The 44,315-nt window shown below is 68.2% G+C and carries 39 protein-coding genes and 9 pseudogenes; 20 read left to right on the forward strand and 28 right to left on the reverse strand.

Annotated elements, in window-relative coordinates; genetic code table 11:
* Positions 1-97: 97 nt before the first annotated feature.
* The gene (locus ABZ904_RS38630; RefSeq protein ID WP_361828800.1) at positions 98-739 is read left to right on the forward strand and encodes a hypothetical protein; all 642 of its coding nucleotides are present in this window, start codon (positions 98-100) and stop codon (positions 737-739) included.
* 142 nt (positions 740-881) lie between these two features.
* Positions 882-1,109: a hypothetical protein gene (locus ABZ904_RS38635; protein WP_361828802.1), complete on the forward strand. Its 228-nt coding sequence runs from the start codon at positions 882-884 to the stop codon at positions 1,107-1,109.
* A 7-nt stretch (positions 1,110-1,116) separates the two neighbouring features.
* Here ABZ904_RS38635 and ABZ904_RS38640 read toward each other — a convergent pair whose 3' ends face one another.
* The gene (locus ABZ904_RS38640; protein WP_361828804.1) at positions 1,117-2,322 is read right to left on the reverse strand and encodes a hypothetical protein; all 1,206 of its coding nucleotides are present in this window, start codon (positions 2,320-2,322) and stop codon (positions 1,117-1,119) included.
* Positions 2,323-2,372: 50 nt separating this feature from the next.
* Positions 2,373-2,684, reverse strand: a complete 312-nt coding sequence (locus ABZ904_RS38645; RefSeq protein WP_361828806.1) for a calcium-binding protein — start codon at positions 2,682-2,684, stop codon at positions 2,373-2,375.
* Positions 2,685-2,719: 35 nt separating this feature from the next.
* Between ABZ904_RS38645 and ABZ904_RS38650 the strand changes: the two genes are divergently transcribed.
* The 3 genes and pseudogenes from ABZ904_RS38650 to ABZ904_RS38660 all read left to right on the forward strand — a co-directional run.
* Positions 2,720-2,905, forward strand: coding sequence for a hypothetical protein (locus tag ABZ904_RS38650; RefSeq protein WP_361828808.1), 186 nt, complete (start codon positions 2,720-2,722; stop codon positions 2,903-2,905).
* Positions 2,857-3,105, forward strand: a pseudogene (locus ABZ904_RS38655) (hypothetical protein); the annotation flags it as partial. The gene ABZ904_RS38650 and the pseudogene ABZ904_RS38655, both read left to right, overlap by 49 nt.
* Positions 3,106-3,513: 408 nt before the next feature.
* A pseudogene (locus ABZ904_RS38660) lies at positions 3,514-3,837 on the forward strand (enoyl-CoA hydratase-related protein); the annotation flags it as partial.
* Between the two features lie 40 nt (positions 3,838-3,877).
* Here the strand turns inward: ABZ904_RS38660 and ABZ904_RS38665 are convergent.
* Both ABZ904_RS38665 and ABZ904_RS38670 read right to left on the reverse strand, forming a co-directional pair.
* A pseudogene (locus ABZ904_RS38665) lies at positions 3,878-4,140 on the reverse strand (IS200/IS605 family accessory protein TnpB-related protein); the annotation flags it as partial.
* Between the two features lie 9 nt (positions 4,141-4,149).
* Positions 4,150-4,416 carry an SEC-C metal-binding domain-containing protein gene (locus tag ABZ904_RS38670; RefSeq protein ID WP_361828855.1) on the reverse strand — a complete coding sequence of 89 codons (267 nt, stop codon included), beginning with the start codon at positions 4,414-4,416 and terminating at the stop codon, positions 4,150-4,152.
* On the opposite strand from ABZ904_RS38670, the gene ABZ904_RS38675 reads away from it, so the two are divergent.
* Positions 4,315-4,887 (forward strand): hypothetical protein, encoded by a 573-nt coding sequence (locus ABZ904_RS38675; RefSeq protein WP_361828861.1) that lies wholly within the window; start codon positions 4,315-4,317, stop codon positions 4,885-4,887. The genes ABZ904_RS38670 and ABZ904_RS38675 overlap by 102 nt on opposite strands.
* Positions 4,888-5,270: 383 nt before the next feature.
* Here ABZ904_RS38675 and ABZ904_RS38680 read toward each other — a convergent pair whose 3' ends face one another.
* From ABZ904_RS38680 to ABZ904_RS38700, 5 genes are all read right to left on the reverse strand, one after another.
* Complete coding sequence (locus ABZ904_RS38680; RefSeq protein ID WP_361828810.1) at positions 5,271-5,948, reverse strand: nucleoside/nucleotide kinase family protein; 678 nt, start codon at positions 5,946-5,948, stop codon at positions 5,271-5,273.
* 77 nt (positions 5,949-6,025) lie between these two features.
* Positions 6,026-6,925, reverse strand: a complete 900-nt coding sequence (locus ABZ904_RS38685) for a PfkB family carbohydrate kinase (protein ID WP_361828812.1) — start codon at positions 6,923-6,925, stop codon at positions 6,026-6,028.
* A 4-nt stretch (positions 6,926-6,929) separates the two neighbouring features.
* Positions 6,930-7,745: an ATP-binding cassette domain-containing protein gene (locus ABZ904_RS38690; protein WP_361828814.1), complete on the reverse strand. Its 816-nt coding sequence runs from the start codon at positions 7,743-7,745 to the stop codon at positions 6,930-6,932.
* The gene (locus ABZ904_RS38695) at positions 7,742-8,725 is read right to left on the reverse strand and encodes an ABC transporter permease (RefSeq protein WP_361828816.1); all 984 of its coding nucleotides are present in this window, start codon (positions 8,723-8,725) and stop codon (positions 7,742-7,744) included. Before ABZ904_RS38695 ends, ABZ904_RS38690 begins: the two co-directional genes overlap by 4 nt.
* A 71-nt stretch (positions 8,726-8,796) precedes the next feature.
* The gene (locus tag ABZ904_RS38700) at positions 8,797-9,837 is read right to left on the reverse strand and encodes a substrate-binding domain-containing protein (protein ID WP_361828818.1); all 1,041 of its coding nucleotides are present in this window, start codon (positions 9,835-9,837) and stop codon (positions 8,797-8,799) included.
* Between the two features lie 174 nt (positions 9,838-10,011).
* Between ABZ904_RS38700 and ABZ904_RS38705 the strand changes: the two genes are divergently transcribed.
* The 4 genes from ABZ904_RS38705 (at position 10,012) to ABZ904_RS38720 (ending at position 14,527) form a co-directional block, all read left to right on the forward strand.
* Entirely contained in the window at positions 10,012-11,004 is a 993-nt protein-coding gene (locus ABZ904_RS38705) for a LacI family DNA-binding transcriptional regulator (RefSeq protein WP_361828820.1), read from the forward strand.
* Between the two features lie 45 nt (positions 11,005-11,049).
* Positions 11,050-12,078, forward strand: a complete 1,029-nt coding sequence (gene fbaA, locus ABZ904_RS38710) for a class II fructose-bisphosphate aldolase (RefSeq protein WP_361828822.1) — start codon at positions 11,050-11,052, stop codon at positions 12,076-12,078.
* A gap of 249 nt (positions 12,079-12,327) precedes the next feature.
* Positions 12,328-12,903, forward strand: a complete 576-nt coding sequence (locus tag ABZ904_RS38715; protein WP_361828824.1) for an IS607 family transposase — start codon at positions 12,328-12,330, stop codon at positions 12,901-12,903.
* A complete protein-coding gene (locus tag ABZ904_RS38720; protein WP_361828826.1) occupies positions 12,896-14,527 on the forward strand; it encodes an IS200/IS605 family accessory protein TnpB-related protein in 1,632 nt (543 codons plus the stop codon). Before ABZ904_RS38715 ends, ABZ904_RS38720 begins: the two co-directional genes overlap by 8 nt.
* 269 nt (positions 14,528-14,796) lie before the next feature.
* Here the strand turns inward: ABZ904_RS38720 and ABZ904_RS38725 are convergent, their stop codons facing one another.
* The 8 genes and pseudogenes from ABZ904_RS38725 to ABZ904_RS38760 all read right to left on the reverse strand — a co-directional run.
* A complete protein-coding gene (locus ABZ904_RS38725; RefSeq protein WP_361003670.1) occupies positions 14,797-15,813 on the reverse strand; it encodes a substrate-binding domain-containing protein in 1,017 nt (338 codons plus the stop codon).
* Positions 15,814-15,825: 12 nt separating this feature from the next.
* A complete protein-coding gene (locus ABZ904_RS38730; RefSeq protein WP_361828828.1) occupies positions 15,826-16,860 on the reverse strand; it encodes an ABC transporter permease in 1,035 nt (344 codons plus the stop codon).
* The gene (locus ABZ904_RS38735) at positions 16,857-18,356 is read right to left on the reverse strand and encodes a sugar ABC transporter ATP-binding protein (protein ID WP_361828830.1); all 1,500 of its coding nucleotides are present in this window, start codon (positions 18,354-18,356) and stop codon (positions 16,857-16,859) included. The genes ABZ904_RS38730 and ABZ904_RS38735 overlap by 4 nt, the downstream gene beginning before the upstream one ends.
* A gap of 10 nt (positions 18,357-18,366) precedes the next feature.
* Complete coding sequence (rbsD, locus tag ABZ904_RS38740) at positions 18,367-18,771, reverse strand: D-ribose pyranase (RefSeq protein ID WP_359409353.1); 405 nt, start codon at positions 18,769-18,771, stop codon at positions 18,367-18,369.
* Positions 18,768-19,724 carry a ribokinase gene (gene rbsK, locus ABZ904_RS38745; protein ID WP_361828833.1) on the reverse strand — a complete coding sequence of 319 codons (957 nt, stop codon included), beginning with the start codon at positions 19,722-19,724 and terminating at the stop codon, positions 18,768-18,770. The genes rbsD and rbsK overlap by 4 nt, the downstream gene beginning before the upstream one ends.
* A 129-nt stretch (positions 19,725-19,853) precedes the next feature.
* Positions 19,854-20,858 carry a LacI family DNA-binding transcriptional regulator gene (locus tag ABZ904_RS38750; protein WP_359409357.1) on the reverse strand — a complete coding sequence of 335 codons (1,005 nt, stop codon included), beginning with the start codon at positions 20,856-20,858 and terminating at the stop codon, positions 19,854-19,856.
* A 255-nt stretch (positions 20,859-21,113) separates the two neighbouring features.
* Positions 21,114-22,043, reverse strand: coding sequence for a tetratricopeptide repeat protein (locus tag ABZ904_RS38755; RefSeq protein WP_361828857.1), 930 nt, complete (start codon positions 22,041-22,043; stop codon positions 21,114-21,116).
* Positions 22,044-22,064: 21 nt separating this feature from the next.
* A pseudogene (locus ABZ904_RS38760) lies at positions 22,065-22,439 on the reverse strand (enolase C-terminal domain-like protein); the annotation flags it as partial.
* A gap of 41 nt (positions 22,440-22,480) precedes the next feature.
* Between ABZ904_RS38760 and ABZ904_RS38765 the strand changes: the two are divergent.
* The 3 genes from ABZ904_RS38765 (at position 22,481) to ABZ904_RS38775 (ending at position 26,084) form a co-directional block, all read left to right on the forward strand.
* A complete protein-coding gene (locus ABZ904_RS38765) occupies positions 22,481-22,795 on the forward strand; it encodes a transposase (RefSeq protein WP_359409359.1) in 315 nt (104 codons plus the stop codon).
* A 208-nt stretch (positions 22,796-23,003) separates the two neighbouring features.
* The gene (locus ABZ904_RS38770; RefSeq protein WP_361828835.1) at positions 23,004-24,542 is read left to right on the forward strand and encodes a hypothetical protein; all 1,539 of its coding nucleotides are present in this window, start codon (positions 23,004-23,006) and stop codon (positions 24,540-24,542) included.
* A 321-nt stretch (positions 24,543-24,863) separates the two neighbouring features.
* Positions 24,864-26,084, forward strand: coding sequence for a transposase (locus ABZ904_RS38775; protein ID WP_361828837.1), 1,221 nt, complete (start codon positions 24,864-24,866; stop codon positions 26,082-26,084).
* A gap of 691 nt (positions 26,085-26,775) precedes the next feature.
* Here ABZ904_RS38775 and ABZ904_RS38780 read toward each other — a convergent pair.
* The 4 genes and pseudogenes from ABZ904_RS38780 to ABZ904_RS38795 form a co-directional block, all read right to left on the reverse strand.
* Positions 26,776-27,252 (reverse strand): transposase, encoded by a 477-nt coding sequence (locus ABZ904_RS38780; RefSeq protein WP_361828859.1) that lies wholly within the window; start codon positions 27,250-27,252, stop codon positions 26,776-26,778.
* Positions 27,253-27,348: 96 nt separating this feature from the next.
* Positions 27,349-28,907, reverse strand: a pseudogene (locus tag ABZ904_RS38785) (ISAzo13 family transposase); the annotation flags it as partial.
* A 52-nt stretch (positions 28,908-28,959) separates the two neighbouring features.
* Positions 28,960-29,277: pseudogene (locus ABZ904_RS38790) on the reverse strand (transposase); the annotation flags it as partial.
* A 205-nt stretch (positions 29,278-29,482) separates the two neighbouring features.
* Complete coding sequence (locus tag ABZ904_RS38795) at positions 29,483-31,198, reverse strand: hypothetical protein (RefSeq protein ID WP_361828839.1); 1,716 nt, start codon at positions 31,196-31,198, stop codon at positions 29,483-29,485.
* Positions 31,199-32,085: 887 nt separating this feature from the next.
* Between ABZ904_RS38795 and ABZ904_RS38800 the strand changes: the two are divergent.
* Positions 32,086-32,379, forward strand: a pseudogene (locus ABZ904_RS38800) (transposase); the annotation flags it as partial.
* 102 nt (positions 32,380-32,481) lie between these two features.
* The gene (locus tag ABZ904_RS38805) at positions 32,482-33,027 is read left to right on the forward strand and encodes a GNAT family N-acetyltransferase (RefSeq protein ID WP_358548338.1); all 546 of its coding nucleotides are present in this window, start codon (positions 32,482-32,484) and stop codon (positions 33,025-33,027) included.
* A 57-nt stretch (positions 33,028-33,084) separates the two neighbouring features.
* Here the strand turns inward: ABZ904_RS38805 and ABZ904_RS38810 are convergent.
* Positions 33,085-33,450, reverse strand: a pseudogene (locus tag ABZ904_RS38810) (transposase); the annotation flags it as partial.
* Between the two features lie 67 nt (positions 33,451-33,517).
* Here ABZ904_RS38810 and ABZ904_RS38815 point away from each other — a divergent pair.
* Positions 33,518-34,081 carry a transposase gene (locus ABZ904_RS38815; RefSeq protein WP_361828841.1) on the forward strand — a complete coding sequence of 188 codons (564 nt, stop codon included), beginning with the start codon at positions 33,518-33,520 and terminating at the stop codon, positions 34,079-34,081.
* A 78-nt stretch (positions 34,082-34,159) separates the two neighbouring features.
* Positions 34,160-34,622 (forward strand): annotated as a pseudogene (locus ABZ904_RS38820) (transposase); the annotation flags it as partial.
* A 173-nt stretch (positions 34,623-34,795) separates the two neighbouring features.
* On the opposite strand, the gene ABZ904_RS38825 reads toward ABZ904_RS38820, so the two are convergent.
* From ABZ904_RS38825 to ABZ904_RS38850, 6 genes are all read right to left on the reverse strand, one after another.
* Positions 34,796-35,110: a hypothetical protein gene (locus ABZ904_RS38825; protein WP_361828843.1), complete on the reverse strand. Its 315-nt coding sequence runs from the start codon at positions 35,108-35,110 to the stop codon at positions 34,796-34,798.
* A gap of 131 nt (positions 35,111-35,241) precedes the next feature.
* Complete coding sequence (locus ABZ904_RS38830) at positions 35,242-39,441, reverse strand: hypothetical protein (protein ID WP_361828845.1); 4,200 nt, start codon at positions 39,439-39,441, stop codon at positions 35,242-35,244.
* 10 nt (positions 39,442-39,451) lie between these two features.
* Positions 39,452-39,793 (reverse strand): CU044_2847 family protein, encoded by a 342-nt coding sequence (locus ABZ904_RS38835; RefSeq protein WP_359411426.1) that lies wholly within the window; start codon positions 39,791-39,793, stop codon positions 39,452-39,454.
* 229 nt (positions 39,794-40,022) lie between these two features.
* Positions 40,023-40,448 carry a hypothetical protein gene (locus tag ABZ904_RS38840; protein ID WP_361004688.1) on the reverse strand — a complete coding sequence of 142 codons (426 nt, stop codon included), beginning with the start codon at positions 40,446-40,448 and terminating at the stop codon, positions 40,023-40,025.
* A 435-nt stretch (positions 40,449-40,883) separates the two neighbouring features.
* Complete coding sequence (locus tag ABZ904_RS38845) at positions 40,884-41,534, reverse strand: response regulator transcription factor (RefSeq protein WP_359410433.1); 651 nt, start codon at positions 41,532-41,534, stop codon at positions 40,884-40,886.
* Entirely contained in the window at positions 41,522-42,760 is a 1,239-nt protein-coding gene (locus ABZ904_RS38850; protein ID WP_361828848.1) for a sensor histidine kinase, read from the reverse strand. Before ABZ904_RS38850 ends, ABZ904_RS38845 begins: the two co-directional genes overlap by 13 nt.
* Before the next feature lie 134 nt (positions 42,761-42,894).
* On the opposite strand from ABZ904_RS38850, the gene ABZ904_RS38855 reads away from it, so the two are divergent.
* The 3 genes from ABZ904_RS38855 to ABZ904_RS38865 form a co-directional block, all read left to right on the forward strand.
* Entirely contained in the window at positions 42,895-43,383 is a 489-nt protein-coding gene (locus ABZ904_RS38855; RefSeq protein WP_361828850.1) for a hypothetical protein, read from the forward strand.
* Positions 43,384-43,439: 56 nt separating this feature from the next.
* Complete coding sequence (locus ABZ904_RS38860; protein WP_361828851.1) at positions 43,440-44,111, forward strand: class I SAM-dependent methyltransferase; 672 nt, start codon at positions 43,440-43,442, stop codon at positions 44,109-44,111.
* Between the two features lie 22 nt (positions 44,112-44,133).
* Positions 44,134-44,315: hypothetical protein (locus tag ABZ904_RS38865; RefSeq protein ID WP_361828853.1), on the forward strand; the 182-nt coding region annotated here is incomplete at its 3' end.

Consider the following 44,315-nt stretch of genomic DNA (forward strand, 5'->3'; position numbering starts at 1 on the left):
CCTCTCACCACTGGAGTTCGAACAGCAACACCACAAGGAAGCTAGACTCTCACTCGCAGCATGAACCCCGTGTCCACACTCCGGGGGTCACCTCACCATGTCGGAGAGCACGATCGCTGTTACGGGGCTGACGTCACAGTACGCCGCCCAGGTGACCGGCGACCTGGAACGCAACGTCAAGGAGCAGGACCGCATCAGCGCGGAGATTGCGGGATTGCAGGAGCAGTTGGCTGCTCTGCAGTCCGACCATTTGGTGCTGGTCAATGTGCAGCAGGCGCTGGGTATTTCACCGGCCCCTATTCCGCCTGCGGCAGCCCTGGACAGCACCACGGTGCCTGCTCCTCGCACAAAGGCCGCTGCTGACACCGGTGCGGGCAAGCGGACGCGAGCCAAGAAGGCGGACACCGCCGCGCCTAGCCGCACCACGGCCAAGAAGCCCGCGAGCAAGGCCGCTGCCGTGAAGACGGCCCAGCTCACGCTGGTCGAACTCGTCCGTCGCCACCTCACCGGACACAGCGACCCGCGCTCCGCGGCCGACGTGACCACGGCACTGGCCACGGCCCACCCCGAGCGTGGCATCAAGGCCACCGTCGTGCGCACCACCCTCGAGGGCCTCGTCGCAAAGAACCTGGCCCGCCGCGCCAAGCAGGGCGCCTCCGTCTACTACACGGCCCCCAACGCAGCCGAGCAGACGGCCACACTCGACCCGGAGCAGACGCAGTCCAAGCAAGCCGAGTAAGAACCGCCAGGCGGCGGGCTGTCGCGGCAGACAGCCCGGCTGCCTGCCGCATCACTGCCGGCGCCGGAACAGGCCTCGGCGCTCGAGGCGACCCTGCAACCGGGCCGCCACCCATGCCTCGCAGGTTGCCTTCGCCAAGGAATTGAAGGACCGCAATGGCCTGCAGAAAGCAATGTATGCGGATCTGAAGGCGACGTTCGCGCTGTCCGCGCAGCCGGTGGTGCGGGCCGTGAAGAAGGTCGTCGACGCCTACGCCACGCGCAACACCAACCTGCGGGCGGGCAACCTGGGCCCACCCACCTCGAAGCGGTACCGCTTCGGCCTCACCCGCTGCACCGACCGGTGTTGCGCCGCAGTCACGGCCGCGTGAACGGTGACTATCGACGGCCGGCGGCAAGCGCACTGAGGCGGTCGCCGATGACGGAGACACCAGGGCGGGGCTCGTTCGCGTAATACCAGGGCTTACGTCGGCGCAGCAGCGCCTCGCCGTGCTCGCACCAGGTGAATTCGGGCTTGCGCAGCAGCTTTCGGAACACAGTGTCGACTGTCTCCGGGTGAGCGGCAGCCAGCCGGCGGATCGGCAGCGGCCCGATCGACTCCTCGCGCAGGTACGTGCGCAGCAGGTCCTGGTACTGCCTGCGGCCCCCGAGCGCCGGGTCCGCGAAGAGGTCTTGGAGCATTCCGTAGTCCGCGTAGAAGTTGAGCCCGTCGACTTGGTCGTAGATGACACCGATGCTGTCCGAGCCCGCCAGTTCGGGCGGCAACTCGAAGAAGGGCAGGTCCAGGCCGGGCAGCCGCCTGCCTCGGGCGCGGTCGGGCTGTTTGGCGACGGCGGCCTCTTGGCGGTGGCGGTAGTAGGCGTTGAGGAGATCCTCGGCTTCGGCAGGCGGAAGGGCCAGTTCGTCGCCGCCGCAGAACTCGACGAACGCGGTCCGGTCCTCCCGCATCGCCTGCCACCCCTGATCGACCTTCTGGGGGTTGTGGAAGACCAGTTCGGGTCGGCTGGTGGCCAGTTGGAGAGCGGCCTGGGCGATCTCGGTCGCGCTGGACTTGGGGTAGCTCGACATCGCCCCGGACACCAGCCACGCCCCGCCGGCCGGGTGAACCGGTACCAGGCAGGTGTGAAGGAAGCTCCCCTTGGACACTCCTCGGAACGCCGCCCGTCCGACATTCGAGTACGTGCGGTACTCCAGGTCGTCGAGCAGGTTCAGCAGGACGACGGCGTCCTTTTCCTTGCGTTGGATCTCGAAGATGCCCTCGACCGGGTCGCGCCAGCCGAGCAGCATCTCCCGGTCGAGGGCGGTCAAGTCCTTCCGCCCGGCGACGAACCGGTCCACCACGGTCGAACCGTCCGGCAGGCGGTAGCGCAGGATGAAGTGGTCGACGATCCGGATCGCCTCGCCCTCGTCCAGCTGCCGCTCAGGCCCTGCGGCCTGAAGCAGGAGGGGCGTCAACCACCGGTCGAAGTGGGCGCTCTGCCCGAAGGCGACCAGCTGCCCTTTCAACTCGGCACTGCGCTCGATGAGGTCGGTCAGCGACCGTTCGCCGACTTCCCTGTGCGTGCCCTGTTCGGCGTCAGCCATGTTCAGCCCTTCCACACAAGCCGGTTCCGCGTGGGTGCGAGGTGCCGGCCTCAACCGGCCCAGTGACGGTACGCCTCGATCCACTGCGCACCCTCGGGCGCCGGGCTGGGCAACGGCAGATCCAGGATTCCGATCGACTGCCGCATGCGGCCGCGAGAGCACAGGGCGACGATCCTTCCGTCCGGCGTGAGGTCGATGCCGCCCACGGTCACCTCGACGCCGAGAGCCACAGTGGTGAAGGGCAGGTCGAGATGCTCCTCAAGCATGGTGAACAGACCTGTCAGCTGCTCGTCCTCGTTGTAGGCGTCGACAGTCGCCTCGTCGATCATGGCCTCGAGCTCGGCCGTGTCCAATGCGCTCATGGGGCAACACTAACGACCTCGGACATCATGGCCGTATGACGGGTGGGGTGGATGCGCGGGCGGCGGCGGGCGAGTTCGACCGGGGCTCCGTGACGGAGGACGAGCGCAAGCAAGTGCTGTCCCTGTTTCCCCTGGAGGACTGGGGGACGCTGCTGCTGGAGCGCTACGCGCCGCCTGGCTGCGCTGGTATCCCCTCTTCCCCCGGGTCCTATTCGTGCTGACCGGCGCCTCCCAGTACGTCCTGCGCCACCGGATTAGCGATCTACAAGCCATGACCGCCCAGCACCCGCTCGTCGCCGCCCTCGCCCGCGACGTACGCCTCGGCGCCGCAATCCTCGAAGACCTCGAACACCACGGACCCGCCGCAGACGTGTGGCCGCCGCTCGCCGGAGGAGACCAGTGCCCCTGGTACGCCCTGTGAGTAAGTTGAAAGTTTACCCAAGCAAATGAGTTCTGTGGCTGAGTTTGAGCCAAATTACCCACGTGACAACGAAGTTCGGTCAAATTCGATCAGACATATGCGTAACCTTCTACTATCGCAAACGCAGAACCACAGCTCCACCAGCCGCGAACGGACTGCGACGCACCTGCGCAGCCCCAGCCAGCGGCCGCATTGCACGGGATCGCCAGGGGGAGACAAGGTGACACCAACGCCAGGCCGCCCAGCAAGGTTCACTCGCACTCGCATCCGAAGGCACGCGCCCGCTACAGCGGCCGCGGGACTGTGCGCCGCGCTGGCTTTGTCCGCGTGCAGCAGCACCCCGAACAAGCACTCTGAGCCCCCGTCGTCCGCTGCCGCCATGCCGTCCGCCACCCAGGGGAGGCGCTTGCCGGAAGACTGGTGTCGCGGGTGATGCCGGGCGACACGCTGCTGTCGGCCGCGCACTCCCTCGCCGCCGAAATCGCCGAGAACACCTCGGCCGTGTCGGTATCACTGGCGCGCCAGATGCTGTGGTCCATGCTCGGCGCAACGACGCCCTGGGAGGCACACCGCCTTGACTCGCAGGCGATCTTCCATCTCGGACAGAGCCCGGACGCGACCGAGGGGGTGACGTCCTTCCTGGAGAAACGCACGCCAAGGTTCCCTGGGCGGATCGGCGACTACTCCGAGATCGTGCCCGCTTGGCCCTCCCGGCCAGTGGACCTGACCTGAGCGCCGCTGCAGCGTGACCTGAACGGATGAGACCTTCCTGATCAGTGAGCAGGAGTGAGTCTTGTGCCCAATCCTGGTCAACTGGCGCATCCCGAACGGTTGTGGATGCATGGTCGTCCGCGTTCGCGCCGCGTCCGGCGACACGGATCGTGTCCGTGGTCCGGGGATGCGGGGGCGGGCTCCCTCACGCCCTGGGGTGCCGTGTCTGGCCTGGGCGGTCCGATGCTGCTGTCCATCGCTCTGGTGGGCAGGAGGCGGTGCCGTCCGTCGCCGGATGCGGTGCCCCAGGGCGCGCCTGCCGATGATTTTCGGTCAGGTCAGGGCAGGGTTGCCGCAGCATTTCTTGTACTTGCGCACAGAGCCGCACCAGCAGGGACTGTTGCGGGGTGGGGGCCATGTGTGGGCCTGGCCTCGGGCCGCGAGGTCGGCGGCGTATTCGGCCCGGGTGCCTGCGTCCTGCGGGGAGAGGGCCTCGTTATGGATGAATTCCTCGAAGTCGCTGACGCTGCCCTGGGCGATGCCCAGATGCGGTTCGCCTTCCTCGGACAGGCGGAGCAGGATCTCCTCGACGCGGCGGATGTGATCGTGGTGATCGGCTCCGTAAGCATCTTCCAGCACGGGCCACCGAGCAAGGAGTTCGGTGAACTCCGGCTCGGGCCAAAACAGTGCGCAGGTCATGCGGGGCCTGGAGAGGGCGGCGCGGCGTGCGGCGACCTCGGCGGTGAGTTTCTCAAACTCGGCTTGCAGGACATCTGGGTCACCGCTCTCGGCGGCCCTGAGGTGGTCTGGATCTTGCAGGTCGTCCAGGGTGCCGGGTCCGTGGAGGAGAGCCGGGCGGTGCAGGTGGAGTTCGTCGGCGAGATGGTCGAGGTCGTCGTGCGGCTGGTCATACCGGCGCCTGACCCGGTGGCGGCCGATGACGAGCATCTCAATCCCGCTGGGGTCATAAGAAGCCGTATCTCAACCGACCATGGAACGTGCCGGTCGAACAGGTTTCCCGTCGGGGTGATCTTCCCGTTGTGCACGCATGAGAGCAGGGCCTCTCGGTAGCTCGGGGATGCGAATCGAACCGAGCAATGCCGGGAGGCCCTGGTGTCGTTGTTGTACGCGTCCGAGTCCGTCCAGTTCAACTCGGCCGCTCCATCGTGTGATTGCCTCGCGCATGTGTACGGCAACGCGGCTGATCATCCAGATCGGGTGCGCCGGTATCCGTCGGACATGACGGACGCAGAGTGGGCGGCCCCTCGGCAGCCAAAGCGTCCTCAACCGGCCTCCTGCAGCACCTATTTCAAACCGGCTCTGCACGGCCCCGGCGCTCTAGGGCATTGCCGGCGTGTGCGGATAGTCCTCCACCGGACCGCAAAGTCGCTCAATCGGCTGACGACCACCCCGGCCTGACCGCCCAACAGCGCTATCAAAACGCCGGACGATTTCTAGATCAGCCGCTGTGTGTCTCCCGTCGTCGCGGCAGCCACCTGGTCGGTCAAGCGCACGAGGAGGTCGGCCCGATCGCGGGTGGTGTCGATCAAGTCAGCGTTGCGCTGATCGCTGCCCCGGGCCCAGCGCTCCGCCTCGACTGGGTTCTTTCCGAACGCCTCGTGGCGGCGGGCCAGCCGGAGCAGCCTGAGGTCGTCCTCGGGGGCGAGGAACCATGTCTCGTCGAGCAGGTGACGGACCGGTGCCCATGCCCCGCGGTCCACAAGGAGGTAGTTTCCTTCCGTCACGACCAGCGGTACCTCCCGTGCAACGGGGATGGCTCCTGCGATGGGTTCCTCGATCTCCCGGCGGAACTCGGGTGCGTAGACCACAGTCTCCTGCTGGCGGTGCAGCCTGCGCAGCAACGAGACGTAGCCGGCAGCGTCGAAGGTGTCTTCGGCCCCCTTGCGGGGTCGGCGGCCGAGTTGCTCGAGCACCGCGTTGGCGAGGTGGTAGCCGTCCATTGAGACCAGCACCGCATGCGGGGCCAGCTCCCGCACCAGCGCGTGGGCAAGGGTGGACTTCCCCGCGCCCGGGGCCCCGGTGATGCCGAGTATGCGTCGTTGTCCCGATACCACCAGGGAACGGGCTCGATTGACGAGCTGGTCGAGGGAGTGTTCGGTCAGCTGCGGCATGCCTGGTCCTTCGGTCGTGCGGTTCTGTGCGGCTGCCGCGCGCGGCGGCATGATGAGGAAGACGTGCGTCGAGGGGGTCAGCGGTCGCCCAAGCGGTTCGCGAGCACCGTGAGCTCCGTGAACTCCGGCGTGTCCAGCCACCTGCGTGGACCGGGTACCGTGCACCGAAGTGCCGCGACATGCGCGGCGAACCGCAGCAGCGGCCCGGGCAGAGCGGACGGTGTGCGTGCCAGCGCGTAGGCGAAGGCCCCGTGAAACACGTCGCCGGCGCCAAGCGTGTCGCGCGCCTCCACGCCGGGCACCTCGACGGTGCCCCGGGCGTTGCGAGACGACCAGTGCACGGGGTCTGGGCCGTGGGTCACGGCGACCATGGGCACCCCTCGGCGGAGCAGCGCTGTGGCTGCGTCGTCGCTGGCGGGCACCCGTAGGTCCGCGGAGCACACCGCGAAACTCGTACAGGGGATCAGCTCCTCGTACACGGGTTTCCAGCTTCCGGCGTCGAGGACCACCGGGACCCGCGCCTCATGTGCCAGCCGGGCCGCGGCCACGGCGAGCCGGGGATGATGGCCGTCGAGCAGCACGACGTCGGCGCCGTCGAGGGCCTCGGGTAGCCAGTCCGGTACCGGTATGTCCTGGTGCGCGGCGTTCACCGAGACGACCGAGCGCTCCCCGGAGCCGTCGCTGACGTAGATGCTGGAGACGGCGGGGGTGCCCGTGTAGTCCCGGGCGGCGTCACGGACCGCCACCTGCCGCTCTTGCAGCTCTGCGGCGGCGAAGCGGGCGAGAACGTGGCTACCGAGGCTTGTCACCAGTGTCGCCTGTCCGCCCAGCGCCGCGAACGTCAAAGCGGCGTTGGCGGCAGGGCCTCCGGCGGCGAGTTCCTGACTGTGCGCGGTCGTCTTCTGATTCGGGCCGGGCGGCGACGCAACGCGGTAGATCGTGTCCAGGGTCGCCAGGCCGACGAAGAGTCCGCGCACCGTCTTACTCGGCACCGGTGTGCTCGGCCGTCTGCTCGGGGGAGATGGCGCCGGTCATGAGGGCGACCACCTCGGACATCGCCCGGTCCTGCGGCCGGACCACGGTGAGGCGCCTGCCCAGGCGGTGGATGTGGATGCGGTCGGCGATCTCGAACACGTGCGGCATGTTGTGGCTGATGAGTACCACCGGGATGCCGCGGTCGCGGATTTCGCGGATCATGTCCAGGACCATGCCGGACTCGCGCACCCCAAGCGCCGCCGTGGGCTCGTCGAGGATGACGACGCGGGTTCCGAACGCGGCGGCTCGCGCGACCGCGACGGCCTGGCGCTGCCCCCCGGAGAGGGTCTCGACCGGCTGGGTCATCGACCGGATCCCGATCTTGAGGTCGCTCATGTGCTGGGCGGACTGGGCGCGCATGCGGGGTTGGTCCAGCCGTCGGAACAGCCGGCCCCAGAGGGAGGTCCTCCGGATCTCCCGGCCGAGGTAGAGGTTGCTGGCGATATCGAGGGCGGGAGCGACGGCGAGATCTTGGTAGACCGGTTCGATCCCGTTGCGGCGGGCGTCCAGCGGGCTGCGGAAGTGCACTGGGACGCCCTCCATCAGCAGCTGGCCCGAGTCGGGGACGATCGCACCGGAAAGCGCTTTGATCAGGCTGGACTTGCCGGCTCCGTTGTCCCCGACGACCGCCAGCACTTCGCCGGCGCGCAGGTCGAAGTCGGCCCCGTCGATCGCGGTGACATGCCCGTAGCGCTTGACGATGTTGCGAGCCTCGAGCACGGGTTGCCCGGCGTCGGCTTGGTCGCGGGGTGCCGGGTTCACTTGTTCCTCCTACGGGCGAACTGGTCGACGGCCACCGCGAGGATGACGAGGATGCCGGTGGCTACGTTCTGGTAGAGGTTGTCGATGCCGGCCAGGGTCAGCCCGTTGCGCAGGACTCCGACGATGAGGGTGCCGAGCAGGGTCCCACCGACTCCTCCGCGGCCGCCGAACAGGCTGGTGCCTCCGATGACGACCGCGGTGATGCTCTCCAGGTTGGCGTTCTGGTAGGCGTTCGGGTCGGCGTTTGGAATGCGGCCCAGGGCCGCCCAGGCAGCGAGCCCGCAGACGATACCCGTCGCGATGTAGACGCTGAGCAGATTGCGGCTGACCTTGATCCCTGTCAGGCGTGCCGCCTCCACGTTGTCGCCGACGGCATAGACGTGCTTGCCCCACGCCGTCTGCGTCAGCGCGTACCAGGCGGTGGCGTACAGGGCCAGCATCAGAAGTATGCCGTAGGTCAACGAGACGCCGCCGAGGTGCACGCTCGTGCCTGTCGCGGTGAGCAACTGCGACTGGACCGGGTAGGTGCTGGAGCCGGCGTACAGCTGGGTCACGGCCGCCAGCACGGTGAACGAACCGAGCGTGACGATGAAGGGTGGCAGCCGCAGCACGGTGACGAGGGTGCCGTTGAGGCCGCCGAGCGCGGCGCAGAGAACGAGGGTGAGCAGCAGAGCGAGCGGGGCGCCGTGGCCGGCGAGCTTCGCGAGGACGATCGTGCCGAGCACCGCGATGGCGCCGACCGACAGGTCGATGCCGGCCGTGAGGACGACCAGCGTCTGGCCGACGGCCAGCATCCCGACCACGATGCACTGCTGCAGGATCAGGGACAGGTTGCCTATGGCCAGGAAGTTGTCCGTGATGAGGGTGAAAACCGCACAGGCGATGAGCAGTGCGGCCAGTGGCCCGACGATGGGGCGGCGGATGATCGTGTCCAAGGTGCCCGCGCGGTCCGTGCGCGGAGCGGTGGCGGCCGAGGCCATGGGGGACTCCAGGTGGTGAGGACGGCTGGGAGGCGCAATCCGGCGGCGCCTCCCAGCCTGTGGTCAGTGGATTAGCCCCAGCAGTTCGCCGCGCCCCACGTGCTGTTCTTGGAGGGCAGGCCGGGCATTGGCTGGTCCGTGATGAGCTGGGAACCGGTGTCCTGGAACCCGGAGGGCTTCGTGCCGTCCTTGGCGTACTTCACCACTGCGTCGATGCCGCCCTCGGCCATCTTCTTCGGGAATTGCATGACGGTGGCTCCGACCTTGCCGGCCTTGACGTCGGCAACGCCCTGGCAGCTCCCGTCGATCGAGCCGACGACCACCTTGGAGGCCAGGCCCTTGGCCGAGATGGCCTGGTAGGCGCCGCGGGCCGCGGGCTCGTTGATCGTGTACAGCGCATTGATGGTCGCATTGCGTTGGAGAAGGTTCTCCATCGCCGCCTGGGCCTTGTTCTGGTCGCCGTTGGTGTTCTCCTTGCCGACGATCGCGGCGTCGTTGTCCGAGATGCCGAACCCCGCGAGGAAACCGTCGTGGCGGAAGGTGTCCACGGTTCCGCCGGGGGTGCCGTCGAGCATGGCGAGGTGCGGTGCCTGACCGCCGAGCTTGGCCTTCACCCACTGGCCCTGCTGCTTGCCGGCGGCGGTGTTGTCCGTGGCAAAAGTGGCGTCAACTGCGCTCGCGGGATCGGTCGCCGTGTCCAGGGCTATGACGACCACACCGGCGTCACGGGCCTGCTTGATCGCCGAGAGGATGCCCGAGGAGCTGTTCGGTGTGATCAAGATGCCCTTGACACCGCGGCTGACGAGGTTCTCGATCGCCGAGACCTGGCCCTCGTTGTCCCCGTCGAACTTGCCTGCCAGGGCGATCAGTTGTGCACCCTGCTTGCTGGCTTCCGCCTGCGCGGACTCACGGAGTTTGACGAAATAGGGATTGCTGTCGGTCTTCGTGATCAGCCCGATCTTGACCGCGCTCCCGGAGCCGTTCGATGCGGAGCTCGAGGAACTGCCGCACGCGGCCAGCGACATGGTGAGGATGCCGCAGGCGGTCAGCGCCGTCACCCGGGCAGCGTGCTTACGGAAGTGGGGCGAACGGTGTGGACCTCTGTACGACATGCGTGGGCCTCCTTTGGCCAGCTGCGTGAGGAGCGATCAACGGTGGGGACCGTAACGCCTGGTCCCGCGTCAGACAAGCGTTTGCGCAAGCGCTTTCGCGTCGTTGACAGGTTTGTGCGCAAGCGCTTGTATGGGGCCCTTCACAGGAGACGGGGGGCAACAACCATGGTGACGATGGCCGATGTTGCGCGGGCAGCGGGGGTGTCGACCTCCACGGTGTCCCACGTGCTCAACGAGACTCGGGCGGTCCGCCCCGAGACCCGCGAACAGGTACTCGCCGCCATCGCGCGCACGGGTTACCGGCCGAACGCCGTGGCCCGCGCCCTGGTCACCTCGAGCACCAACACGATCGGCCTGGCGATCTCGCTGCTGTCCAACCCCTACTTCGGCGATCTGGTGCACGCAATCGAGGCGGACGCCCGCGCTGCGGGCTACACCCTGGTCCTTGGCGACACCCACGACGATGGCGACATCGAGCAGCACATCGTGCGTGAGCTGCAAGCCCGTCAGATCGACGGTCTGATCATCGCGCCCTCGGCCGAGGCTGCGCACACGACGCTGCCCCAGCTCATGGAGCGCGGGTTCCCCGTCGTGCTCATCGACCGTGCTGCTCCGGTCGAGGTCGACCAAGTGGCGACGGAGAACACCGCGGCGGCCGCCGAACTCGTCGGGCACCTCGCAGAGCTCGGACACCGACGCATCGGCATGGTCAGCGGCCGGGCCGGCCTGAGCACCACCACCGAACGCCTCGCAGGGTACCAGGAGGGACTCGTCACACACGGGCTTAGCGTCGACCCCGCGCTCGTCGTCGAGGGCGGATCCAACCCTGAACAGGCCCACGACCGGGTCCTCGAACTTCTGACCAGGCCGTCACCGCCGACCGGGCTGTTCGTCGGCAATAACGCGATGACCATCGGGGCGATGCGTGCCATCCGTGAACTCGGCATGCGGGTTCCCGAGGACGTGGCCCTGGTCTGCTTCGACGACTTCCAGTGGGCGGACCTGTTCGAACCCCGCTTGACCACCATGGCCCAGCAAGTCGCTGAGATCGGTCGAGAGAGCCTCGCGCTGCTGCTGAGCCGCCTGCGCCAACCGGACCTTCCAGCTCGCCGAATCCGGATCCAGCCGCAGATGAAGCACCGCCAGTCCTGCGGCTGCCCACGCTGAGACCGGGCACCGCACTGTGCCATCACGAATACTGGGGAGAATTCGATGCCCATTGCCACCCCCGAGGTCTACGCGAAGATGCTCGACCGTGCGAAGGCGGGAGCCTTCGCCTACCCGGCGATCAACGTCACCTCGTCGCAGACCCTGAACGCGGCGCTGCGCGGATTCGCCGACGCCCAGAGCGACGGCATCATCCAGGTGTCGCTCGGTGCGGGTGACTACTTGTCCGGTGCGGGCATCAACAACAAGGTCACCGGCTCGGTCGCGCTCGCCCTCTATGCACATGAGGTCGCCAAGCACTACGACGTGCAGGTAGCGCTGCACACCGACCACTGCCCCCAGGGGTCGCTCGACACCTGGGTACGCCCGCTGCTCGCCCTGGCCACCGAGCGGGTCGCCCGGGGCGAGGCGCCGCTGTTCCAGTCCCAGATGTGGGACGGATCGGCGATCCCGCTCGAGCAGAACCTCCGCATTGCCCGTGAGCTGCTCGAGATCGCCGCCGCCGCCAAGGTCATCCTTGAGATCGAGGTCGGCGTGGTCGGCGGCGAAGAGGACGGGATCGTCAACGAGATCAACGACAAGCTGTACTCCACCGTGGAGGATGCGCTGGCCACCGTGGAAGCGCTCGGCGTCGGAGAACATGGCCGCTACCTCACCGCGCTCACCTTCGGCAACGTCCACGGCGTCTACAAGCCGGGCAACGTCAAGCTGCGGCCTGCCGTTCTCGCGGACATCCAGGACCAGGTCGGCTGCAAGGTCGGCAAGGACAAGCCGTTCGACCTCGTCTTCCACGGAGGCTCCGGGTCGCTGCCCGCGGAGATCCACGAGGCGGTGCGGCACGGGGTCGTGAAGATGAACATCGACACCGACACGCAGTACGCCTTCACCCGGGCCGTTGCCCACCACGTGCTCAGCAGCTACGACAGCGTGCTCAAGGTCGACAGCGAGGCCGGCAGCAAGAAGGCGTACGACCCCCGCGCCTACGGCAAGCCGGCCGAGGCAGCGATGGCCCAGCGGGTCGTGGAGGCGTGCGAGACGCTGAAGTCCGCAGGGACGACTCTCGGCCGGTCCTGACTCCTCCTGTCTCTCGGTCCCGGACCTCTCGACTTACGACGTTGCTGGGCACGGCCCGGACCACTATTCCCTGGCTCCTTGGCGAGTTCTTCGATGCGCGAGAACGACCCGACGGCCTCGGCAGAATCTGGTCTTCCGCGGGAGCTCCACCAGGGGTCGAGGTGCTCGACTTTCAGGGGTGATGAGCCGTTCGAGCTCGAGTGTCCACAAGTGTCGTTGGCTGTCTATGAGTGTTGTATGGTCTTCGGTGTGAACCTGACGGAATGGGCCAGGGTGCAGGGTGTTGCGCCGCGTACCGCGTATCGCTGGTTCCGTGAGGGCACGTTGCCGGTCCCTGCGCAACGGGTGGGGCCGCGCACGATCCTGGTGAACATCGAGGCGAACGCCGCGCCGCAGCCAGCCGAGGGAGTCGGCTTGTATGCGCGGGTGTCCTCGCATGACCAGAAATCCGATCTTGAGCGGCAGACGTCCCGGCTGGTGCAGTGGGCCGCCCAGGGTGGTCACCGTGTCGTGCGGGTGGAGTCGGAGATCGGCTCGGGGATGAACGGGGGCCGGTCGAAGGCGAAGCGGCTGTTGGCTGACCCGGCCGTGACCACGGTCGTTGTCGAGCACAAAGACCGCCTCGGCCGCATGAACGTGGAGCTGGTCGAAGCCACTCTGTCCGCGACCGGCCGCCGTCTCGTCGTCCTGGATGAGGGCGAGGTTGAAGACGATCTGGTGCGGGACATGGTGGAGATACTGACCTCGTTCTGCGCCCGCCTGTACGGCCGAGGCTCGGCGAAGAGCCGTGCCCGCAAGGCACTTCAGGCCGCCGAGTATGGCTGAGCCGAACAAGAAGCCGCTGCGGCAGATCGCCCGGCCGTTCGTCGCAGGCGGGCCGTCCGGCGTCAGCATCCGCGACCGCCTCAAGGGCCTGACGCCCGAGGACGAGAAGGTACTGCGCGCTGTCGGTGAGCACATGGGGTGTCTGGCCTCGCGGGATCTGGCCCGCAGGTGCCGGGACGGCCTGGAGCACTCCACCGACACGTGGGCCGCCCGAAAGCGGGAGTTGACTGCCAAGTCGTCCTCGCGTTGGGCGGGTTCGGTCACCTCGAACACGCATGACCAGTGGGGCCTTTCCCGTCGCGCCCAGTGGCAGGACCTGATGGGCAAGAAGGCCGGCATCGCCATGATTCGGCACCGCCTGTCCCTGCCGATCGGGGAGAAGGGCTCCAAGAGGCAGCCTGGCGGCTACCGCTCCCGCAACGAGTGGTTCCACAAGATGCGGCGTCTGGCGATCCTTGAAGCCCAGTACGAGCGCGTCAACGCGGAGAGAGAAGCGGGCCGCGTGTCGGTGGTGCGCGGCGGCCGTCGGCTGCTCAAGCAGCGCCACAACCTGGATGCCGCCAAGAAGACCAAGGAGCAGTGGAGGCGGGAGTGGGAAACGACGCGTTGGTTCCTGACCGCTGACGGGGAGTCCGGAAAACGCTTCGGGAACGAGACGATCCGCGTCACCCCCGACGGCGAGGTCAGCATCAAGCTACCCGCGCCGCTGGCGCATCTGGCCAACGACCGGCATGGCCGGTACGTCCTCGCCGCTCGCGTCAGCTTCCCGCACCGGGGAGAAGAATGGCGCGACCGCATCGAAACCAACCGGGCCGTCGCGTACCGCATCCACCTCAACGTGACCTTGGGCCGCTGGTACCTGGATGCCTCCTGGACCCGGAAGGACCTGCCGATCGTCCCGCTGGAGGCCCTGCGGGCCCAGGGCGTGGTGGGTGTGGACACCAACGCCGGTCATCTGGCCGCGTGGCGGTTGGACGAGTACGGCAACCCGATAAGCAAGCCACGCCGCTTCGACTACGACCTGTCGGGCAACGCCACCCACCGCGACGCCCAACTCCGCCACGCCCTCACCCGCCTCCTGCACTGGGCCAAGGCCACGGGCGTGCAGGCCATCGCGATCGAAGACCTCGACTTCGCCGACTCCAAGACCCGGGAGAAGCACGGCCGCCGCAAGCGGTTCCGCACGCTCATCTCCGGTATCCCCACCGGCAAACTCCGCGCACGCCTGCTGTCGATGTGCGCCGAAGCCGGACTCGGCGTGATCGCCGTCGATCCCGCCTACACCTCCCTATGGGGCGCACAGCACTGGCAGCAGCCCCTTGCCACCCCCCGACGCCCCGCCACCCGCCACCAGGCGGCAGCCGTGGCGATCGGCAGACGCGCCCTCGGCCACCGGATCAGGCGACGGACGGCACCGCCCCGCCGGCACCAGAGCGATGCCGGCGGGCATCGGACCGCCCAGGCCCGACCCAGTGACCGGGGACGTGAGGGAAACCGCCCCCGCGTACCCGGACCACGGACACGATCCGTGCGTGCTGAACGCGGCAGGAACGCGGTGGACCAGCCCATCCAACACCGTTCGGGATGGGTGCAGTGTCAGATTGATCTTCATGGTCACTTTTGATCACTGTTCAGGAACGGTTCGAGTTCATCGAGCAACTCGCCGAGGTGTTGGCGACTCACGCCACAGAAGGCAGGATGAGGCAAGGCCGCGCGGGCCCAGGATCGCTTCACAACTTTCCCTACCCGCGCGGCTCTCGTCATGTCACGGCCCCACCCCGATCAATCGCGGGTGAGCTCGTTAGGGCTCGCCGAGAATTAACTTGTGGGGCTTCAGACTTGACCTCGTAGGTCAGAGCGCCACTCGCCCGTATGTTGTTCTTCTGCGGGCCGTTAGCGAAGCGCGGCCGGTACGTCGGCGGAGTCGCCGATCCCGACGAGGTACTGGGCGTACGCCTTGACGTTGGACTTGGTGACGAGCTTGCCCTGCAGGGTCTCCTCGGCCGCTACCTTCTTGCCGTCGAGGACGTTTCCGGTGAGGCTGACGACCTTCTGGCCGAGGGCGTAGGGCGACTCGGCATTGGTGGCGTACATCGTGCCGGCCTGGATGGCGGCGAGGGCGTCGGCTATGCCGTCGTTGCCGACGAGCCGGACCTTTCCGGCGAGGTTGCGGGCCTTGAGGGCGGCGAGGGCGCCCATCGCCATCTCGTCGTTGGCGGCGTAGACGCCGGCGATGCCGGGGTGGGCCTGGAGGATGTTGGTCATGACGTCGAGTGCCTTGGCCCGGTCGAAGTCGGCGGCCTGCTTGGCGACGGTCTTGATCTTCGGGTACTTGGCGATCTCCTCCTCGAAGCCCTTGCTCCGATCCTGGGCGACGTTGGTGCCGAGGAGACCCTGGATCTCGACGATCGTGCCCTTCTCACCGAGGGACTTGGCGAGTGCGTCCGCCGCGTTGCGGCCCGCCTGGATCGCGTCGTAGCCGATGAAGGAGGACAGCGTGCCGCCGTCGGGCTTGCGGTCGAAGGCCATCACAGGGATGTTCGCGCTGTTGGCCTGCTTGACGGACGCCGTCGCGGACGTGCTGCTGACCGGGTCGATGATCAGGGCGCCGACCTGCTTGGAGACGGCCGTGGTGGCCAGATTGAGCGCGGTGGAGTCGGAGTTGTTGGCGTTCTGCACACTGAGCTTCACCCCGGACTTGGCAGCCTGGGACCGCGCACCGTTTCCGACGCTGACGAAGAACGGGTTGTTCAGGGTGCTCATGATCAGGGTGGCGTTCTTGTTCCCGGACGCCTTGCCGGGGGAAGCGCCGGAGGCCGCGTTCTGGGTGCCCCGGCTGCAGCCTGTGAGGGCGAGCGCGGTGACGGCGGCGAATACGGCAGCCGTCCTTGCGGTACGGATGACAGACATGGTGCGGCTCCTTCAGGGGGTGTGACGCGCGGCGGGGACGGGGGACGAGGCGGGGGCGGTGTCCGGCGCCGAGGGTTCGGCGGGGAGGGGCGGCTTGCGCCAGGCGAGCATGGCCCGCAGGGCGTCGACGTTGCGGTCGAGGAAGACGGCCAGGAGGATGACCATGCCCTTGACGACGCTCTGCAGGAACGGGGAGACGTCCAGCAGGTTCATGCCGTTGTCGATGACGCCGAGGACCAGCGCGCCAACCAGGGTGCCGAGCAGCTTGCCCCGCCCGCCGGCGAGGCTGGTGCCGCCGATGATGACGGCGGCGATCGACTCCAGTTCCAGGCCGGTTCCGGCGGTGGGCTCGGCGGTGGACAGGCGGGCCGTGAGGATGAAGCCGCCGAGTGCCGCCAGGAGTCCGCTGATCACGAAGGCGAGGACCTTGACGCGCCGGGTGCGGATGCCCGACAGCCGGGCGGCCTCCAGGTTGTCGCCGGTCGCGTAGACGAAGCGGCCGAAGCCGGTGCGGGCCAGCAGCACTCCGAAGACCGCGTACCCGGCCACCATCAGCCATACGGGGAGGGGGATTCCGGCGAGATAGTCCTGCCCGATGCCCTGGAAGTCGTAGTTGCCGATGGCGACCGGATTGCCGTCGGTCAGCTGGAGCGTCATCCCCGACAGGATGGACATCATGGCCAGGGTGGCGATGAAGGACGGCATCCGGGTCCTGGTGACCAGCAGCCCGTTGACCAGGCCGACGGCCCCGCCGACGCCGAGTCCCGCTGCCAGGGCGGGCAGCAGCCCGTGGTCGCGCAGGACGAGGGCGGTCACCACGGAGGAGAAGCCGAGGGTCGCGCCGACGGAGAGGTCGATCTCGGCCAGGATGATGACGTACGTCTGGCCGATGGCCAGCAGCGCGACCACCGAGGTGGCCAGCCCGACGTTCAGCAGGTTGGTGCTGGTCAGGAAGACCGGGGATGCGATGCTGAGGATCACGCCCACCAGCAACAGCATCCATACCGCCCGCAGTTGGCGGGCCACGGATTTCAGGGTGGAGCTCATGCGGCACCTACCAATGCGTGTTCCAGGACGGACTGCTCGCTGAGGCGGTCGCCGGCCATCTCGGCCACCAGCCGCCCCTGGCGCATGACGACCGCGCGGTCGGACATGGCGACGAGTTCGGGGAGGTCGGAACTCACCAGGACGACGGCGACACCGTCCGCGGTGAGCTGGTTGATGATGCGGTAGATCTCGGTCTTCGCCCCGACGTCCACCCCTCGGGTGGGCTCGTCCAGGAGCAGGACCCGAGGTCCGGTCAGGACCCACTTGGCGAACAGCGCCTTCTGCTGGTTGCCGCCGGACAGCGAGGCCATCGCGGCCTCGAGCGAGGCGGTCCGTACACGCAGTCGGGACATGACCTCGCCGCAGGCCTCTCGCTCCCGGTCCCGGCGTACGAGATCCGCCGGGCCGGTGTAACGGCGCAGCGTGGCAAGGGAGATGTTGGCCTCCACTGACAGGTCGGGGCACAGGCCTTCCGCCTGCCGGTCGGGGGTGACGTAGGCGATACGGCAGGCGATGGCGTCCTGGACGCGGCGCAGCGGCACCGGACTGCCGTCGACCTCGACCGTCCCGGTGGTGAGCGGCTCCAGCCCGAACAGTGCGCGCAGCAGGTCGCTGCGGCCGCAGCCGACCACGCCGCCAATGCCCAGGACCTCACCAGCCCGGACATCGAGGTCGACGCCCTGGAAGGCGGCGCCGGAGCCGGCGCCCCGGACCTTGAGGACGACCTGTTCCTTGGCGTTGCGTTCCTTGGGGTAGAAGTTGTCCACCGTGTTGCCGACCATGGCCGCGACGACCTGCGCCGGGCCCGTGCTCGCGGTCGGCGAGTCCAGGGCGACCAGACCGTCGCGCAGGACGACGATGCGGTCGGCGAGCTCGAAGATCTCGTCGAGACGGTGACTGATGTAGACGATGGACACGCCCTCGGCCCTCAACCGCCGTACCTGCTCGAAGAGTTGCTGCGACTCGCGCTCGTCGAGAGCCGCCGTGGGCTCGTCGAGGATGAGCAGTCGCAGGTCGTGGGAGGTGGCCTTGGCGATTTCGACCATCTGCTGCTGGGCGACGCCGAGCGTGCCGACGGGCCTGAGCACGTCGATGTCGTCCATGCCGAGTTCGGCGAGGGCCGACCGGGCTTCGCGGGCCATCCGTTTCCTGGAGACCAGCAGCCGTCCGAAGCGCCGCTCGCGGTCGAGGACGTGGATGTTCTCGGCGACCGTCAGGTGCGGGAAGAGGTTCTGCCGGAACTCCTGGTAGATGACCTCGATGCCCCGGGCCATCGCTCCTTGAGGGTTCTTGAACGTCACGGGCGCGTCGTCGATGAGGACCTGCCCGGAATCGGGCTGGTGCGCGCCGGAGATGACTCGGGTGAGCGTGGACTTCCCGGCCCCGTTCTCCCCGGCCAGGGCCACTACCTCGCCCGGACCGACCTCGAAGGTGACGCCGCGCAGCACGCTGTTCTCGCCGAAGGACTTGGTGACGTCCCGCAGTTGTAGCCTCATGCTCGGCTCCTCAGTACACGACGCCCGCCGTGAGCAGCACGTTCGCGTACGGGGTGAACTCCCCGGAGCGGACGGCGGCCCGTGCGGCGGCGGTCGCCTGCTTGAAGGTGGTGTGGGGTACGAAGCGCAGGGCCACCCCCTGGGCGGCGAACCGCTTCTCGATCTCGACGAGCATCTGCGGGCTCGCCTCCTTGATCTCCTCCGACAGCAGCACGTCCTCCACCGCCACCTCGGCCAGGACCACGTCGAGCAGATCCAGGAAGCGCGGCAGGTTCTCGGCGACGGCCAGGTCCACCCGCTCCACGCCGGGCGGGATGGGCAGGCCGGCATCGGTGACGACGAGCTGGTCGGTGTGGCCGATCTCGGAGATGACCCGGGCGAGCTGCCCGTTGAGCGTTCCGTTGTTGCGCCTCACGAGGCGGCTCCTTCCAGGTCGGTTGCGGAGTCAGCGGTGGCGAGCAGGGCGAGGACCGCGGCCAGGTCCGGGATCGAGGAGCTCGCCCCGGGACGGGTGGTGGCCAGCGCTCCGGCAGCCACGGCGCTTCGTACGGCGGCGTCGGTGTCCAGGCCGGCGGCGAGGGCTGCGCCGAGCGCGCCGGTGAAGGCGTCGCCGGCCGCCGTGGTGTCGACGGGGGTGACCGGGAAGGCCGGGACGTGCCGGACCGTCTCCGCGGTGACCGAGACCGCCCCGGACCCGCCGAGAGTGATCAGCGCGTGCGACACGCCCCGGTCGAGGAACCAGCGGCCAGCCCGCTCGGCGGCCTCGGCACCGTCCACGGCGATGCCGGTCAGGGCGGTGGCCTCGCTCTCGTTGGGGGTGACGATGTCCACGTACGCCCAGATGTCGTCCGGCAGCGGCTGCGCGGGAGCCGGATCGAGCACCACGGTGAACCCGGCGTCGGCCCCCGCCCGCGCGGCGTGCCAGGTGACCTCGGCCGGGACCTCCAGTTGGAGCAGCATGACGCGCGTGCGGTCCCGGGTCTCGGCGATGCTCGCGTCGACCATGTCGGGCGTGAGGGCGGCGTTGGCCAGCGGCGTGATGACGATGTCGTTCTCACCGGAAGCGTCGACGCGGATGTGAGCGACGCCGGTGCGGCCCTCGACCGTACGGATCTCGGAAGTCTGTACGCCGTGTGCGCGCAGGCCCTCCAGCGCGATGTCCCGGAAGAGGTCCTGTCCGACGCACCCGACCATCCAGGTGGGCGCGCCCGCCCGGGCGGCGGCGACCGCCTGGTTGGCCCCCTTGCCGCCGAGGACGAGGGTGACGTCGTCCCCCAGCACCGTTTCGCCGCGTTGCGGCAGCCGCCGGCTGAACGCGGTGACGTCCGCGGTAATGCTGCCGACGACGAGAACACCGGTCCGGGTCATCCCGGTCCTCCTCCTGTTTTTGGCATGAGCGGGGGAGGGACACGGCCGAGTGGCTGTGCCCTGCGGAGTTGTGCCTGTGCCTTTGTGCGCCGGGGTCCCGTCGGATTCCGGCCGGGTGCCAGTGCCGGGCTATCGCCGCGGCACTCCCGTGGAGCCGCGCTCGACGAGCTTGGTGTCGAGTGTGATGCGACGTGATCCGCTGTCCCGGTCGTCGTCCTGGCCGAGCCGCTGGAGCAGCAGGCGCATGGCGAGGACGCCCTGCTCGACCATGGGGCGGTCGATGACGGTGAGGGGCGGATTCAGCAGCGGTCCGGTGTCGAGGTCGTCGAAGCCGATGACGCTGACCTGGTCGGGGACGCCGACGCGCATGTCGTGCAGCGCCTTCAGCGCGCCGACGGTCATGAGGTTGTTGGCGGTGAAGACGGCCGTGGGCGGCTCGGCCGAGGACAGCAGCTGCAGCGTGAGCTGGTAGCCGCTCTCCTCCCGGAAATCACCGATCAGGTCGAACTCCGGCAGAAGCTCCATGCCGCCGTCGGCCAGCGCCTCCACGAATCCCTCGCGGCGGTGCCGTCCAGGCGTCGTTTCCTGCTGGCCGCTGATGGCGGCGATCCGGGTGTGCCCGAGCGACAACAGATGGGAGGCCGCCTGCCGGCCACCCTCATGGTTGTTCACCAGCACCGCGTCGAAGTGCTCGCCGCCCGCCAGGTCGCGGTCCACGAACACCAACGGCACGCCCGCGTCGCGGACATGGAGCGGCGTCTCGTCCTGCTCCGTCGCCGGCGCCAGGATCACGCCGTCGACCTGATGGATCATGTCGGTGAGCACGTCGTCCTCGCGCTCGCTGCTCTCGTCGCTGTTGGCGAGCAGGATGCGGTACCCACGGTCCCGGGAGGCCGACTCCATGCCCTTCACGACGGCGGCGAAGTACGGGTTGGTGATGTCGGGAACCACGACGCCGATCGTGTGGGTACGTCCGGACTTCAGCGACTGTGCGGCGATACTGGGCCGGTAGCCCAGCGCGTCGATGGCCTCTTGAATCGCCTCCGCGGTGCGCACGCGGTGGCCGCGCAGGTGCCGGGAGACGGTGGCCGCGGAGACCCCGGCGCGGGCAGCCACATCGTGGATGGTGCTCACTGCGGATCTCCCGTTTCGTCGCTGAAACCGTTGTCAGAGAACGATTGCAGTCGCGGCGACACCCCGTCAATGAGCGGTGAGTAGATTTTTCAACCAGTATGGTTTCACCCGGTTTTGGGAAGTTCATAACGGTTAGTCAATTATCCAACCCCGAAGCCCTTCCTGCGTAACCGGTCCTACGGTAAAGCCGCCCAGGGCGTTGTCATTCGGTGTACGTGCTGGCGGTGGTGAGGTCCTGGCCGGAGGAGCGGAAGATCACGCTGTTGCCGACGATTGGCCGGGCTGTCCCGCCTCCGTGATCCGGCGCAGATTCTCCGCCGCCGGGGAGCACTTGCCCCGCGCGGAGCGGCCGTACCAGATCGCAGCCTCCTCCATCCGCCCCTGATCCTCATACAGGGTGCCCAGGTTGTTCATGGCGGAGAAGCGTTGCGCATCGCCGAGGCCGTCGAAGATCTCGATCGCCTCCCGTAGTGCAGCCTCGGCCTCCTCGTAGCGTCCGGTCCCACCGAGCGGGGTGGCGAGCTGCATGAGCGCCTGCGCTTCGCCGTCCCGCTCGGCGAGTCCCCGATAGCGGCGCAGCGCCGACTTGCAGGCCGTGAGGGCCTGTTCGTGCTTCCCCTGACTGGCCAGGCACCCGCCCAGATTATTCGCGACCACCGCAACGAAGTGGTCCTCGCCCAGAGTCTCGAAGAGCGGCCCCGCCTCCTCGTAGTACGCCTCGGCCTGCGCCGACTCGCCCCGCAGGTACCGCAGCATGCCGAAGCTGAGCAGCGTACGGGCGCGGTACACGGCAAGGTCCGGCTGCGCGCCGGGGCCCGGGGGCGCTGCGGGATCCGGCGGCTCAGCGGCTTCCGGTGCCGCGAACAGCGCTAGCGCCTCCGCGTGGATCGAGGGTCCGTCGAGGGCCGCACGCGCCTTCCTCAACGTCGTGGCGTAGTTGCTCACTGCGGCCCGCGCGCGGTCGTTCTCGGCTCCGGCAAGGAGCAGCGCGGCCCGGTAGGTGGCCCGTACCGATTCGCGCAGCCGTCCCTTGGTGCTCAACTGCGCTGCCAACCCGAGCTGTACGATGGCCTCCCGCCGGGTATCCCTGGCCGCCGCGAGCGCCTCCGCCGCCTCGCGGTAAGCGTTCAGGGCGTCCTCGGGCCGGCGCATCGCGTGGTACGCAACAGCGATCCGGGACAGCATCCGCCCGCGACCGCCCTGGTCGTCCACGCCGATTCCCGGCGCTTCGCCGGGGTGCAGGTAACCGTCGGCGAACGTGTAGTCATGCTGAAACACCTCGGCCGTCAGCGGGCCGTGTCCAGAGAACTCCTGGATGCCGAAGTTGTGGATCGCCAAGTCGAGGTGGAGTGCAGCGGCCATGCCCACCGGTGAGTTGTCCTCCGGTCCGTGCGCGGCGCTCTTGATCTGGTAGACAGCGGCCAGGTCGAAGAGTTTGCGCAGCGGGGTGACTCCGCCGAAGTGGGTGACAGCCGAACGTACGTAGTCGATCAATTGCTCGGTCATCAGTGTCCGGTAGTCGTGGACGGTGTTGAAGACCTCGCCGATGGCGAGCGGGGTTGTGGTGTGGTGCCGGACTAGGCCGTGTCTTCAAAAGATCTCGAGTGGTGGATCATGGTTGGGTGATACGTCGCCATGAACTGTCCGATGCCGAGCGGGAGTTCGTCGGACCCCTGCTGCCGGTGTCACTGCGTGGCCGGAAGCGGCTGGACGACCGCAAGGTGCTCAACGGGATCGTGTGGAAGTTCCGCACCGGGACGGCCTGGCGGGACGTGCCGGAGCGATACGGCCCGTGGCCACGCTGCACACCCGCTTTCGGCGGTGGGCGCTGGACGGCACCTTCGAGCGCATGCCGCTGCGCCCCAGAATGCCACGCTCAGGCATGCCGACAGGCTAACGGCCCGCGAAGCTCCCGACGTCGATGCCACCCCTTCTGAGCCCAGAGACCGCGGCTCCTGCCCACAAACTCGAACGAAGACGCACCTTCTACGACGCGCGCAGGGTCCGGTGCACCGACAAGTGCAAGGTTCATGCGGCTGGTGACGATCAAGACACCCGTGACCGTAGCGAGGCGTGGCCGTGATCTCGACTTGGCAGGGTGGCCACATGAACACTCTGCGGCGGGACCGTCGCCCCCGCAGGAGCTTGAGTCGGGAAGCGAGCCCGGTCATCCGTGCGTGCAAGGCTGCCGTCGGCCTTCTGCTCTCGCTGGCCGCCATGACGTCCGTCCTCTCCGGGTGCTCCTCGAGCGGGGCAGCCGACGTGAAGCTGGTCGTTCCCTCGGTCTTCTACGTTTCCCGCGATCCACAACAGGCCGTATCTGACCTGCGGGTCGAAGAGAGAGCCGGCGGTGCGACGGTCAGACTGAGGGTGACCTTCGACGCCAGTGATCTGAAGGGCATCGTCACCGTCAAGCGGGCGCTCGATGCATGTGTCGTCCACTTGCCCGTCTACCACTGCGACACGCAGGCGGGTCCAACGGGTGGAGGGGGCATCCAGGCCTTCCACCTGAGTCCCGCGAAAGGCGCGAAGGCGGGCGACTCCGCGGTGCTGCGCTACCGCGTGACCGCGCCCGGCCTGCCGCCCGTCAGCGGTCACTCCCTCATCGTGGTCGGCAGACCGAAGCTCCGGGTCAGGCTTCACCCCGATCCGGGCCCGGTGACACCTGGCGGGAGCCTGTCGGTCCGACTGACCGTACGCAACGTCGGCGACGTGCCCGCCCGCGGAGTGGCCCTGCGCATGGAAGCACGCGATGGCATCACCCTGACCGACCGGCACCGCAACTGCCGCTATCGAGGCGGCACTTCGGCGTGGTGTCGACTCCTCGCAGACGACGTCGTCATTCCGCCCGGCCGGTCGTACGGCCTGGGTGCCCGCGAGCACTTGCGGGCCGCACGGGATGCCACCTATCCGACCGTCACCTTCAGTGCTGATGCCATCGGCACCGACTACGTTCCCCCGGCCGAAATCGCATCAAGGTACCGGCCCGGCAGCGGGCCTCCACTGCATTTCGTTCCGGCCTCCCAGGCCGACGCCGGTGTGACGAGCACAGTCGGCGACGATCCACAGGTGCTCCACGTGACCGTCCACAACCGGAGCGAGCTGGCCGCAGTCGCCGACACAGCGCGCGGTCCCATCGGCAGTCTCCCCACCGTGCGGATCGGCGTGCGGAACAACGGCCCCGGTTCGCTGACGGCAGCGGTGAAGGTCGTCTTCACGGTGCCCGAGGGCACCACTGTCACGGCGTCGCCGTACAGCTTCGAACGCGACGAGGAGGTGATCGCCCAGGACTGCCGGGCCGTCACCGCCGACGGCACGCCACTTGCGGAAGCCTCCGCAAGGCAGCCGAGTGCCAGACGGTACGTGTGCACGGCGCGCGTCGGAGCGGTGGGGGCCACGACGACGTTCCCGTTCACACTGCGCATCGACAAGAACAGCGCCGACGGCAGCGGCCGGGTCACGGTCTCGGACAGCGACCCGAGACGCCCCAGCGGCGACACCGAGCCGGCTGACGACGCGGCGGACGTCGCTGTGTCCGTGTGGCCGGGGCCGGCCTGGGCCACCCCCGGCTTCTACATCGCCGCTGCCGTCGTCATCCCGCTGCTCAGCCTCGCCGTCGCCTTGTACGTGCGGCGCCGAAGGCTCTTCCGCCGCCGCGAAGAGATGACACCCCCCGGAAGGTGAGGCCGACGCGGAGCATGGAATACCCCAGAGACAGGACAAGGCGAGACCGGGACGATCAAAGGCCCTCAAGGTCAACGCCAACACCACCAGCCCGGGTGTGATGAAGAATCTCAACAGGGCCAGCGACGCCGGTCCAGATCACCGGGTTCCTCCGAGGATGCCCCGGCCTTCAGGCCGGGGAGGAATCGGACTCCTGCGGAGCAGGACAGGAAATAGGGGTTTCGCCTCCAGGGCGAAGGACCGTCCACCCGCGACGAGGTGAGCGAGCCCGTGGCGATCAAGAGGTCTCAACTGTCAGTCCTCCCGGGTAGGTTCGGATGCATGCCGACAGACGCGACCACGGAGGGGGCCGGGCATGCCCGGTACTCCTTCCGTGTGCGCCTGTCGGCTACCGCGCGGCGCGCACTTGAAGCGGAGTGGGACCGCTGCCGGTGGCTCTGGAACGAGTGCGTGGCCAAGTCCAAGCAGGTCCACCAGCAGAGCAAGGAGTCCGGCGAGAAGCTGACGTGTGGTCCGGCGCAGCTCGACAGGATGCTGACCGAGGCGCGTCGGGTGATGCCGTGGCTGGCCGAGGGTGCCTCGGTGCCGCAGCAGCAGGTGATCCGCGACTTCGCCACGTCGCGGGCGAAGGCGCTGAAGGACATCAAGGACGGGCTTGCGGTGCACCGCCGGGCGGGGATGTCCCGCTTCAAGCGGAAGCGGGACAGCCGCCCGAGCCTGAACTACACGCGGCGGGGTTTCCGTCTGAAGGACGGTCGTCTGCACCTTGCGGGCCAGATCGTGCTGAGCGTGGTGTGGTCGCGGGCTCTTCCGGCCGACCCGTCGAGTGTGCGCGTGTACCAGGACACGCTCGGGCACTGGTATGTGTCCTTCGTCGCCCCCGCGCAGAACGAACCGCTTGCCCTCACGGGGCGGGTGCTCGGGGTGGACTGGGGTGTGAAGGAGACGGCCACCACCACGGATGACGCCTACGATCTCCCGCATGCCGAGCACGGCAAGCGGGCCGCGCAGCGGCTCGCGAAGTACCAGCGGATGATGGCCCGGCGCCGGCGTCCGAAGGGCCGGCCCGCATCCAAGGGCTACCGGAAGGCGCAGGCACAGGCCGCGAAGCTGCACAAGAAGATCGCGCGGCAGCGGGAGGACACCGGCCGCAAGTGGGCCAAGTCCGTGATGCGTGATCATGACGGGGTGGCGGTGGAGGACTTCCGCCCGAAGTTCCTCGCGAAAACCACGATGGCCCGCAAGGCGGCCGATGCCGCCATCGCCGCCACCAGACGCGCTCTGGTCGAGATGGGGCGCAAGCACGCACGGGACGTCCGCCTCGTGCACCCGGCGCACACCACGATGGACTGCGCAACGTGCGGAGCGAGAACCAAGCACGCACTACCTCTCTCGATGAGAACCTATGCCTGCACCGTGTGCGGAGCCGTCTCGCCCAGGGACAAGAACTCCGCCCGCGTGATGCTGGTCCGGGCAGGTTGGAACCCGGACGGTGCCGAGGGCGTAAGACCTCCTGGTCCGCTGGACCAAGAGGCGGCCTGAGCCGTGAATCCCCACGCAGCCCTGGAGGGTGGAGAACCCCCTCCCTTCAGGGAGGGGAGCCTTCAATGCAGCCAGACATGTGGCCGCGCCCAGCCCGACTAGTACTCCAGCAGCGTTTCGCTATCTGGCCTGGTCAGAGGCATCGTCGGGAGTGTAGTTGGCTGATGGCCCATCAGGGGCGGTCTTGCCGGACCGCCCCTCCAACGAGTGGCATCGTCGCCGGTAGTGGCAGTGCCTGGCGACGGTCTGACGCCTTCGCCGCCACCGTGACCAGCTCATTGCGTGGATACGAAACGGCGGGCGAGGTCGGTGTGCGAGGCCAGTTGCCAGCAGCCGGCGGACTTCCGCCACGGTGAGCGGAACCAGGGTGGAACCGTTTCTGCACCCCCCTTTGCCGCCGCCTGCGCCGCCGTGACCGCGAGAAAGGCGTGCGCGAGCATGGCCAGGGTGACGTGCCGCATCCAGCCGACGTAACGGCGGACCTCGTACTCATCCAGGCCGCACTCGTTCTTCGCGGCCTGGAAGCACTCCTCGATCGCCCACCGGCGCCCAGCAACGCGCACGAGCCGGTCGACGCCGGTGCCCACCGGGGCATATCCGAGGTAGTAGGCGATCTCATCGGGTCTGCTGATGCTGCGCCGGGCCAGCGCCCAGCGGTGACGGGTAGGGCGCTCGCCATCGAAATCCTCGATCACGGGGAGCTGGACGGCCGCCCAGTGATAGACGCGCGGGCCCTTGGCACCGTCGCCGCACGAGCGTTTCTCCCATGCCTCATCCGGTGCCTGCGTGAAGAGGTGGTCGATGCGGCCAAAGCGCGGTACCTGCTGGGACTTTGGGACGGCGAGAGGTAGCCGACGGTGGTTTCTTCCAGCATCCGGCGAAAGCGCCACTCCTGGCCGTAGGCGGCATCGGCGGTCACCCAGGCGATCGGCAGCGGCGAGGCGAGCGCTCGCAGCACCATTGCTCTGGCCAGCTCTGGTTTGGTGGCGAAGGCCCGCTCATCGGGGATCTTGGCGGCACGGCAGCGTTCGCGGTCGTCCGTCCAGGACTTGGGCAGATACAGCTCGCGGTCCACCAGGGCCCGGCCAAGGGAGGTGGCGTAGGCGGCGAAGACGCCGATCTGGCGGTTCTCGGTGCGGCCGGGGGCTTGTTTCTGAATAACTGTCAGGGTTGATCTTCCGGATGGTCCTTGTCAGGCAAGCGAACTCGAAGCTGTTCGAGGGTCCGGGCGGGCGACCCAGGCAGCGGTGTAACGGCGATGCGATGCAGGTCCAGGAGCCGGTGCCCGTCTTGGAACTGGTTGGAGAGGTTGGTGCGGGTAACGCCCAGCAGTTGGGCCAGGAGGGTGCTGGTGATCGCCCTGCGTCGGCGTAAGAGCGCTGCCAGGAGGCGGTGGTAGTGGTCCAGGCTGCTGGTCTGCGGGTGGAGGTAACTGCGCGGACGGTGGAAGCGTCGCTGGAAGGCCGCTTCGGCCAGGGCGTCCCAGTACGGCTCGGAGATTGCCACCAGGCGTTCGAAGTCGGACCGCGGCATGCCGGTCAGGGCCGGGTTGCTGAGCATCGTGGTCAGGTCGGGGTCGATCCGCCGGGCGGTTGCCGGCGTCTGTGGCGTTTGGGGCGGGACTGGCGCCAGGGTGTAGTTCCAGTCGCCGTGGAACGCGTCGGGCGTGATTGGCAGGGCCTGGAACTCGGCGGCGGTCACCGTAGTGCCCAGGCGGTAGCTGCCGGTGTCCAGCTCGGCGTCGATGGTCAGCCCGGTGCGTGTGGTCGTCGCGGCGATGGTTTCGATGACGACCTGGTAGTTGGTCAGTGGTCGGCCGCGCCAGTTCGCGGTGATGTGGCAGAACATTCGGTGTTCGATTTTGTTCCATTTCGACGTGCCCGGCGGAAAGTGGCAGACCGTGATCTCCAAGCCGCTCTCCAGGGCGAAGGCGGCCAGGTGTTTCTTCCAGGTCCAGCGACGGGGATCGTTCGAGCCGCCGGCGTCGGCGGTGATCAGCAACCGGGTTGCGTCCGGGTGGTGCACCTGTCCGCGGCGCTGCCACCAGCGGCGTATGGACTCCACCGCGAACTCGGCGGTGTCGTGGTCGGTCCCGACGTTGACCCAGCCGGTGTTGGTGGCGATGTCGTAGATCCCATACGGGATGGCGACGGGCTGGTCGCTGGTGGTGAAGGTGTGGCAGTCGACTTTGATCGGGTCCTTGCCCGGCCGCCAGGTGCGACCGGGCCGGTCTCGGTTGCCGAGCCATTCCTTGGCCTTGGTGTCGACGCTGATCACCGGCTGTCCGTCGTCGAGGAAGGCGGTGGCCGTGGCGTTCAGGTGGGCGAACTGGGCGTCGCGGTCCGGATGGCTGGCGCCCTCGGTGGTCTTGACGGTGCCCTGCAGGCTATAGCCGAGGCCGTGCAGCAGGCGCCCGACGGTTGCGGCACTGACCGGATGGCCCTGTGACGTCAGAGTCGAGGCCAGGGCCCGCAGCGACAAGGTGGTCCATCGCAACGGGGAGACGGGATCACCCCGGGTGTGCGGCTCGATCAGCGCCTCCAGAGCCGCCAGCAGGCCGGGGTCGGTGACGGTCAACGGCTTCCGGCCAGCTCCCGCAGCCCGGACCCGCCGCGTCGGCACCGGGTCCCCGGCCAGCTCGGTGACGCCACGCGCAATGGTGGCGGGACTGGTCCCGGAGGCGGCAGCAACCAGAGCGATCCCGCCGTGGCCGATGGCCGCGGCCTCGCTAGCCAGGTAGAGCCGACAGCGGCGCTCGTCGAGATGCGGCAGGATCCGATCGAACTTGGCCCGTAAGGCGGTGACGGGCGGACGCACGGTCATGGTCCACCGTCCCACCAACTTCGCCTGAACAAGCACTAATTGAAATACAAGCCCCGGCGGTCCCAGAGTACTGGCGCTGCACACCAGCGGAGGTGGTGCCTTTCTTGACGAAGCCGGTGTCGTCGAGGATGAGCACTCCGCCGTCCTCGCCGAGCTTGTCGGCGACGTATGTCTGCAGGTCATCGCGGACGGCGTCGGCTTGCCAGGTGGCCCCGTTCAGTAGCCGCTGCAGGCCGTCGGGGGTGAGATGGCCGGCGTGTTCGGCCAGTTGCCACCCGTTTTTGCGGCCCACCGGACCGAGCAGAGCGCGGACGTAGTCGCGCATGCGGCGTCGCAGGTCGGCGCAGCCGAAACGGTGGCCGATGCGCAGGAAGAGGTCGTCGAGTTCACGGTCCCAGGTCCGGTCGGAAAGGTCGTCGATCACGCGGGGAGGTTGCCCTCATCACAGCTCGAGCAGTTCTCGATGCCACTCATTGGAGGGGCGGTCCGGCAAGACCGCCCCTGATGGGCCATCAGTCAACTACACTCCCGACGATGCCTCTGACCAGGCCAGATAGCGAAACGCTGCTGGAGTACTAGCCCTTCGGTACGTGGATGTCCGTGCTGCTCAGGGTCTGCGGTCTGTCCGTGAAAACCCTCACTCGTACCCGCAGGTCGGCCCGGTTTGGGAGGGAGTAGCGTTCGGTACTCGGCACCAGGACGTAACGCGCCGACTGGTGCGGGCGCAGCACGCCCGGGCCGCTGCGTACGGTCCAGTACGCAGATGCGCTCTCGCCGGTACTTGACGCGAAGTGCGGGGCCAGTGTGGTGTCACCGGTGTTCGTCGCCTGCAAGGTGAGCCCGCTGATACCGCCGCTGTCGCCCTGGACGTCGTTGACCACCAGCCGGATCGGCGGCGCGCTTGCGGCGGCGATGGTCACAGAGGCAGCGGCCGGAACCAGCACCGCCGCTGCCACGGCCACGTTGACCGCCCGCCGTCGGACCAGCGGCAACCGGGGCTGCCAGGCGGATGTGAAGGCGGACGCGGGGGCGGTGGCTGCGGCCGCGACCCACAGCGGGGTCATCATCAGGTAGTAGCCGTCCTGTGACCGCGTTGCCAAGTAGAACGCGCACCACGGCAGTACGACGGCGGCCGGGCCCAACCGCCGTACGAAGAGCACGAACAACACGAGCAGTCCGGCGGCCAGCAGCATGCTGCCGTACGAGTAGAAGTCCAGTCGGCTGCTGCCGTTGGAGAAGTAGTACGACAGGCCCATGATGCCCTGTCCGTGCAACACCCCGTGCTGGGTGAAAGGCAGGGTCAGGCCGGAGACCCAGGCCCGCGGGCTCTGCACGATGAAGTAGGCGTTGGCGGCCAGGGCCACGACCGCAGAGATCGCCGTGAAGCGTGCGACCACGCCGAGCGCCGCCCGCCCTGAGAGCTCACCGCGCCGCAATGCGTACAGACCCATCAACAGGAACGGCGCTAGAAACCAGGGCAGTTGATGCGTCGCGCATGCGGCGCCAAGAAGCCCCGCGCGAATGACGTCCAAGCGGCGAAGCCGCCCCCAGGCACCGATAGAGGGCCAGTGACTCACTACGGGGATGAGCAGGACGAGTGCCGGGATTGCCGGATAGCCCAGGGCCGCGTACCCCTTGAGCATGGGGAAGCCAAGGCAGACCGCCGTCGCGGCCGACCGCCAGGGCATCGGCAGCAGTGCCCACAGCACTGCTGCGCCGACGATCAGCAAGACTGTCGGTACGAACGTGACCGCCTTGGCGCCGATCAACGCATACACGGGGGCGTTGAACAGCACTGCCAGCGGCGGATACGCGAAGGAGTAGTCCGCACCGCCCGACATAGTCTTCGTGACTCCGACGTGGTGGCGCTGGAACACCCACGGCCACTCCTGCCCGTACACCGCATGCCCGTGTACCAGCTCGTGCGTGGCCTGGGTCATGAGCACCGTCTCGTCGTTCATTCCGCTGCCGAGGGCGTACGAGCACAGTGCCAGAATGATGCCGAGCAGCAGGGTGCCCGCGTCGACGCGCACGAGGGCGCGCTGACCGCGTACCGAGAGGGCGAGGATCCCGAAAACCAGAATTCCGGCGTAACCGAGGGTTATGACAAGCCCGATCGCCGGACGCTTCGCAATCGCGGTGTTCCAGTCGGCGCGCGTACCGATGAACAAGCTGATGACGGCGAGCAGCGTGATCGCGCGGTGCAGCAGTGCTGGCTCAGTCGGTGACGACAGACCCGGACGACTGGACGTAGCATCGCGGACTGCGGCGGCATCGGCCGTCTGACTCATGCGAGGGACCCCTTGGGCGAGCGAGCTCATGATCAGATGAGGGAGCTCTTGTAGTAAAGACTGGGCATCTTATCGGTATCAGTGACAGAGTTTTCCGAGGCGAATCCCATCGGCCCCGGCCCCTACGCCGTCACGACCTGGACATCAACTGCCTTGCAAGCTCAGGGAGATCGCTAACTACCCGGCCTTGGGTCAAGGCCCATCCGCCATACGATATGGCTGGCCCGCGTCGGCCGGCGGCTACTTCCCCCAGTACCGGCCTGTTGTGGAGGGCCAGCCCGTTCGAGCCAGGCCGGGTGGGAAGCGACCTCCGCATTAGGAGTTCGGTTCAGCGACCGCGCTTGCCCTGTACCCGGTACCAGAGAGCGCGGTGAATCCACGCGCAGTTGCTGTGCCACGACGCCGTCCGTGCCTGTTGATGTCAGAGATGGATGTCATTGCTCTGCACCCACCAGTCTTCATGCGAACGGCTCACCCAGCCTGGCTCCGGAGGGCTACGGTGATTCTGCGCTGAAGGGGGACCTATGTATGTGCCGTTGGATGGACCCGCAGACCGTTTCGTACCACCACCCGGGGGCCTGCACCGTCTTCACCTCGTCGAATACCAAGGTGGTTTGCGTATCTGCGAGGACGCTACGGGCCTCCTCGTCGGTCCAACTGATCGGCGGCTCCAGCGGGCTGGTCTCTACGTCGCGAACCTGCGAGGTGTGACGTACTACCAGGCGGCGGCAAAACAAGCTGACCCGCGCCTAGGTCAGCCCTTGCGCCTGGCGCCTGAGCCTGAGAGGGCGGTTCGTGAGTCTTTTGGGTAGTTCTGTCGTCGCCTGATGGTGTGGGTGCGGGCGGAATCTGCCGGTCCGCAGCCGGGGGTCTGTTGGTGTGGCGGGGTGAGTGAACGCAAGCCGTATCCGAGCGACTTATCGGATGAGCAGTGGTCGTTGATCGAGCCGGTGATCACGGCATGGAAGGACCGGCACCGCTCGGTGAGCGGCCATCAGGGCGCCTATGCGATGCGGGAGATCGTGAACGCGATCCTCTACCATGGCCGGACCGGCTGTCAGTGGGCCTACCTTCCGCACGACCTGCCGCAGAAGAGCGCGACGTACTAGTACTTCGCCGCGTGGCGGGACGACGGGACCGACCAGGTCATCCATGAACTCCTGCGCTGCCAGGTCCGTGAGGAGTAATCGCATCAAATCCTGTGGATCATTGTCTGCGCCAGCGAAGTTCGGGTGGGTACCCCGAGTGTCGACGAGCGCGGCTCGTTTGTGACACTCGTCCCCATGACCAGCAGCAACGCCCTTGGCTTCACCCAGATCGTTGACCCGCACGAAATCACTGACGAGCTGAAGCAGACCCTCGTGGACTGCTGGACCGAGGTGAGCAATGCGGGTGGGGCGGCCGGGTTCCCGTTTCCTCCGGTGGATGCCGCCGAGGTCACCGCTGTCCTTGACCGCATCATCGAGAAGCTTGCCCCAACGACCAGCCGCCTTCTGATCGCCCTGGCCGATGGCACCGTCGCGGGCTGGCTGAACATCCGCTGCGATCCCCACCCGCCCGTCGCGCACTGGGGCACGATTCACCACGTGCAAACCCGTCTCGGCGTCCGGGGCCAGGGGATCGGCGCGGCATTGATGAGCCGGGTCCGTGAGGTCGCCCGCGACGAGATGGGCCTGGAGCAGCTGCACCTTGCTGCCCGCGGTGGTGTCGGTCTCGAAGAGTTCTATGGCCGACTCGGCTGGAAGGAGATCGGCAGGTGGCCCGGCGCTCTGCGGCTGGCCTCCGACGACGATCGCGATGAGGTCCTCATGATGTTGTCGCCTTTGTGACACCCAGCATCCTGATCTTGGCCCAGGTAGGGCACGACGACAGGGGCAGCAAGGTTGTTATGCCGAGAGGGGCTGGGTGCGCTCGATGAGCTGTCCGCGTTCGAAGCGGGCTCCGGCGCGGACGACGGCGACGAGGTGAGGTGAGTTCACGGCCCGCCAGCGGGCCTGGGCGGGCTCGACGAGCTTGAAGACCATGGCCAAGGCGGCGGCCGCGCTGCCGGCACCTCGGGTGACCTTGGTCCGCAAGTGAACGGTGGCGAAGGTCGACTCAATCGGGTTCGTTGTGCGCAAGTGGATCCAGTGCTCGGCGGGAAAGTCGTAGAACGCCAGCAGTTCGCCGACGTCGTCGGTGATCTTCGTGACAGCCTTGGGGAACTTCGCGCCGTAGCTCTTGGCGAACGCGGCGACGGCCTTGAGCGCGTGGTCGCGGTAGACCGTCGATCACCTCACCGCGCAGATCCGTGAGCTCGACCGGCTGATCGACCTGGCCTTGGAGCAGATCACCGCCCCACGCGACGGCGCGGCACCCAACCCGCCTGATGCTCAGGGCGGCGGACGGAGTGCACGAGCCCTCGTTGAGTGCCTGGACGCGATCCCGGGGGTCGGCCCCACCGGCGCCAAGATCATCCTCGCCGAGATCGGTACGGACATGAGCCGCTTTCCCACCCCCGAGCATCTGGTCTCGTGGGCGAAACTGTGCGCCCGCACCACCCAGTCCGGACCGAAGAACACCGCGGGCCCGACCGGCAAGGGCAACTCCTGGCTCAAGGGCGCCCCCGGCGAGGCGGCCAGTGCCGCCGCCCGCACCGACACCTTCCTCGGGGCCCGCTACCGCCGCATCGTCAAACGCCGCGGTCACTCCAAGGCCCTGGTCGCCGTCGCCCGCTCCATCCTGGTCATCGCCTGGCAGCTGCTCAACGACCCCGACACCCCTTACCGAGAGCTCGGTGCGGACTGGCACCAGCGCCACCTCAACCCGGCCCGTAAGACCCGCGACCTCGTCCGCCAGCTCCAAGCCCTCGACCACACCGTCAGCCTCACCCCCGCCGCCTGAACTGTCCGCCCGCTCAAGACATCCGTCCCGCTCCGCGGAACGGATGCTGCCGCCTGCCCGGCCGGGGATCGATTTTCCGTTCAGGACCCAACCCTGGTGGTCCTGGAGTGTCCACGCGGCTGCCGGAGTCCCCGCCACCACGACCGGCTGGGACCCAGGTAAACGGGTGCCGGGCCGCAAACGGGGCCTGGCCGTCGACGTGCTGGGCCTGGTCATCGCCGTCATCGTCCTCGCCGCCAACATGCACGACAACGCCGCGGGCATCGCCCTGCTGGACCAAGTCGCCGAGCACACCGGCGGCACGGTCCGCAAGGCATTGGTCGACCAGGGCTTCAAGAACCAGGTCGCCGCGCACGGCCCCCGCCTCGGTATCGACGTCGAGACCGTCCAACGCAACCCCCAGGACAAGGGGTTCGTCCCGCAGCCGAAGCGATGGAGGGTCGAGCAGACCTACGGGATCCTCATACTGCACCGGCGCCTGGTCCGCGACTACGAGCACCGCCCCGCCTCCTCCGCCTCCCGCGTCCGCTGGGCGATCACCCGGACTACCCCCGCATCCTCGCTGTCTTCAACGAGGCCACCGGCCCGCTGCGGGCCCGTGATGTCTGCGAAGCCCTCGACCACGAACTGCTGCCGAGAATATTGAAGGAACCCACGCCAAGCTGAAACGCCTCGTCAAACTCGACGTCCTCACCGAGGCCGACACCGGCAGCTTCACCAAGAAGCAGTAGCCGACCCAAGCCCCGCGACCAGCAGCCTGCCCCACCCACCTCGTCCAGGGCGGGTGGCGGTCAGGAGCCATTCGACCCGGTCGGCGAAGAGGGGTTCGGGGACGGGGAGTTCGACGCTGGGATGGCGGGTGTAGTGGCGAGTGACGGTGTCGGCGACGTAGTTGGTCAGGGCGTCGATGCGGTGGCGGCGGCCTCGCGGATGGGCGTCGGGTGCGGTGGAGAGTCGGCTGAGGGTGCGCAGGACGGTGGCGAGGCTGGTGTCGAAGCTGATCTCGTGGGGTGGGCAGGTGCCGGCCACGGTGAGGGTGTCGGTTTGCGGAGTGGTCTCCGGGTGGGTCTGGCGTCGGTAGAAGTCGGCGGCGTGTGCTGTTCGCCGCGGACCTGGTGGCAAAGGGACAGGGAGTAGCAGGCGGGGGCGTGGCCGGTGATTCATGTCGGACACACGATGCCCGGGGTCTGGTCCGGCAGGTACTGCGAACGCTCAGCCCGAGTGAAATCCCTGTGGAGTGCTCCGCAGATCTTGTTGATCGCTTCCACCGCGTCAGGAAGGGAGAGTCTCCAGAGCCGCGTTGTCCCGTTGTTGCTGCTGGTGGCGAGGATCTGATCCACCGGGCTGAACACCGCCGAGTGGACGCTGCTGGTGGGATCGGTCAGGTCGTCGCGGATCCGGCCGGTGGCGACGTCCCACAACCGGACTGTCTGGTCGTCGTCGCCGCTGGTGGCGAGGGTACGGCCGTCGTGGCTGAAGGCCACCGAGTCGACACGGCCGGTGCCGGTGGGCTCGGTGAGGGTTTTCAAGATCCTTCCGGTGTCCGCGTCCCACAGGCGTGCCGTGCCGTCGTCGCTGCCGGTGGCGAGGGTACGGCCGTCCGGGCTGAACGCCACCGAGCTGACCGGTTCCGTGTGGCCGGTGAGGTGTTTTCGGACCCGGCCGGTGGCAACGTCCCACAGTTGGACCGTCTTGTCACCGTCGCCGCTTGTTGCGAGGGTATGGCCGTCCGGGCTGAACGCCATCGACGTCACGATGCTGCCGCCGGCGGGGTCGCGCAAGATCTTGGATGCTCCCGTATCGACGTTCCACAGCCTTGCCATGGCGCCGGTGCCGTCGGTGACGCCGCTGGCAGTGGTGGCCAGTGTGTGGCCGTCCGGGCTGAAGGCTACGGGGGTACCCACTCCCGTGCGGAGCGTCCTGAGGGTCTTTCCGGTCGCTATGTCGAGCAAGCGCACCCTTTCGAGGGTACTCACGGCAAGCGTGTGGTCGTCGGGGCTGAGGCCCACCGCGTTCACCTCACCGGTCCCGGTGGGATCGGTGAGTGTCTTGCCGGGCTTGCCGGTGACGACGTTCCACAAGCGCACGGCGCCGTCACTGCCACTGCCGGTGATGACCATCCGGCCGTCCCGGCTGAACGCCACCGAATCCAGCCAGCTGGTGCTGTCCAGAATCGTGTTCTCCGGTACGTCCCACAGGCGTGCCGTGCCGTCGTCGCTGCCAGTGGCGAGCGTGCGGCCGTCCGGGCTGAACGCCACCGAAAGCACGGTGCCGTGGCCGGTGAGGGTTTTCAAGATCCTTCCGGTGTCCGCGTCCCACAGGCGTGCCGTGCCGTCGTCGCTGCCGGTGGCGAGCGTGCGGCCGTCGGGGCTGAACGCCACCGAAAGGACGCCGCCGCTCGCGGTGCCAACGGTCAGGGTATGCCGAACCTTGCCGGTGGCCACACTCCACACCCGCACCGTGCGTTCGTTCGGCGCGGCCAGCGTACGGCCGTCGGGGCTGAACGCCGCCGAAAAAACGCCGCCGCTCGCGGTGCCAACGGTCAGAGTGTGCCGAACCTTGCCGGTGGCCACGTCCCACACCCGCACCCTCGGTCCATTGCCGCTGCCGGCAGCGACGGTGTGCCCGTCGGGACTGATCGCCACGGAATCGACGCTGCGTTCGGGGTCGATCAGGTCCTTTCTGACCGTACCGGTGGCCACATCCCACAGCCGTACCTTCCGGTCCGCGCCGCTGCCGGCCACCAGAGTGCGGCCGTCGTGGCTGAAGGCCACCGACCACACCGGTGCGCTCAGACCCGTGAGCGGGCGCCGCTGTCTTCCCGTCGCCAGGTCCCACAGCCGGATCATCCCGCCACCTCCGGTGGCGAGCGTGTGTCCGTCGGGGCTGAAGGCAACCGAATTCACGCCCTCACTCAGGTTGGTGATGGTCCGACGGAGCTTGCCGCTGTCTGCGTCCCAGAGCCGGACCTGGTGTTCGCCTCCGGTGGCGAGGAGGCGGCCATCAGGGCTGATCGCCACCGACTTCACCTCTTGGAAACCGACGTCGACCGTGTACCTAAGGGGACGTGCGGCGGCGACGATGAGGCTGGCTCTGGCCTCGGCGGTCGGGCTGCTCCGGTACGCCTGAACAGCCAGCAAAGAAGCCAGATCGGGCGCGCTGTCGAGCAGTGTGGCGGACTGAGCTGCCAACTGGCGGGACTGGGCGATCCGTTGCGCGGCTAAGGCACGTTCCCGGGCAGCGACCGCTGTCTGCTGTTGCCACACGGCGACACCGGTGGCGATCAGGGCCATGGCAAGCAGGGAGGCCAGGATGCTGTTGATGCGCCGGGCCCGGCGCGCCGCGGCCTGTTGGTGTCGCTGGCTGGCGGACAGGAACGCGGCAATGTCCGCGGGTAACCCGCGCTGCCGGGCCCAGGCCGTTCCTTCCGAGAAATCGGTGCCGTCGAGCAGATCCCCTTTATGACCGCTCCTGGCGAAGCGTGTCTGTTGTTCACCGGCACGGTGCAGCCAGGCCTGGAACGCGCGGTCGTCGGCGAGCCAGTCTCGCAGGTCCTTCCAGTCGCGGATGAGGGCATCGTGGATGAGCTCCGCCACCGGGGGGCCGAGGGTACCGTCTGGCTTTCTGGGAACGTGGGTGGTGACAATGCGATGCCGGGTGAGGGTGTTCAGTACTTCTTCGAATGAGTGGTCTGGTGCGTGACCGGTCAGCGGTGCGTCTGTCGCCAGTGCTTTGAGGGAGCTGAGGAGGACCTGCTGACGTGTGGCCGGGATGGAGCGGGCGTCGTCGGCAGGCCGTACCAGTGCGCTGAGGATGCGCTGCGCGGTGAGCCGCTGCTCGTCGGGAAGTCGGCTGACGACTGTGTTGCACCAAGAGGTCAGACCGCCGGTCACTTCGCCGATCTGCTGGTAGGCACGGTGTGTGAGGCAGCCGTCCTGGCGGCGGTCCCACATCTGTCGCAGGGCCAATTCCAAAGGAGGCAGGAGGATCGCTGCCGCCTGCCGGGTGGTTGAGCCCTTGGCGTCGGCGGCCAGGAGGTCTGTGATGATCCGCTCGGGAAGCCCGTTCTCGACGCGGAGGCCCACCGCCTGAGCGGGTCGGGTGATGATGGCGCGGAGGTCCGGGATGCTCACGCCGGCGGGCACGTTGAACAGACCGGGGGCAGCAGCTTCCAGAAGAGCGGGGGCTGCGGCGGCCAGCCGCGGGTAGAAATCGTCTCGCATGATCAATACCACGCTCACCGCGGCCTGCGAGCGGATCAGCCTCACGAGTTCGTCCGCGGGGACAAGCCCCTCTCCCGGCGTGCGGCACTCGGCGGCTGCGGTGAACAACTCCTCGAACTGGTCGACGACCACGACGAGCCGCTGATAGGCCGGTTCCGCGGCCAGTCTGCGTTCTGCCGCAGACACGATCCCGTCGGTCGCGGCGCCCGGCAGCCCCGCCTGCTCCAGTTCGGTCAGCAGGTCCGCCCCGGGGCGGACGACCAACGGCAGCCACCGGTCGCTGCCCGGCAGCCTCCCCTGGGCCAAGGCGGGCAGCACGCCTGCCTGAACCAACGACGACTTGCCCGCGCCCGAGGGGCCGAGGACCAGGACCACCCGCTGCTGGCTGCCCAACGCGGCCAGGATCCCTTCCATGGCGGAGTCACGGCCGTGGAACCATCCAGCGTGTTCCGCGGTGAACGGCTCCAAGCCGCGGTACGGACATACCTGCTGCTCAGCCAGATCGGGCCACACCTGCCGCAGGACTTCGACAGGAGTGGCGTAGGCGATGCCCTGTCCCTTCGAGTGCTCGTCAGGCGTGGTGATCGCGGTGAGCATTCCGATCACCAGACCGGTGACGTCATCAACGACAGGTGCACCGCTGAATCCCGTGGTCAGGTCGTTGGCATCGGTCAGTTGCAGTACCGGGCCGGATTCCTCGGCACCAGCGGGCAGCAGGTCGCCGGCGATTCCATAGCCGAAGTGACCGCCAGTCGGCGCCTGAGCGGGGAACCCGAACGAGCGCACCCGGTGTCCTCGGCAGCCCTCCGCGGAACCCAGCGCAAGCGCAACCACGCCATCGGGAGCTTCCTCCAGCTGTACGACGGCAACATCGCTGTGGTGAGGATCCCGCCACGCCTCGGAAACGACGACCCCGCCCACCCGCGGCGCACCGTGGGCATGAGGGAAGGCCAGCCGCAGCGTGTCTCCGGGGCCGTGCCCTGCCGCGGCCACCACATGCGCGGATGTGGCCACCACCCGCTCGCCGACCAGGAATGCCGCACCGGCGACATCTCCCTCGGGGCTGAGAACCTGGGCCACCGCCGAGGGCATCCGCGGGGCCGATCCATCGCCGAGAGCACCGTCAACCAAGTCCACAGCACGATCCTCAGCGACTGTCCGAAGCCTCCTGGTCGCTGTCGCCGTTCTTCCACGTCACCTTCACCTTCAGGTGACAGTTGGCTTCGCTCTTGGTGATCACGGCCCCGGCCTGGACGGCCAGGTCGACGCCGAACTCGACCTCGACTTCGTCAGGGCCGGCCTCGCGCAGCTGGTGCAGCACCGCACGGGCTGTCGCCGACACCGGCCTCAGGGCCGCCTGCAAACTCGCGGGAAACTCGTGGATGGCATCAGCGACCCGACCGGCTTTGACCGGTCCATCGACCGTAGCCGTAGTCTCAACCAGAACCGAGCCCCCGCCCTCCAGCGGAATCCGGACGAGTCCTGCCACCTGTCGCTCCCCCTGCCGTCCACCACGGCCCACGCGCGAGGGCTGTCCATCCCTCGGCCTCCACATCGGCCATTGATCAGTGTCCCATGCGTGACGCAACGGCGGCGAGCGCTTTCGCCGTCTGGGGACGTGGGGCGGCCCGCCGATCTCCGACCTGGCAGCTTCCCCTGATACTCCTGGACGCGGTGGCGGTCATAGTTCTGGTGGTCGCGAGCGTCGACGCCGTACGTCACGTCTTGCGAACGGCGCTGGTGAAGCCGGCGACGAAGAGTGTGGTGAACGCCCACGCTAGAACTTGCAGGAGCCAGCCGGCCGCGGTGAGTGCTTGCCCAGCGACTGTATTCGTGGCGGCACAGGCTCCGGTGGCGACTTTGACCAGCGGTAGTGAGACGTTGAGACCAAACCCGACCTGGTCGAGGACTGAGCAGGGACCGGGTGAGGCGGCATTGCTGTCGACGTGCGCGAGGGCACCGTGCATGCCGAGGATCAGCGACAGGACAATGGCGCTGGCGACCGTGCCGAGCAATCCGATCAGAGCACACCAGGATTGGTATCCGTAGCCCAGGGTGAACCCTGTGACACGGCCCCAAGCGCGCTCGGATCGGCTGGTGACGACGCGGTCCAGCTGGTCGCGGCGCTGGGCCATGAGGATCATGCGGACTTCACCGGGTTCCTCCGAGGATGCCCCGGCCTTCAGGCCGGGGAGGAATCGGACTCCTGCGGAGCAGGACAGGAAATAGGGGTTTCGCCTCCAGGGCGACCCGCGACGAGGTGAGCGAGCCCGTGGCGATCAAGAGGTCTCAACTGTCAGTCCCCCCGGGTAGGTTCGGATGCATGACGACAGACGCGACCACGGAGGGGGCCGGGCATGCCCGGTACTCCTTCCGTGTGCGCCTGTCGGCTACCGCGCGGCGCGCACTTGAAGCGCAGCGCGGTGCGCGCGCAGATCAGTTGACCGCCGATCCGAGCGCCGTTCAGGTGGACTGCGCCCTTCTCACCGCTGCCACTGGCTCGGTGTCCGCGAGACGTCGTTTGTTGGCTTGCCGGTCTGTTGGGCCGAACGGCGGTAGGGGTGCGGGCGGCGGGTCGGTTAGGTCGGGGAAGTGCCGAGGAATCTCAGGACGGCGAGAACGCGCCGGTGGTCGGCGTCGGCTGCGGGCAGGTCGAGTTTGGCGAGGATGTTGTTGATGTGCTTGGCCACTGCGCTGTCGCTGACGACCAGGGCCTCGGCGATCCCGGTGTTGGAGCGTCCCTCGGCCATCAGGGCGAGTACCTCCCGTTCGCGTGGCGTCAGCCGATCGAGCGGGTCAGTGCGGCGGCGCACGAGCAGCTGGGCGACCACCTGTGGATCCAGTGCCGTGCCCCCGGCTGCAACCCGCCGAACGGAAGCCACGAACTCCTCCACGTCGGCGACGCGTTGCTTGAGCAGGTAGCCGACGCCGCTGGTGTTGGCCGTCAGCAGGTCGGCCGCATACCGCTCCTCGACGTACTGCGAGAGCAGTACCACCGCGGTCTGCGGCCATTGCTTACGGATCACCAGCGCGGCGCGCACGCCTTCGTCGGTGAAGCCGGGTGGCATGCGGACATCGACCAGGGCCAGCCCGGGCCGGTGTTCCTCGACGGCCGCAAGCAGGGCTTCGGCGTCGCCGACTTCGGCGGCGATCTCGAAGCCGGCCATTTCCAGGACCTTGACGAGCCCGACGCGCAGCAGCAGTGAGTCCTCGGCGATCACGGCTCGCATGGCAGCTCCACGGCGATGGTGGTCGGGCCCCCGACCGGGCTGCTGATGTGGAAGGTGCCGTCGACGGAACCGACCCGTTTGGCCAGCCCGCTCAGTCCGCTGCCGGTGGAGGTGTCGGCGCCGCCGATCCCGTCGTCGGTGATGTTCACGCGCAGCATTCTCCCGATCTGTTTGACAGTGACGTCCACGCGGGTGGCGCGGGCGTGCTTGGTGACGTTGGTGAGCGCCTCGGAGACCACGAAGTAGGCGACCGACTCCACGGTGGGCGCCGCTCGCTCCTCGAGGTCGACTCGCAGCCGTACCGGGATCGGTACCCGGGCGGCCAGCCCGGACAGCGCCGCGTCCAGCCCGCGGTCTTCGAGGACGGCCGGGTGCAGGCCGCGCACCAGGTCGTTGAGTTCGGCGATGGCCTCCTTCGCCTCGCGGTGCGCCTCGTCGATCACGGTGCGGGCCTCGTCCGGCAGGTTGGTGAGGGTGGCCTTGGCCAGGCCCAGGTTGACCGCGAGGGAGACTAGGCGCTGCTGGGTGCCGTCGTGCAGGTCGCGTTCGATGCGGCGGCGTTCGGTATCGACGGCGTCGATCAGGTCGGTGCGGCTCTCGGATAGGTGCTCGACACGCTGCTGAAGCTGCTGGGAGCGGCTGGTCCCGAGCAGCGCGAGCGCGATCCGGGTCTCGGCGCGGGTCACCGGCCCGGTCAGCCAGAGTGCGGCGCACAGCAGCAGCACACCGGCCGCGGTGTAGTACACCGCTTGGGTCGCGTAGTCGACATAGTCCAGGCGAACCTGGACCGGCAACATCCAGGCCCACCCGTTGACGGTGACGCCAGCAAGGCCCGCGACCCACGCAGCGAGCACCCCCAGCTCCACCACAGCCAGGAGCGGACCGACAAGCAGGTGGTATCCGGCCTGCCGCCAGGTCTGGGCCACGGATAGCCACCGCAGAGCGCGCCTCAGCCACCCTTGCTCGCGCGCGGCCGGCAGCCGGAGGATCTCCACTCCCAGCAGCACCCGGTAACGGCGTCGCTGCACAGCGGTGAGCGCAAGCACACCGAGCAAGATCAGCACAAACGGGAGCGGGAGCACCGGCCACGCCCTCGACTTCGCGACACTCGCCATCCAGCTCCACAACGGCACCAGCGCAAGGTGCAGCGGAATCCCGGCCGCCAAGAAACCGGTGTCCCGCCGGACCCGAACAACTCTGCGCCGCAGCGCCCGGGGAATCGTCATGGCTCGACGGTAAAACGCCAGGTGAGGGCTATGCCATGCACCGTGCATCCGGATCGATGGTGAAGCTGGCACCACCCTGAGAACGGCACCCGGCATTACTGACTGTGATCGCTGTGCGGCTCAGGCTGAAGGGCGTGCAGGAAATCATCGAACTGTTCCCGGAGCCGGACGCCGAGCGCGGCATACACAGGCCGCACGGCCCGCGCACGGGATCGCTCCCCAGCCCGCAGCGCCGTCGTCCGGACCGCCTTCCAGGCCGACGGCGGGGTCTTGTCCTGGCCGGCTGCGGGGTGGCGCTGCTGCCGTGGCTCGTCGTGTTGGCCACCAGCCTGCCGACCACCTTCCGTGCCTCGCACTGGTCCGCCGCCTGGGTGGGTCTGGACGCGCTGGAGGCGGTCGGCCTGATCACCACAGGTCTGCTGGCCACCCGCGGGGATCGGCGACTGGCACCGGCCGCCGCCGCGACGGCCGCCCTGCTCACCGTCGACGCCTGGTTCGACACGATGACCGCGGCCAGCGGGAGCGAACTGCGCGCGGCGCTGGTCATGGCGTTGTTCGCAGAACTTCCGCTCGCAGCGGTATGCGTCCGCCTGGCGGTTCGAGCGCTGCCCCGCACCCCATGAAACCCGCCACACCGACCCGGGCTGCAACCACGGATACCACAGAACTGGAGAACACCATGGGCTCTGCTGTCCTGACCGCACCGCGCCTGCGCTGGGCCTGCGCCCTCAGTGCCGCTGCCGCCGCAGGCGCCTGGTGGTTCGGCGACAAGGCGCCGTACCCCTACGCCCAACGCAGCCTGCTGGACCTGCCGTTGCCGTTCCTCACATCCGCCCGGCTCGACGCGGTGCTCACCCCGAGCCCGGGCGAGCGGATCCTCGAAGTGGGGCCCGGCACCGGACTGCAGTCGCTGCACATCGCACCGCAACTCGGGCCCCACGGGCAGCTCGACATCCTCGACATCCAACCCGAGATGCTCCGCCACGTGATGCACCGCGCGGGGCAGCGCGCAGTACCCAACATCGTGCCCACCCATGCGGATGCCCGCGAGCTGCCCTTCGACGACGACACCTTCGACGCCATGTATCTGGTGACCGCACTGGGCGAGACCCCGGAACCACAACGGGTGCTCGATGAGGCAGTACGGGTGCTCACCCCCGCAGGACGGCTGGTCGTGGGCGAGTTCTTCGACCGGCACTGGATCCCCTTCGGCCCTCTGCACCGTCTCGCCGACGCGTCCGGCCTGCATCTGAGCACCAGGAGCGGCTCGACCCTCGCCTATCTGGCACGGTTTCAACCCTGCGCCCGATCGCAGCGCTGCGGGCGGCAGCCCAGGCCAGAGCGTCGTTGAGGTTCGAGCGCCGGACGCAGACGTGCCGGATCTCGTCGGTGAGAACGGTGCGTTTGGCGATCAGCGGATGCTGCTCGTTCTCGGCGATGAGCCTCTGGTAGCGGTCCGCCTTGGCGGGCAGGTACTCGGACAGCCGCCTGAGCCGGTGCTGCTTGGCCAGCACCCCGGCGGCGCGGAACTGGGCACCAGACCCGAGGCCAGTGA

It is taken from the genome of Streptomyces sp. NPDC046900, assembly GCF_040644975.1.
Lineage (GTDB): Bacteria > Actinomycetota > Actinomycetes > Streptomycetales > Streptomycetaceae > Streptomyces.

Excerpts from the sequence above, each read along its gene's own strand:
- ABZ904_RS38630 (WP_361828800.1), top strand. The coding sequence starts at position 98 with ATGTCGGAGAGCACGATCGCTGTTACGGGGCTGACGTCACAGTACGCC.
- ABZ904_RS38640 (WP_361828804.1), bottom strand. The coding sequence starts at position 2,322 with ATGGCTGACGCCGAACAGGGCACGCACAGGGAAGTCGGCGAACGGTCG.
- ABZ904_RS38645 (WP_361828806.1), bottom strand. The coding sequence starts at position 2,684 with ATGAGCGCATTGGACACGGCCGAGCTCGAGGCCATGATCGACGAGGCG.
- ABZ904_RS38650 (WP_361828808.1), top strand. The coding sequence starts at position 2,720 with ATGACGGGTGGGGTGGATGCGCGGGCGGCGGCGGGCGAGTTCGACCGG.
- ABZ904_RS38675 (WP_361828861.1), top strand. The coding sequence starts at position 4,315 with ATGGATGAATTCCTCGAAGTCGCTGACGCTGCCCTGGGCGATGCCCAG.
- ABZ904_RS38680 (WP_361828810.1), bottom strand. The coding sequence starts at position 5,948 with ATGCCGCAGCTGACCGAACACTCCCTCGACCAGCTCGTCAATCGAGCC.
- ABZ904_RS38695 (WP_361828816.1), bottom strand. The coding sequence starts at position 8,725 with ATGGCCTCGGCCGCCACCGCTCCGCGCACGGACCGCGCGGGCACCTTG.
- ABZ904_RS38700 (WP_361828818.1), bottom strand. The coding sequence starts at position 9,837 with ATGTCGTACAGAGGTCCACACCGTTCGCCCCACTTCCGTAAGCACGCT.
- ABZ904_RS38705 (WP_361828820.1), top strand. The coding sequence starts at position 10,012 with ATGGCCGATGTTGCGCGGGCAGCGGGGGTGTCGACCTCCACGGTGTCC.
- fbaA (WP_361828822.1), top strand. The coding sequence starts at position 11,050 with ATGCCCATTGCCACCCCCGAGGTCTACGCGAAGATGCTCGACCGTGCG.
- ABZ904_RS38720 (WP_361828826.1), top strand. The coding sequence starts at position 12,896 with ATGGCTGAGCCGAACAAGAAGCCGCTGCGGCAGATCGCCCGGCCGTTC.
- ABZ904_RS38725 (WP_361003670.1), bottom strand. The coding sequence starts at position 15,813 with ATGTCTGTCATCCGTACCGCAAGGACGGCTGCCGTATTCGCCGCCGTC.
- ABZ904_RS38730 (WP_361828828.1), bottom strand. The coding sequence starts at position 16,860 with ATGAGCTCCACCCTGAAATCCGTGGCCCGCCAACTGCGGGCGGTATGG.
- ABZ904_RS38735 (WP_361828830.1), bottom strand. The coding sequence starts at position 18,356 with ATGAGGCTACAACTGCGGGACGTCACCAAGTCCTTCGGCGAGAACAGC.
- rbsK (WP_361828833.1), bottom strand. The coding sequence starts at position 19,724 with ATGACCCGGACCGGTGTTCTCGTCGTCGGCAGCATTACCGCGGACGTC.
- ABZ904_RS38755 (WP_361828857.1), bottom strand. The coding sequence starts at position 22,043 with ATGCTGTCCCGGATCGCTGTTGCGTACCACGCGATGCGCCGGCCCGAG.
- ABZ904_RS38775 (WP_361828837.1), top strand. The coding sequence starts at position 24,864 with ATGCCGACAGACGCGACCACGGAGGGGGCCGGGCATGCCCGGTACTCC.
- ABZ904_RS38795 (WP_361828839.1), bottom strand. The coding sequence starts at position 31,198 with ATGAGTCAGACGGCCGATGCCGCCGCAGTCCGCGATGCTACGTCCAGT.
- ABZ904_RS38805 (WP_358548338.1), top strand. The coding sequence starts at position 32,482 with ATGACCAGCAGCAACGCCCTTGGCTTCACCCAGATCGTTGACCCGCAC.
- ABZ904_RS38840 (WP_361004688.1), bottom strand. The coding sequence starts at position 40,448 with ATGATCCTCATGGCCCAGCGCCGCGACCAGCTGGACCGCGTCGTCACC.
- ABZ904_RS38845 (WP_359410433.1), bottom strand. The coding sequence starts at position 41,534 with ATGCGAGCCGTGATCGCCGAGGACTCACTGCTGCTGCGCGTCGGGCTC.
- ABZ904_RS38850 (WP_361828848.1), bottom strand. The coding sequence starts at position 42,760 with ATGACGATTCCCCGGGCGCTGCGGCGCAGAGTTGTTCGGGTCCGGCGG.
- ABZ904_RS38860 (WP_361828851.1), top strand. The coding sequence starts at position 43,440 with ATGGGCTCTGCTGTCCTGACCGCACCGCGCCTGCGCTGGGCCTGCGCC.